Origin of the sequence: Pseudoalteromonas sp. CO109Y (assembly GCF_004208935.1) — a bacterium.
Lineage (GTDB): Bacteria > Pseudomonadota > Gammaproteobacteria > Enterobacterales > Alteromonadaceae > Pseudoalteromonas > Pseudoalteromonas shioyasakiensis.
Genome location: NZ_SGPD01000011.1, coordinates 57672 through 115342, shown reverse-complemented (window position 1 = coordinate 115342; position 57671 = coordinate 57672). Strand labels below are relative to the sequence as shown.

Genomic DNA, 57671 nt, shown 5'->3' with positions numbered 1-57671 from the left:
AATTTGTTAATGCTTCAAATGCATCACCAAACACTTTTGACATGGTGGCAGCAACGCCTTTATCACCACTAGCAAACACGTTTAAATCGGCACCTGCACTAAAGAACTTTTCACCTTGACCTGTAATCACTAATGCATAGACATTTTTGTTAGCATTTAGCTCAGTCACAGTGTCTTTTAATGCAGTTAATGTATCTTGTGTCCAGGTATTCGCTGGCGGGTTATTCATGGTTAAAACCGCTACGTTACCTTCAATATTTAAATCAATCGATGGATTAGACATAGGTTGCTCCTTATAGAATGTCGCCAGCTGACTCAGCTAAGATACGACGTGCGATAATCACACGCATGATTTCGTTTGTGCCTTCAAGAATTTGATGCACACGTACGTCTCTGAAATGACGCTCTAATGGGTATTCTTTGATGTAACCGTAACCACCGTGAATTTGTAGTGCGTCGTCACAGACTTTAAAACCAACATCTGTAGCAAAACGTTTTGCCATCGCGCAGTAAGTGGTTTTTTCGCTGTCACCTGTATCTAGTTTAAATGCGGCTAAGCGCACCATTTGACGAGCAGCAACAAGCTCGGTGTTCATATCGGCAATCTTAAATTGCAGTGCTTGGAAAGCAGCTAATGGCTTACCAAACTGCTCACGCTCTTTTAAGTATTCGCGTGCAGTATTAAGAGCTGCTTGAGCTGTACCTATTGAACAAGTTGCAATGTTAATACGACCACCGTCTAAGCCTTGCATTGCAAACTTAAAGCCTTCGCCTTCTTGACCTAGTAAGTTAGCCGCAGGAATTCTGACACCTTCAAAGCTAATTAAACGTGTTGGCTGTGCATTCCAGCCCATTTTTTCTTCAGCTTTACCGTATTCAATACCTGCAGCATCTGCAGGCACAACAAATGCCGAAATACCAGCTGCGCCTTCACCACCAGTGCGCGCCATAACCACAAGTAAATCAGTTTCACCGGCACCCGAAATAAACATTTTAGAGCCTGAGATCACATACTCATCGCCCTCTTTAACTGCTTTGGTTTTTAGTGATGCTGCATCAGAGCCAGAGCCAGGCTCTGTTAAACAGTAAGAAGCAAGTAACTCACCCATTACTAATTGTTCACAGTACTGGGCTTTAACGTCATCAGTACCAAAGCTTGCAATCATCCAGGTTGCCATATTATGAATGGTCAACATAGCGGTGGTTGCTGTACAACCCATGGCAAGCTGCTCAAAGATAATGCTTGAATCTAGGCGAGATAAACCTAAGCCGCCCGCTTCTTCAGGGGTATATAAACCACAAAAGCCTAGCTCACCGGCTGCCTTAATGGTGTCTTTAGGGAAAATGTGCTCTTGGTCCCACTTTGCTGCATGTGGGGCAAGTTCAGACTCTGCAAACTGACGGGCTGTTTCAGCAAACGCTTGCTGATCTTCGGTTAAATTAAAGTCCATAGTAGACCTCTATTTTGTTGTCTTATTCTTGTGTGAATAACGATTATTGTCGTTTAAATGTGTGTTCTTTGAGCGAGCGTGTGCTCGCTCAGCAGTAAATTAATTACGGCTTATTTAAGGTTGATACTCATGTTCGGACCTGAGGCGATATCATCCTCGAACCAACGTGAAGTAATTGTTTTCGTTTCTGTGTAAAAACGAATACCTTGCTTACCGTAGGTGTGTTGGTCACCGTAGAATGAGCCTTTCCAACCTGTGAAAGAGAAAAACGGTAGTGGCACAGGAATTGGCACGTTGATACCAACTTGACCTACTTCGATTTCATGTTGGAATTTACGTGCAGCAGCGCCGCTTGATGTGAATAACGAAGTACCGTTACCGTAAGGCGAGTTATTGATAAGCTCAATCGCCTCTTCTAGAGTATCTACAAACATACAAGCCAGTACAGGACCAAAGATCTCTTCTTTGTATAAATCCATCTCTGTGGTTACATCAGTAAATAGCGTTGGACCAACCCAGTTACCTTGCTCGTAACCTTCGACAGTAAAGTCAGAGCCATCAATTAAGCACGTTGCACCTTGTTCTTTACCACTTGCGATAAGTGATAAAATACGATCTTTAGCTGCTTTTGATGTTTGTGGGCCGTAAGCCGCGTTGGCATCATCCCATACACCTGGACGTACGTTTTCAAAGCCTGCTTTAATTTCGTCAACCCAGTCTTTTGCTTGGCCAACAAATACAGCAACCGAAATACCCATACAGCGCTGACCCGCAGCACCTACAGACGCACCTACTAGGTTGTTTACAACATGCGATTTACTTGCATCAGGCATAATAACCATGTGGTTTTTTGCACCTACACAAGCTTGCACGCGTTTAAGGTTTGCTGTGCCTTTTGAATAGATGTATTCACCTACCCCACACGAACCAACAAATGAAATAGCGCGTACTGCTGGGTCTTCTAATAAACGGTCAACTTGTGGTTTTGTACCGTGAACAACTTGTAACACCCCTTTTGGCGCGCCCGCTTCAACAAATAGTTCAGCTAAACGCATCGGTGTTAGTGGATCTTGCTCTGATGGTTTAAGAATAAAGGTGTTACCACACACAATAGCCAGTGGGAACATCCATAATGGGATCATCGCAGGGAAGTTAAATGGCGTAATACCCGCACATACACCTAGTGGCTGCATGTAAGAGTAAGTATCGATTTTACGCGCTACGTTTTCCATTGTTTCGCCCATCATCAGTGATGGTGCATTGGCTGCTTGCTCAACAACTTCAATACCGCGCCAAACATCGCCTTTGGCATCTTCAAATGTTTTACCCAGCTCATGACAAATAATCGTCGCAAGCTCGTCATGGTTTTCTTTTAGTAGTGCAGCGTATTTCATCATGATGCGCGCACGCTCAGAAATTGGCACTTCTTTCCACGTTTTAAATGTTTCTTTTGCAGAGGCAATGGCTGCATCCATTTCAGCATCTGTTGCACACGGAACTTGAGCTAACACTTCTTGGTTCGCAGGGTTGATAACATCAATCAGTTGCGATGAACTTGATTGGGTAAATTCGCCGTTGATAAATAAAGGTACTTGGTGCATGAGGCACTCCTCCCCAGTGGGTATAAAGAGGCCGCAACATGATAGTTTTTAAAATACGTTGCGGCTGTGAGAGATTAAAATTCTAAAGCGATTAAATAGCTTCAACAGCCATAGCAACAGCTTCACCACCACCGATACACAGTGAGGCAACACCTTTGCTAAGACCACGATTCTTTAATGCATGAATTAAGGTAACTAAGATACGCGCGCCGCTTGCACCAATTGGGTGACCAAGTGCACAGGCACCGCCGTTTACGTTTACTTTGCTTTCATCAAGTTTTAACTCGTTAATTGCAAGCATAGTCACCATCGCAAACGCTTCGTTGATTTCCCATAAATCAACATCATTCACAGACCAACCGGCTTTTTCTAAAAGCGATTGCATTGCGCCAACTGGTGCTAAAGTAAATTTGCTTGGTGCTTGAGAATGTGTGCTGTGAGCAACGATACGGCAAAGTGGTGTTAAACCTTGTGCTTTAGCATCTGACTCACGCATCAACACAAGCGCTGCTGCACCGTCAGAAATTGATGATGAGTTTGCAGCTGTAATAGTGCCGTCTTTTTTAAATGCAGGACGTAAACCTGGAATTTTATCAGGACGTGCATTGCCTGGTTGCTCATCAATCGCAACGGTCACATCACCTTTACGTGTAGAAATAGTGTGCGCGGCAATCTCGTTTGCAAATGCTCCTGTTTCAATTGCGCTATTTGCTTTAGTCAGTGAGCTAAGTGCAAAGTTATCCATTTGTTCACGACCAATTGAATATTGATCGGCAGTGTCTTGTGCAAAACAACCCATTGCTTTGTTGTCGTAAGCATCTTCAAGGCCATCACACATCATGTGATCTTTTACTTCGCCATGACCCATACGCATACCTGAACGTGCGTTTGGTAACATATAAGGGGCATTACTCATGCTTTCCATACCACCAGCAACCGCTGAGTTAATAGAGCCTGATTTAATTAAGTCATGGGCAAACATTGCAGCCTTTAAGCCAGAGCCACATACTTTGTTGATTGTTGTAGCGCCAGTACCTTGATTAAGACCCGCTTTTAACATTGCTTGGCGTGCCGGTGCTTGACCAAGACCAGCTGGTAATACACAGCCCATGATCACTTCGTCAATCTTATCGGCAGATAAACCGGCTTGCTCTAAGCTACTTTTAATAGCTGTAGCACCTAAATCAGTTGCGTGTGCACCACTTAGTGCGCCCATAAAACCACCCATAGGGGTACGTTTTGCGGCAACAATAACAACGGCTTCAGTAGTCATAATTGGCTCCATGTAAGTGGTTATCATCATGTGTTCAAATCATGTGTAACCAAACAGTTAATTTGTTATAGTTTAATTTCGATTTAATTCAGCATACATAATATTCACGTTTACGCCAACGTAAATCTAAAATCAACATTTTTGCGGCCGGCAAAACTGTAAACTTATCTGTATTTTGTTGTATGAAAAATCGAACATCTGCTTACAAGGCTAGATAAATAAAGCTTTTCAACAAATCCAACCAGTTATCTTTATAAGTCTAAAGTATAACTCCCAAATCACCCTTTACCTTTACGTAAACTTCACTTATATTGGTGTTATTCGAATGAGGTAAATAAATAATGAAACAAGACAATCAAACAAACTTTGAAAGCGCAGCAGTTGAACCTGCTAGCAATGAGCAAACGTTTAGTATCAGCGAACTAGCAAAAGAATTTGATATTACCACCCGCTCTATCCGCTTTTATGAAGACCAAGGCCTGATCTCACCTGATCGCAATGGTCAAACCCGTATTTATTCAAAACGCGACAAAGTAAGACTAAAACTTATTCTACGTGGTAAACGCTTAGGTTTTACCTTGGCTGAAACGGGCCGTTTGTTTGAACTTTACGATGCAGATAAATCGAGCGCTAAACAGCTAGTCACTATGCTTGACCTTATCGCAGAGAAAAAAGCGGACCTGAGCCAACAAATGGACGACATTAAAGTTGTACTAATGGAATTGGTTACAGCAGAACGCCGCTGTCGTGAAACCCTTAATAATTTAGACGAATAACCTGACAACAATCTCGTCAACAGACTCTCACAGGAACACACATTATGAGCACTATTTCACTTTATAAAGAAATGAACTTCGGACTTGGCGAAACAGCAGACATGATCCGCGATCACGTTAATAGCTTTGCTAGCCAAGAAATTGCCCCACTTGCAGAACAAACAGATGTAGACAATGCCTTCCCTAATCAACTTTGGCCACAGCTTGGCGAAATGGGTTTATTAGGAATGACAGTGCCTGAAGAATTTGGCGGTGCTGGCCTTGGTTACCTTGAGCACGTAATCGCAATGGAAGAAATTAGCCGTGCAAGTGCATCGATTGGTTTAAGTTATGGTGCTCATTCAAACTTATGTGTTAACCAAATTAACCGTAATGGGTCACAAGCACAAAAAGAAAAGTACTTACCTAAGCTTATCAGCGGTGAGCACATTGGTGCCCTTGCGATGAGTGAGCCAAATGCGGGTTCTGACGTTGTATCAATGAAATTAAAAGCTGAGAAAAAAGGCGATGTGTTTGTACTTAACGGTAACAAGATGTGGATCACGAATGGTCCAGATGCCGATACCTTTGTTATCTATGCAAAAACAGATTTAAATGCCGGCCCTAAAGGGATCACAGCCTTCATCGTTGAACGTAACACACCAGGATTTTCTACTGCGCAGAAGCTAGACAAACTTGGTATGCGTGGCTCTAACACCTGTGAATTAGTGTTCGAGAACTGCGAAGTACCAGCAGAAAACATTCTAGGTAACTTAAACGAAGGCGTAAAAGTACTTATGAGTGGCCTAGATTATGAGCGTGTTGTTTTAGCTGCAGGCCCGCTTGGCATTATGCAAGCATGTATGGATATTGTGGTTCCTTATATTCATGAGCGTAAACAATTTGATAGCCCAATTGGTCAGTTCCAACTGATTCAAGGCAAAATTGCTGACATGTACACGCAAATGAATGCAGCTCGTTCTTATGTTTACACGGTAGCTCGTGCATGTGATCGCGGCGAAACAACGCGTAAAGATGCCGCTGGCGCTATTTTATATGCCGCAGAGCTGGCGACTAAGATGGCCCTGGATGCTATTCAGATCTTAGGTGGTAATGGTTATATCAACGAATATGCGACAGGGCGTTTATTACGTGATGCAAAACTATATGAAATTGGCGCAGGTACTTCAGAAATCCGCCGCATGCTAATTGGTCGCGAATTATTCACTGAAAGCCGATAGGACCTTGTTATGACGATTTTAAAATCGAGTGTAAATCCACACGATCCGCAATTTTTGCAAAATCACGACAACATGGCAGCGCTCGTAAGTGATTTACGTGAAAAAGTCGCTGATATCCGTTTAGGTGGTGGCCCAGCCCTGATTGAGCGCCACCAAGGCCGCGGTAAGTTGTTTGTTCGTGACCGTATTGAAACGCTACTTGATGAAGGCTCGCCATTTTTAGAGATTTCTCAATTTGCTGCCTTTGGCGTGTATGAACAAGCTATTCCATGTGCCGGTGTTGTTGCTGGTATTGGTCGTGTTAAAGGCGTTGAATGTATGATCATCGCCAATGATGCAACTGTAAAAGGCGGTACATACTTTCCACTAACGGTAAAAAAACATCTACGTGCTCAAGATATCGCAGAGCGTTGTCATTTACCGTGTATTTATTTAGTTGATTCAGGCGGTGCAAACCTGCCTGAACAAGATGATGTATTTCCAGATAAATTACACTTTGGCCGTATTTTCTATAATCAGGCTCGTATGTCTGGTAAAGGCATTCCACAAATTGCAGTCGTAATGGGTTTATGTACTGCAGGTGGTGCTTATGTACCAGCCATGGCTGATGAAAGTATTATCGTAAAAGAGCAAGGCACAATTTTCTTAGCAGGCCCGCCACTGGTTAAAGCGGCTACGGGTGAAGAAGTGAGTGCTGAAGAGCTCGGTGGTGCTGATGTTCACTGTAAAACATCAGGTGTTGCCGATCACTATGCTGAAAACGATGCTCATGCGCTTTCGATTGCGCGCCAATGTATTGAACGAATTAACTATCAGCGCCCTACTGCACCATTACTTGATGATGTTAAACCGCCGCGTTACGACATTAACGAAATTTACGGCATTGTGGGTACCGACCTTAAAAAGCCATTTGATGTACGCGAAGTAATTGCCCGTGTTGTTGATGATTCATCGTTTGATGAATTTAAACGCTACTTTGGCGAAACACTAGTAACCGGCTTTGCAAAAATATTTGGTCACCCTGTCGGTATTGTTGCCAACAACGGCATTTTATTTAGTGAATCAGCGCAAAAAGGCGCGCACTTTATACAACTATGTGCACAACGCAAAATTCCTTTAGTGTTTTTACAAAACATTACTGGCTTTATGGTTGGTAAAAAATACGAAGCTGAAGGCATCGCCAAACATGGTGCGAAAATGGTAACCGCTGTGTCATGTGCTGATGTGCCAAAATTTACCGTGTTAATTGGTGGCTCGTATGGTGCAGGTAACTACGGTATGTGTGGCCGCGCGTTTGAGCCTACCATGATGTGGATGTGGCCAAATGCTCGTATCTCTGTAATGGGTGGTGAACAAGCAGCAGGCGTTCTTGCACAAGTTAAACAAGATGGTTTAGCCCGTAAAGGCGAAAGCATGACTGATGAGCAAGTCAGTGAGTTTAAAAAGCCAATTATAGAGCAATACGAAAAACAAGGTCATCCATATTACGCCAGTGCCCGCCTTTGGGATGATGGCATTATCGATCCTGCTGATACCCGCAATGTATTAGGGCTTGCCTTAAGTGCAGCTAAAAATGCACCAGAGCGCGATTCGCAGTTCGGCGTATTTAGAATGTAATGGAGGCCTTATGTCAGTAACACTCGAAATAACAAAATCAAATGTGGCTGTACTGGTACTAAGTCGCCCTGAAAAACACAATGCATTTAACGAAGAAGTCATCAGTGAGCTGATCCGTTTAATTGAACATGCAAATAGCTGTGATGTGCGCGCACTGGTTTTAAAAACCGAAGGTAAGCACTTCTCTGCTGGCGCTGATTTAAACTGGATGAAGTCGATGGCTGGCAATGACTTTGCAGAAAACTTAGCGGACTCTATGCAGCTAGCAAAGCTTATGAAAGTCCTTGCTACAAGCCCACATCCAACAATTTGTGCCGTACAAGGTGCTGCATTTGGCGGTGCGTTAGGCTTGATTGCGTGTTGTGATATCGCAATTTGCCAAGACGATGCACAGTTTTGCTTAAGTGAAGTAAAGCTTGGTCTTATTCCTGCAGTTATCAGCCCTTATGTCATTAAAGCTATTGGTGAGCGCGCTGCACGTCGTTATTTTTTAACGGCAGAGATTTTTGACGCGCATACAGCTAAGCAACTGGGTTTAATTCACCAGATCACCGGCGATTTACAAACAGCGCTCGACAAACATTTACAAAACCTTGTCAACAATGGCCCTATTGCTGTTAAAGCAGCGAAGCAGCTAATCAATGATGTCGCTGGCAACGTAATAGATAATGCGCTGATTGAGTTAACCGCAGAGCGCATTGCACGCATTCGTGTATCTGAAGAAGGCCAAGAAGGCCTAACTGCATTTTTTGAAAAACGTGCCCCTAACTGGCAGAAATAGGAACCATTATGACAACAAAATCATTGAAAAAAATTCTCGTTGCCAACCGTGGTGAAATTGCCTGCCGAGTTATGCGTACAGCAAAGCAAATGGGCTTAACAACGGTTGCAGTGTATTCAGATGCTGATAAATATGCCCAGCACGTAAAGCTTGCTGATGAGGCGTATCGTATTGGTCCTGCGCCAAGTAAAGATTCGTACTTAGTGGCAGACAAAATCATCGATGTGGCAAAACAAGCTGGTGTTGATTGTATTCACCCTGGCTATGGTTTTTTATCTGAGAACTGTGACTTTGCCCTCGCGTGTGAGAAAAATGATATCGCCTTTATAGGCCCGCCTGCATCAAGTATTGAAGCTATGGGCTCAAAAACCCGCGCTAAAGAAATTATGCACCAAGCAAATGTACCTTTAGTGCCTGGTTACTATGGTGACAACCAAGATACTGAGTTTTTACAAGCTGAGGCTGAAAAAATTGGTTACCCGGTACTGATTAAAGCGGCCTTTGGTGGCGGTGGTAAAGGTATGCGAGTTGTTGAACACGCAAAAGATTTTATCAGTGCTCTTGAAGGCGCAAAACGTGAAGCAAAAGCCGGCTTTGGTAACGATTTAGTACTGTTAGAGCGCTACGTCACTAAACCTCGCCATGTTGAAGTACAAGTTTTTGCAGATAGCCATGGTAACTGCGTGTACTTAGGCGACCGTGACTGCTCTTTGCAGCGTCGTCACCAAAAAGTAATTGAAGAAGCCCCTGCTCCGGGTTTATCTGATGAACTTCGTAAAGAAATGGGTGAAGCAGCAGTACGTTGTGCCCAAGCGATTAACTATCGCGGTGCAGGTACTGTTGAGTTTTTATTATGCGGTGATGAATTCTTCTTCATGGAAATGAACACCCGTTTACAAGTAGAGCACCCAGTAACAGAAATGGTAACCGGTGTTGATTTGGTTAATTGGCAAATCAATATGGCGGCAGGTGAAGCATTACCACTTGGCCAAGCAGATATTCAGCTACAAGGTCACAGCTTTGAAGCGCGTATTTATGCAGAAGATCCAAGTAATGACTTTATTCCGTGTTCTGGCCACATTGACGCCCTATTCACACCGAACGAATCTGAATTTGTACGTATAGATACAGGGGTTGCAGCGGGTGATGAAATTAGCCCGTTCTACGACCCTATGATAGCTAAATTAATTGTTCATGACGATAACCGTGAGGCAGCGCTTGGGCGTTTATCAAAAGCACTAGAGCAATTCCACCTAGCAGGTTTTAGCTGTAACGTTAATTTCTTACATAATCTTGCTAACCACGCTACTTTTCAAGCAGGTGCACCCGATACGCACTTTATTGAAGACCAAGGTGAGCGCCTTGTTGCTAAAAACGAGCAACAGTCTGTTATTGCAACCGTTGTGGCAGCCTATGCGTATGCATATCAACTAAAAGGTGAAAGCAGCATCCCATGGCAACAATTAACAGGCTTTATGCTAAACAGTGACGCTAAAACAGCAATTCCGTTTGTTGATTTAAACGTTCATACTGTTAAGACCTCAGAAGGCTTTAAAATCAACCTAGATGGAGTTGACTATACAACTTCGGGTAGCGTTGAAAATGGCCTTGCGAACTTAGTCGTTAATGGCGAAAAAGTTGTGGCTCATATTAATCAAGCAGACTCTCACATCACAGTGATGTACAAAGCACAGCAAACGGTGCTAGAACTGATTGATAAACACTATATTAGTGAACACGAAAGTGATGCACTACCACTCGCTGCACCACTCAATGGTACTGTTGTTAAGCATTTAGTTGAGGTAGGTAGTACTGTCGCTAAAGGTGACGCTGTTGTCATCATCGAAGCGATGAAAATGGAATACACCCTTAATGCCCCGCATGATGGTGTATTAACGAGCTATTGCTTTGCTGAAGGTGAATTGGTGAGCCACGGTGATATGCTCGCGATTGTAGAAGAGCCGGAGGCGTAATGGCACAGTTTCCTGATTTTGTTCGCATTGTAGAAGTTGGCGCCAGAGACGGCTTGCAAAATGAAGCCGCCGTTAGCACTCAAGATAAAGTCGCTCTTATCAACGCACTAGCAGGTGCTGGGCTTAAAGATATAGAAGCAGGCGCCTTTGTGTCACCTAAATGGGTGCCACAAATGGCTGACTCAAGCGATGTAATTAGCGCGTTAAATTTGCCTAATGTTAACTTAAGTGCCCTCACCCCAAATTTACGGGGTGCAGAGGCTGCAAAACAAGTCGGCATACAAGAATTTGCTATCTTTACAGCAGCAAGTGAAGCGTTTTGTCAAAAGAACATTAACTGCTCGATTGATGAAAGTATTGACCGCTTTAAAGATGTCATGGATTTTGCCAAGGCGAATAACATTCGTGTTAGAGGTTATGTTAGCTGCGTCATGGGTTGTCCATATCAAGGTGATGTCGACTACAATGATGTATTAAAAGTATCAGAGCGATTATTAGAGCTTGGTTGTTATGAAATAAGCCTTGGCGACACCATTGGTGTGGGTACGGCGAAAAAAGTCGATGAGTTATTAGATTTACTTTTACAACATATTGATAAATCAAAACTTGCTGTACATTTTCACGACACCTACGGACAAGCGCTCACAAATATTTACACCGCCCTAACACGCGGTATAGCAACGGTTGACAGTGCTGTTGCAGGCCTTGGTGGCTGCCCTTATGCCAAAGGCGCGTCAGGAAATGTTGCCACTGAAGATGTAGTTTACTTACTACAAGGGCTTGGCATAGAGCATGGAATTGATTTAGAAAGACTGGCGAAAGCTGGTTGGGCTATTTGCAGTGCCCTAAATAAACAACCTGTCAGCAAGGTATCACTTGCTCTAAAGAACACTCAGAATAATTAAGGAGTAGGCTCATGGCCGGTTTCGATAAAGTGGTTTCAAGTTATGAAGCTGCAATGGAAGGTTTAAAAGATGGCGATACTATTATCGCTGGTGGCTTTGGCTTGTGTGGTATTCCTGAGGGACTTATCAGTGAAATTAAGCGTAAACAAACTAAAAATCTAACCGTTGTTTCGAACAACTGCGGTGTTGATGATTTTGGCTTAGGTGTTTTACTTCATGATAAGCAAATTAAAAAAATCATCGCTTCTTATGTAGGTGAAAATGCGCTTTTCGAAAAACAACTACTCGATGGCGAAATTGATGTTGTTTTAACACCACAAGGGACGCTCGCTGAGAAGATGCGCGCCGGTGGTGCGGGTATTCCTGCGTTTTATACAGCTACAGGTTACGGCACTCCTGTTGCCGAAGGTAAAGAAGTCAAAGAATTTGATGGTCGCCCGTATATCTTAGAAGAATCAATTACGGGTGAGTTTGCCATTGTTAAAGCATGGAAAGCTGACCGCTACGGTAACCTTGTATTTCGCCACACAGCAATGAACTTCAACCCGATGGCCGCAACAGCAGGTAAAATTACCGTTGCTGAAGTAGAAGAAATTGTTGAGCCAGGTGAACTTGAGCCAAGCCAAATTCATACTCCAGGTATTTATGTTAATCGCGTGATCAAAGGCGACTTTGAAAAACGCATTGAACGTGTAACAACTCGCGATTAAGGAGCAATAAAATGGCATTATCACGTGAACAAGTTGCAATGCGTGTTGCACAAGAACTACAAGATGGCTATTACGTAAACCTAGGTATTGGTATCCCTACTCTGGTTGCTAACTATGTACCTGAAGGTATTGAAGTTATGCTGCAGTCTGAAAATGGCTTATTAGGTATGGGTGCGTACCCAACCAAAGACCAAGTTGATGCAGATATGATCAACGCGGGTAAAGAAACCGTGACAGCAGCCACAGGTGCAGCAATATTTAATAGTGCAGATAGTTTTGCCATGATACGGGGTGGTCATGTAGACTTAACTGTATTAGGTGCATTTGAAGTTGACCAGAACGGTAACATCGCATCGTGGATGATCCCAAAAAAGCTAATTAAAGGCATGGGTGGCGCGATGGACCTCGTTGCTGGCGCGAAGAATATTATTGTTACGATGACTCATGCAAGCAAGCATGGCGACTCTAAGTTATTAGAAAGTTGCACTTTACCGCTAACTGGGGTTAACTGTGTAAAGAAAATCGTAACTGATTTAGCCGTACTAGAAGTTAAAGACGGCGCATTTCATCTAATCGAACGCGCTCCAGGCGTGTCGGTAGATGAAATTATTAGCAAAACGGCAGGCAAATTGCTTGTTGAAGGTGATGTTCCAGAGATGGTTTTTTAAACCACTCACATCCCATGTACCGACCTCATTCCCAGTGCCAATGGCGCTGAGTTACCCAAAATCCCTCGCAAGAGGGATTTTTTTTATCTAAAGTCAGCCCTTTGCCGCACCATTTTGTCACATAAATAGTATAAAATGCCCTGCTTTAGTGAATTGGCAGTATCTAATACTGAGACTATGACGAAATAGCTAAAACTGCTAAGATCACTTTTTTACTAAACATTTGCCTAAACATAGATTAAACGAGCGATTCACGATTGTTTTTTATACAATATGGCAAGAGTTAGCTATATTCATTCTTTACTCTCTATTTTTTACATTTTGGGATAATAATTGCTTAGCAGTTAATTAACTAACAAGCGCTATTGAGACTTACTGAAATTAACTATGCAAACACCTATTCGTGGCCTACGCTCATTTTGTTTTGCTGCACGCACCCTTAGCTTTAAAGATGCTGCAAACCAACTTTACCTTACACCGTCTGCCGTAAGCCATCAGATCAAACAATTAGAAGAACAATTGGGTATTGAACTATTTGAACGTCAAACCCGCTCTATCCGCCTAACTGCTGCGGGGAAGAATTTTTATGACTCTGTATCACCGCTGATCAAAGCGCTAGAAAAAACCATTAATGAGTTTAGTCAGTTACAAGAAAACGTAACGATCAGTATTACGCTACCTGAGTTTTTTGCCAGTGAGCTTTTAATGCCAAAACTGAGCGAATGGACCAGTGAGCACCCAAATACAAACTTACAGCTTAATACCTTAAAAACGCGTAAAGAGCTGACTAAGCAAAGCGATTTGTCGATTGTATTGTCTTCATCTAAACCGCACGAAGGCGTTGTACATGAGCTATTTTCACTATCTTATACACCAGCTTGCAATAAAGAAAACTGGCAAGCATGGCAAGAAAACCCGTTTCAGGCATTAAATGAAGTACCTCTTATACTTCATAAAGCGCGTCCTTGGGCTTGGCACCAATGGGCAGAGCATGCTGGTATTGATGACTTTGCACCAAAACAAATTATTCAGGTTGATAGTATGTTTGGTGTGGCACGTGCCGCGCAACAGGGTATGGGTATTGCCCTAATCCCCTTACCTATCAGTCAGACTTGGTTTGATGAGCAGTGGTTATTTAATTTCACCGATATGCCATTAAAAACAAAAGATAAATATTACTTAGTGCAACACGATCCTAGCGAAACTAATGCACAATTAGAGCTATTTATAAAATGGATGATTGATACTTTTAAACATCTAAAATAATAAATAAAGGACCCTCAATTTTGTTGAGGGTCTTTTATTGCTAATTTAACTTTTCGACTTGGTTACTAAAATACTCACTTTGTTTTCACCAATTTCAAAAGAAGCCTGTTTACCATATTCCACAACAAAAGAAGGTGTGAAATAGCTGCCAGCGAGTGTGATTGATGTTTCTACAGCTGCCGTATTATTTTGTTGTGGTGTAACTTTAACTTCATAACTAAACCCCTCACCTATAGAGATGGTCGCAGGTTGTTTTTCTTCCACCAGCATTACTGGCGATGCTAGTAGCTCATTCGCTTTATAAACAGATGTTTCAACTTGAAAGCTATCAGCTGCGAAGCAACTTGTTGATGCTAAAAATACTCCAGCTACTAAACCTAACTGTTTCTTCATATTTATTTCCTTATCTCATTTATAGGGTTTATCCGTAATTAATATCAGTTAGTACGTTTATTTGATACACGGAAATTTCTGAATCTATAACTATCTCTATCAAAGCTCTCGATAATACACATCAATGGTATGTGATATAGCTTCATAGCTGTTATTTTCATGTTTAAAGCAGGCTTTGCGCAGTTCCTTCTCTTCGTAGTTTTTACCTGCTACTACGACTTGATCTAAAGTTTGTGAACTTGCACAGAATTGCTGTTTTGAAATTGTTTCTATTTTAACTGATTCAGCTTTTGAGCGCGGTAATGAACTAGGCTTAGGATTTTGCTTCATGCCTTCAAGTAACTGAGCTTTAGTAACAGGTACAGTATCTGACCCTATGCCTGGAATATGCAATGTTTGTCTAATGGTATAGTTTTTACTTAATAATGGCGTAAACAAAGATACATCGTTGCTCAAATAAGCCTGCTCAAAATTAAGATAAACAGCAACTTTATCTTCAGCTGCATTGGCAATAACAGGCCCTAAAAGTAACAACGCAAGTATCAGTTTCATGGTTATACGCTTATTCTAAATAAATTAAATCATCAACTATACATACCATCATAAAGTACCGATTTTATTTCTAATTAACAACAATTTGTTTGTTTTGCATACTCTGCCCCTATATTTTTCTTTATCGTAAACTTTAGCTATTTAAACCCCGTGTCTACTTTATCGGGGTCAGATCACCCGGCTGACGGCTGACGGCTGACGGCTGACGGCTGACGGCTGACGGCTGACGGCTGACGGCTGACGGCTTTAAGACTAACTCATTACATTAGACTAAAGTCTATAGGTTAAATTTCTTCATCTATTAGGTCATTTTTTATCGTTTGTTGAATTTGCGCTGTTCAATTAAAGTTCATTTGTCGGCGATTGATACCGATTCAAATAGAGGAAAAGATTATGTTTAGTACACTTATGAAACGCGTTGCACTTAGCTCTTTATTAACTTGTTCAGCTATGGCAGTGGCTGATCAGAGTGACTACAAATTGATGGTAATTGACCAATCTATCACTGCTGATGTTGCAGAAAACCGTCAATACGAACAAGCATTTAATGACTGTGCTTTGAGTGTTAAAGAGAAAAAATTCTCTGAAGCTGAAACATTATGCTCAAAAGCAATCAGCTTACTGAGTACGAGTAAAGTACCTAGCTACAAACGTCGCGAACTAACGTCATTTACGTTAAGCAACCGCGGTGTTGCACGCATCATGTCTGAAAACGACACTGCGGCATTGTCTGACTTTTACGAAGCAGTACAAATTTCAGGTAACGAGTTAGTTGAGCACAACTTAACTCGTGCGAAAAAGAACTTAGCGTTATAAGTTCTCAAAGAATTGTGTTGTCTCAAAACCCAGCCTCGGCTGGGTTTTGCCGTTTAGGGGTTTCGCTTTTTAGTCTTCCGCTTTTATTAATAAATTAAGCTCTTTTAGTAATAAGCTCTCTACTGTCTGTTTATCCATTTTAGCCAATTGCTCTAAGCTGTAATTTTTGCCAATTTCTTTAGCTAAAATAAAACCTAGGTAATAACCTCTTCGGTATGGCAGCTTTGTCTCGTCCTTTGCGAAGTTGAAAAATGAAGAATATATTTCAGGTTTTTTTGAATAAAACTTTTTCTTGAGGTCAACGAGAGAATCGAGCTGTCTTGAGCGAATCTTTTTCACCAGATTGCTAGGTATGTTTAGCATCAATTCATCATCACTGGCTGACGGAGTTAATTTATATGAAACGTAAGTAGCTAATCCCTCAGTCCAAATAGAGCACCATAGCTCATCCTTACAGTGGAATAATTTTTCATGATAAACATGAAATAACTCGTGATGAAAGAATGGCGTATCGTTTTTCCAGGTATGATATTTGGCCATAAGGTCTACACCAAACATTAAGTAAGATTTACCATTTAACTCTCGCGTTGCCCCATTGAACCTTCCTAATGAGTGAAGTATGTAAATGGGGGTTTCAGATTTGAAATCAGGGAAAGTAGCAATAAATGATTCAATACTGCTGTTTAAATCTTTAGATAAACGCCTATTTTTTGATAAATATACTTCTTCTACACCACTGAAACCCTCAATAGCTTTAACAAAGCTTTTATCACTATAAAAAGGCGCAAATTGAGAGGTGAAATGTTGAGAAAACTGCTCTGCTCTATTTTCTGCAGTCAACGTCTTGCTTGACTGATATAAAGTATAAAAATCATCAGCGAGATTAATGACTTCGAAATCAGCTGACTGCTTGTTAGCAAGCGTCTTAAATGAAAGCACTCCAGATATGAGACTGGAGAGTAAAAGAAATTTAGATAATTTTAGCATAATTATAGTTAAAAGTATTTGTTAGGTGAGTAGTCTATTGTGACGATATCTCAATACTCGAGGAAATATAACCGTTAATAATCTCGATTTGAGAAGGCAGACCATGGATAGGCTCTGAAGCAGCTTGAATTGGAAAGTTTAGTTTTGGTAAATCAATTATATTGGGTGTTGATATGCCAAACCAAAAGCCAACAGGTTCATCATCAACAAACATACATGGTTGTGTATACTCAATCCCGGCTAAGCCGATATTAATGTAACCCAAGAATTTATTGCCATTAGCATCAGTAAACAGGGATTTTACGAGTAACTGCATAAGTGACGGCATTAATTTATCAAGCACTCAGCTAAGCTAATTTAACTTTCCAATACAGGAATAAAACAACTTCACCTCCTCTACACCACAGTAAAAACCTGAACCCTGAGTAATTACTCTATAGATTAAATTTCTTCATCTATCAGTTTTAATTTAATCGTTTGTTTAGCTTATAGGAATATTTTAAAGTTCACTCGTTGGCAAGAAACACCAACTTATTCAGAGGAAAACTATCATGTTAAAAACACTTGTAAAAACTATTGCACTTAGCTCTTTATTAACTTGCTCAGCGATGGCAGTAGCCGACCAAGCTGATTATAAACTGATGGTTATTGAGCAAGCTCAATCTAACGACAATGCAACTAGCCAATACGAAACTGCCTTCAACCGCTGTGCATTAAGCGTTAAAGAAAAGAATTTTTCAGAAGCGGAAAGCCTGTGTACACAAGCAATTTCTCTTCTAAGCACAAGTAAAGTACCTGGTTACAAACGCCGTGAACTAACATCGTTTGCACTTAGTAACCGTGGTGTTGCACGCATCATGTCTGAAAACGATACTGCTGCTCTTTCTGACTTTTATGAAGCAGTGCAAATTTCTAAAAACGAACTTGTTAACCACAACTTAAGCCGCGCAAAACAAAACCTAGCGCTGTAAAAGTTACCCCAACCAAATTGTTGTCGAAAGCCCGGTTCTTGTGTGTTCTGACCGGGCTTTTTTTCGTCTAAAATATCTGCGTTATAGAATACTTTTCTTCACCTCATAGGTGCGATTATATCGTTTGTCAGTTTTATACCCTGTTTTCTAACTTTATAGAGTAAGCACAACGCTTACGCTAACAAGGAGAAAACAATGTTTAAATTAAATCTAAAACCCTGCCTGTGGTTAATATTATTTGTTTGTTCAAATTTTGTATTCGCCAACAACAACGACTTTAAACTCATGGTTGTTGACGATAACGCAAGCTCAAAAGCAATTATGCAAGGCAACTTTGCTAATTCTTTAGAGACAATGAACGAAGCTAATAACTATATCGTGCCGTTTAACCGCTGTGTTGCGGGTGTGAAACTAAAACAGTTTGATAAAGCTGAACAAGATTGCTCGCAAGCAATCGCGATGCTAAAAAAGGTCAATGCCCCCCACTATAAACGTAATGAACTGACATCTTATGCATTAAGTAATAGAGGCATTGCTCGACTTATGGCGAAAAATGATACAGCGGCCATTGCTGATTTTTATGAGGCTGTGCAGCTCAATAATAACGAGCTGGTGTCGTTTAACTTAAATCTTGCGAAACAGGAATTAAAATTGTGGTAATAAGTCATCAGGCTAAAAGAAAACCAGCCATGTCGGCTGGTTTTCTTACATCAGTTACCTTTTAAGATTTATCTCTTGGCACAAAATCAAGCACAGTAGCATTAATGCAGTACCTGTCTTTACCTCTTGGCCCTTCACCAGGGAACAAATGACCTAAATGAATACCCGAGCTTTTTGATTTAAGCTCAATACGCTGCATGCCATAACTGTTGTCTTCATGCATAGTTACACTGTCTTTCACAGGATGAGTAAAAGAAAGCCAGCCAGTGCCTGAGTTAAACCTATCACGGGTGTCAAAAAGCGGCGCTCCACTTAGCTTATCAATAAAAATACCGTCTGGTGTATTTTTAAAGATATCGTATTGCTTACAAAATGGGCTGTCAGTTCTGGCATGAAATGCCACTCTAAAAGCTTCACTGTCACCTAGTTTAAATGCCCCTAACGCTTTGTAAAACTCACCTTTACTAACATAGCCTTGGCGACCATAAACCTCTTCGCCATTTTCTATAAATAATAACGTGGGTGTTGCCCAAGTCGGCGTTTTAATCGTTAAGCCATCTAGTTGATCAGCATGTCGAAAGGTCATTGGTATCGAACCCATGTACTCATTAGCGACCTCTTTTTTAAACTTTTCACAGTATGGGCAATAACCTTTTGCATCTATCACTACAATTTGCTTACCTGCCAATAAGGCTGTGTTATCAACCTGCTGTTTTTCTACTGGTGTGAATACAACTCCCGTTGAATGATCAGGGCAATAGCCATTGGGGTTTTTCTTTAAATAATCTTGGTGATAATCCTCAGCGGCATAAAATGCATCAAGCGGTTTTATCACAGTTACAATCTTGCCGTAGCCTGCTGCTGTTAATTTGCTTTGGTATTCATCTTTAAGTTTATTCGCAACTTCTTGTTGCTCATTATTACTTACCAAAATTGTTGAGCGGTATTGAGTACCAACATCATTCCCTTGGCGATTTAGCTGAGTTGGATCATGATTTTCAAAATAATGCTTTAAAAGCGATTGAGTTGTTAACTCGTTACTGTTGTATGTCACTTTAACAACTTCTGCATAATTGTTTTTATCAAAGCGTCGTGAGCTACGTGTTATGTTCTTGTAGGTCGCTTTAAACCCATGCCCATCAGCATAGCCAGATACCGCATCCAATACACCATCAAGTGCTTCGTATCGTTTTTCTGCTCCCCAAAAGCAACCCGAACCAAGCACAATGGTTTCAATATGCCCTGTCGCGTTATCTGGCATTGTGTCAGCTTTAATTGGGCTGGTGGTAAAAATGGCACTGCAAGTGAATAGTGTCAGTAACATCGACTTAATTGTCATACTAATTTCCTCTTAAAAGCCTGTATTTAAGACAGACCGAGCATAGGTATTAATAATTTCAACTTAAACGCATGCAAACAGCGATTCACCGCTAACAATTTAACTCTTAACCTTATTTACGGTAAAACACAGCTTTTTAACATTGGGATATTAAAAAATGAAAATTGCACACAGCTTATCTGCTATTGCATTAGGATTAACACTTGCTACGCAAGTGAATGCCGCAGAGTTCACTTTTGCAAAATCAATCAAACCGAACGACAACACCCTAGTTTTATTTTTAGATACAGATAGCCAAGTTGCTAACTTTAATTATTTAAAGCCAGAAACCCAAACTCACCTAAATAAAGTCATTGAATTTAGTGACTTTAAAGCAGGCTATGGCAAAACGTTAGAAGTTATCGCACCAAACGGTAGTGACCATCAACGCATCTTACTTGTTGGCTTAGGAGAGCAGCCAAAACTAGATGCAGCAAAAATGGCAAAACTAGGTGGTAACGTTCACGCTAAATTGCAGTCGGCTAAACAAGCAAATGTTAGCCTTGATTTTTCAGAGCTAAAAGACAGCGCAATCAATGCTAAATATGCAGCAGAATTTGCACATGGCGCAAATTTACGTGACCACCGTTTTGAGCAATACAAAAAAGAACAAGACAGCCATGTTGTTAACTACACATTAGATGTTGAGAATTTAGACCAAGCGGTCAAAACCCATAAACTACTACAAAGCATTGAACAAGGTGTATTTTTAGCACGTGACTTAACGTCTGAAGTTGCAACAGAAATGACGCCGGTTGATTTTGCTAAAGCGGCAAAAGAGCTTAAAAAGTTAGGTGTTAAAATTACTGTTTTAGAGCCTAAGCAACTTAAAAAGCTGGGCATGGGTGCACTTGAGGCTGTTGGCCGTGGTAGCGAAGAAGGTGCACGTTTAGTGGTTGCACATTATCAAGGGAATAAAAACACCCCTATCGCATTAGTAGGTAAAGGTATTACCTTTGATTCTGGTGGTTACAGCCTTAAAACAGGTGCTTCAATCGCCCGCATGAAATCAGACATGGCTGGTGCTGCTGCAGTACTAGGTACTGTTAAAGCAATGGCACTGGCTAAAGCCGACACAAACGTAGTTGCTGTAATGGGCATGGCAGCTAATATGGTATCGCAATTTGCCGTAGCGCCAGGTGATGTTGTAAGAACCGCTGAAGGTTTAAGCGTTGAGATTGTAAATACAGATGCTGAAGGCCGTTTAGTATTAAGTGATGCAATGTGGTATGCCCGCGACAAGTACAAGCCAAGTATTATGGTTGATGTTGCGACCCTAACCGGCTCTAAAATTCGTGCTGTAGGTAATGACTATGCAGCTGTGTTATCTGACGACGATACCCTTGTAGAGCAACTAACTGTTGCTGGTAAGCAAGTAAACGAAAACCTATGGCGTTTACCTCTAGGTTATGAAGATGCGTTAAAGTCAGACATTGCTGATCTTAAAAACATCGGTTCACATGGCCCAGGTGCTACTACAGCAGCGAGTTTCTTACAAAACTTTGCCGGTGACACACGTTGGGTTCACATTGATATTGCTGGTAACGCTCTAAACTCTAAAGCAAAAGATGAATTAGCTGAAGGCGGTACAGGCTATGGCGTACGTTTACTATCTAATTGGTTATTAAATAACGCACAGTAATTAGGCATTGCACTTTATCAAGTGGTTATAAGCTACTATAGCCACTTGATTGTCTTGAGTTTTTCTAATTAACACTAAAGACACATTTACATCATCAACAAACAGCCTATATGCTAATAAGCATTAAGGGATAATAATAAGATTGATACGCAATGACGACGACCAATAGTACACCTAAAATTATGGCGCTCACTACGCATAGCATCTTTTTTGATGCCTATGAAATAGCAAGCGACACACTGACTACGCAAAAGAAAATATGGGCATTAGCACAATATTGCCAAAGCAGTGATGACTTTGTTGATGTAGTCCCTGCCAATAATAATTTAACGCTTTATCTAAAAGAGCCCGCTCAACTTGCTGGTTGGCTGCCACGATTACTAGAACAATGGCACGAACTTAAAGCCACTGACTTTAACTCACGTCATCATAAACTTGCGACTCGTTATGGTGGTGAATATGGGCCTGATATAGCGCATGTTGCTAAACATCATAATCTGTCTGTTGATGATGTTGCTCAAATGCACAGCAGTGCCAAATACCACGTGCTTTTTTTAGGCTTTAAGCCCGGTTTTGCTTATTTAGATGGTTTAAATCCACAACTTTACACACCTCGTCATGCTGAACCAAGGCTCTCTGTTCCAAAAGGTTCTGTTGCTATCGGCGGCGATCAAACCGGTATTTACCCTGAAAGCTCACCTGGTGGCTGGCAAATTATTGGTCATACAGATTTTCGTCTGTTTGATATCAATGCAGCCTCGCCTTGTGCTATTGAACCCGGTGATACTTTAGAGTTTGTAATTCAGGAGGTGTTAAAATGATCACTATCATCAAACCTGGCATGCAAATGTCTATACAAGATCAAGGCCGCACAGGCTCTCGCCATTTAGGCATTGGCCAATCCGGTTGCATTGACCCTTACGCTCAAGTTATTACAAACCGTTTAGTTGGCAACGACGATAACAACCCCGTTATTGAGATCACGTTAGGTCTGGCCGAGATTCAGTTCGATAACGATTACTACATTGCTCTGCACGGCACAGATATGAAAGCCACAGTAAATGGCAACCCTGTTGATCCTGGCTGGAGCTTTTACATAAAAAAAGGCGATGTATTAAAGTTTAATGCGGCGCGTCATGGTTTTAGAAGTTACCTTGCTATTGGCGGCGAGTGGCATTTACCTGAGCCCATTTTAGATTCTTATTCTACTGATATATTAGCGGGTTTTGGTGGCTTAACCGGTAAAGCACTGCAGGCTGGCGATAGTTTTGATATAACGCCAAGGTACAATACCAAAGTTGGCTTAGGCGCGATGCTACCACCTAAAAGTACACAAATTCGTATTCATGCTGCACCACATGCAGCACTGTTACCAAAAGAAACCATCGTTAACTTTATAAATCATTCTTGGCATGTATCGCCTAATAGTAACCGCATGGGCACAAGACTATTAAGTGATGAGTGTGATATCAGCCATGATGTTTCATTACCCTCTATGGCTGTTGCTCCTGGCTGTATTCAGCTTCCGCCAAATGGTGAACCCATAGTGCTATTAAACGATGCGCAAACAACGGGGGGTTATCCATTGCTCGGCACCGTGATCGAAGCGGATCTTCGTCATTTTGCACAATTTAAACCCGGCGACTTCCTTCACTTTAAGTTTGTTACACTCAACGAAGCCCACGAGGCACAAGAAAAGCTAACTGCGCACTTAAATCAACTTGCGATAGCGCTAAACTATATTAATAAATAGCGTTAATTTATTGGTGTTTAAAAAACGAGCAAAGAAAGTCTTTGCTCGCGTTGCCTTTATGGCTTGTCTATACATTTAAAAAGGTAAAAACCCTACGCATTCCTTTGCACCAAAGCTGTGCAGAAAATTTAGTAACAAAAGCCTTTATTCCAGACTCATTATCATCCAATTTGTACAAATCAAGCATTTAAACCGCTCACCCTTTAACCACTTACCCCATACTGGTGCAAAGAGGTTACCGCAGGTGCATATTTTATTCTCAATTAATTAAAAAACCTGTGTGACTTAGGTAATTATTTCTGTTAAAACAAACATTCGCAGTTATATAAATTCTGTTAACTGCGCACATATTTGGAATGAGGAGTCACTATGTGTTCAATTTTTGGGGTATTAGATATTAAATCTGATCCCGCTCAATTGCGTAGCCAAGCAATTGAGATGTCAAAACTATTAAGGCACCGCGGGCCAGATTGGTCTGGCGTGTATTCATCAGATAAAGCTATTTTAGTGCACGAACGTTTAGCGATTGTTGGCGTATCGAGTGGTGCACAGCCTTTGTACAACCCTGAGCGTACAAATATTCTTGCTGTTAACGGTGAAATTTATAACCACAAAGAGCTCGCTGCTAGCTTAGAAACTGATTTCACTTTTCAAACTCAGTCTGACTGTGAAGTTATTTTGGCTTTATATAAACAAAAAGGCCCTGAGTTTTTAGATGATTTAAATGGTATTTTCGCGTTTTGTTTATACGACGAAGAACAAGATGCCTACTTAATTGGTCGTGACCATATCGGGATTATTCCGCTTTATACGGGTCATGATGAGCATGGTAACTTTTATGTTGCCTCAGAATTAAAAGCACTTTCGCCAATTTGTAAACATATTGAAGAGTTCCCTCCGGGTCATTTCTTGTGGAGCAAAGATGGTCAACTTCGTAAGTATTACAGCCGTGATTGGCAAAACTATGATGCAGTAAAAGACAACGAAGCAAAAGCAAGCGATGTTAAAGAAGGCCTAGAAGCAGCTGTTAAACGTCAATTAATGTGTGATGTACCATATGGCGTTCTATTATCTGGCGGTTTAGACTCATCTGTTATCTCTGCTATTACACAGCGTTTTGCTGCAAAACGTATCGAAGATAATGACGAGTCTGATGCTTGGTGGCCAAAACTGCATTCATTTTCTGTGGGTCTTGAAGGCTCACCCGATTTAGCAGCTGCACAAAAAGTAGCTGATATGATTGGTACGGTTCACCACCCTATTCACTTTACTATTCAAGAAGGTATTGATGCCCTACGTGAAGTGATTTATCACATCGAAACGTACGATGTAACAACTATTCGTGCCTCAACGCCGATGTACTTAATGGCACGCCAGATTAAAGCCATGGGTATTAAAATGGTGTTATCAGGCGAAGGTGCTGATGAGCTATTTGGTGGTTACCTTTATTTCCACAAAGCACCAAATGCGCAAGAGTTCCATGAGGAGCTTAACCGTAAAGTGTCTAAACTACATATGTTCGATTGCTTGCGTGCTAATAAATCAATGGCAGCATGGGGCGTTGAAGCGCGCGTGCCATTCCTAGATAAAGAATTTGTAGACGTAGCAATGCGTATCAACCCAGAAGCGAAGATGTGTAAAGACGGTAAAATCGAAAAGCACATTATTCGTGAAGCGTTCGACGGCTACCTGCCAGACGACGTACTTTGGCGTCAAAAAGAGCAGTTCTCTGATGGCGTAGGCTATAACTGGATTGATACTTTAAAAGAGTATGTGAACGAACAAGTTAGCGATCAAGACCTTGCTAATGCTAAATACAAATACCCGATCAATACGCCTGATTCTAAAGAAGCGTATTTCTATCGTAGTATTTTCGAAGAGCACTTCCCTGGTGATGCCGCTGCGAAATGTGTTCCGCATGGCAAATCAGTTGCTTGTTCTACTCCTGAAGCACTCGCTTGGGATGCATCATTCCAAAACAATGCTGATCCTTCAGGTCGTGCTGCTGGCGTTCATAACGACGCTTACAAAAAGTAGTAACTTTGTGCTGCAAGCCCTGTGTTTGCAGCACTTTCCTCTCAATTGAAATAATTTGCTTTGAAATAATACTGTCATCAAATTATTCCATTCCCGACCCAGTTTGTTCACAATTCCAACAAAAAACGTAAAAAACTACATTTATTCGGCTGTTTAGGGACAAAACCATTTACATTTTTTTTCGAACTCCTACACTAAAGTCTAGACTTTGGTACAAATTTAGTTCGTCTACAAACTAATTTTAAGTTTTACACGTAAAAAGAGTATTAGTTGAACTTGTGCCATCCGGCCGTTTAGCTTTCTGCTAGATATAACTACAACAAGAGGTATTCATGAGCGAACATCATGATAAGTACAGTATCGACAATACCGACTACACCGTCGGTCAGGACAATGTACAAAAATGGGGTTTTGATGTGCATAACCCTGTATTTGGCATTAGTGCTGGTTTAATTGCCCTATTCTTAGTGGCAACACTTATTTCAGATGCTGAAACAGCGAAAACAACCCTGAATGGTATTAAGAACGACATTATTAATAACTTTGATGGCTTTTTTATGTGGTCAGCAAACTTATTCGTATTGTTTTGCTTAGCGTTAATTGTTTCACCATACGGAAATATCCGCCTTGGTGGTAAAGAAGCGCGTCCAACTCATTCGCGTATTTCTTGGCTTGCAATGTTATTTGCTGCAGGTATGGGTATAGGCTTAATGTTCTGGGGCGTAGCAGAACCTGTTGCCTATTTTACAGGTTGGTATGAAACACCACTTGGTGTTGAAGCAAACACGCCAGAAGCTGCCAAACTGGCAATGGGTGCAACTATGTTCCATTGGGGTTTACATCCTTGGGCAATTTACGCCGTTGTTTCGCTTTCACTCGCATTCTTTTGCTATAACAAAGGTTTGCCGTTATCTATTCGTTCAATTTTTTACCCTATTTTAGGTGACAAAGCGTGGGGCTGGCCAGGCCACCTTATTGATATTCTAGCTGTACTTGCCACTCTATTTGGCCTTGCAACGTCTCTTGGTTTAGGCGCGCAACAAGCAGCTGCAGGTATTAACCATGTATTTGGTACTGATAGCGGAATAGGCTTACAAATTGGCGTTATTGTAGGTGTGACGTTACTTGCTGTTATTTCTGTTGTCCGCGGTATCGACGGCGGTGTAAAACTACTTAGTAACGTAAACATGCTTATTGCTTTTGTATTACTTGTATTTGTTGCACTTGTTGGCTTTTCTGCAGCATTTGGTAACCTTCCTAATACAGTAATGGGTTATGTTGAAAACATTATTCCACTAAGTAACCCACATGGTCGTGAAGATGAAACATGGATGCATGGCTGGACTGTATTCTATTGGGCTTGGTGGATTTCATGGTCACCGTTTGTAGGTATGTTCATTGCGCGCGTATCTGAAGGCCGTACAATTCGTGAGTTTTTAATTGCTGTATTACTAGTTCCTACTGTTGTGACTATCTTCTGGATGTCAATTTATGGTGGTATCGCTATTGAACAAGTTATTGATAAAGTGGGTGTACTAGGTGAAAAAGGCTTAACTGATGTACCACTAGCTATGTTCCAAATGTTTGAAGCGCTGCCAATGTCACAAGTGCTTTCATTCATTGCAATTGTGCTAGTACTCGTGTTCTTTATTACGTCATCTGACTCAGGGTCATTAGTAATCGACTCAATCACTGCCGGTGGTAAAGTTGACGCGCCAGTGCCACAACGTATCTTTTGGGCAACAATCGAGGGCGCTATTGCAGCTGCACTTGTTTGGATTGGTGGCACACAAGCAATCGAGGCCTTACAAGCCGGCGCCGTATCTACGGGCTTACCGTTTACTTTTGTATTGCTATTAATGTGTGTAAGTTTAATCCTTGGCTTACGAACAGAACCAAGACACTAAACTTGCCTTTAATTAATAAAAACGCCGCATTAGCGGCGTTTTTTATTTATAAGCTTTGCTCAAATTCAAATACCCGACATAAAGTCGGTGCTAAGCACGCTATATGAGTAATTCGCTGAGCGGCGTATCTGGGCGGTAATGATAAGCTATTTGCGCTTGTAGAAGCTCTGCGGTGGCTGTAGCGTCATTAAGCGCATTGTGGTTTTGATATGCTGGTAACGAATAACGAATGCGAGAGTCTGCTAAGCGCACAGAATCAATCTTAGAATTAAACAATCGCCCGAGTAACCCCTGCTTTGCTTTAAGTGCACGCGTTTCCAGATCTAGCGTGTCTATAACGGCAAATTCAAGCCCTTCACCTAAGCGTGCTTGCAAAGCTTGATATAAAAAGTGCCGTTCAATAGGCGCAAAATGAACCACAATAATTTTGCCTTTTAATGCTGCTAACAAAGGCTCCATAATCGTTGAAAAATCAGGTGCATCGCTCACTTCTGAATGAGTTATACCATGAATAACAATCGACTCTTCAGCAAGCTTACGCCTTGGTTGAACAATCCAATGTTGGCTATCTTTACAAAAAATACGCTTGGTATTAAATGGGATTAAACCAACACTGACTATATCGTCATTTTGATAATTTAGACCGGTTGTCTCAAAGTCAAGCGCTACGAAAGGAACATCACTAATTGGTGTGCTTAAATCACAAATAGCTGATTCATAAAACGCTTTAATCAGTGGCTGTTTGCTCTGTGCTAATAACTGTTGATACCGAGTCGGCCAATCAAGTTTTGCGCCTTGTTTTGCCATTACTTCATCCCTGTGTTGGCAGAGTATCTGAATTTAAGGAAGCTCTGCGCTTTATCTAAAATGGCAAACGCTTCTTTAAGGTTTCGCTGCTCAAAAGGAGAAAGTAAATGAGGCTCTAAGTCGTTATCTGGCGCTTCATCAAGCTTTTCTATTTGCCACGCTTGGTGTCTTATTCTGATCATGGCAATGTACTCTAAGGCGTCTCGTAAATCTTGTGCTTTACCTTCAGGGAGTAGTTTAGCTTCGATAATATCTTCTAAACGCTCGAATGAATTTTGTTTACGACTGCCTATCGCTAATGCATGCACGCGTATTACATCAGATAAAGGTGCAGTACCGCGGCGTTTTAAGTTCATAGATCGCTTGTGTTGACCATTATGCTCTAAAACAAAGTCTTTAAAGAAACCTAAAGGCGGCGTTCTGTTACGCGCATTTGCTGCAAGGTTAGCTAAGAAACGTTTATTCTTACGCCCTTCTGTTGCGATAAAGCGTTTGAGCTCATCGGCCCATTTGTTTTTACCGTAAACACCGTCTAAATCAAAAAAGATCGAGCTATGTAATAAAGCCTGCGGCTTAGGTTCGGCCATCCAACCTGCAAATTGTTCTTTCCACTGCTCGCGTGTTAAACGCCACTTTTTAAATGACGCCATAATTTCACCTTCACAGTACTTATAGCCACATTCAGCTAAACCATCACAAACAAAATCAGCCAAATTCTGGAAGTACTCGTCATGTAATTCCTCGTTAAAACTATTATCGAGGATGATGGCGTTATCTTGGTCGGTCACAATTAATTGCTCATCACGAGCCATTGAACCTAAAGCGATAAAGCAATAAGGAACTGGCGGCGGGCCAAACTTTTCTTCAGCTAAATCAAGTAAACGTTGTTTGAAGGTTCGGCCTATAACAGCCATTGCAGTACCAATCATGTGAGAGTTAGCGTCTTCGTTAACCATGCGTACAAACACATTAGGCAGCTGCCTTGCATAGTGAGCTAAATCTTCAACCGATTGCTGAGCTAATATGCCGCGTACTAACAATAAGCTACTTTGCGATTCGTAGCGTAAAATATCCGATAAAGAAATAACGCCAATCGGCTTTTTCTTAACGACTACAGGCAGGTGGTGAATATTATCTCTGAGCATTGCAAGCACGGCTTCAAACACATAGGCATTGCTATCAAGCAATACTAAGTCTTTTTGCATTATTTGCGCGGCTGGCGCTTCGTAACTTAACCCTTCAGCAATAACACTGGTACGTAAGTCACGGTCGGTAATGATGCCAACTACTTGGCCGTCGTCATCATCAGGATCATCACTAATAGGTTTATCTGCATCAGTAACCAGTACAGACGATACCGACTCTTGCGTCATCAATTGCGCAACCATTTGCACAGAGGCATCTTTTGCCACAGTGACAACATCACGGTGAAGAAGCGACTTAACCTTAGCGGTTGTTAAATCATTGCTGTCTGCTTGTTCAACAATTGCTTGGTGAAGGCGCACATTTCCATCGGCTTCAAAGAAATCTGCGAACACTTCGTACTCATCACAAAACTCGTTAAACAACTTAACATTGATGCAATAAACTAAGGTATCTTCAAGCGCCTTTGCCGGAAACCGCACTTTACGGTTCATAAGAAGGCCCATTGAACCAAAGATCCCACCGATAGTTAAACGGTTATATAAATCACCATCACGGCGATACATTTCAACAGCACCACTGCGTATAACATATAAATCAGCGATATCTTCGCCATAATTTAATATTTCAGTGCCTGCGCGAAAATAAGCGATTTCGATTTGTGCAGCGAGTTTATTTACCGCCTCTTCAGGAAGATCATCAAAAGGGGCATGATCAGCAAGAAATTGGGCAATATCGACGTGTTCGGCTTGCATACGCGTACCTAGATTAAACCATTTGATTTAATTGTGAGGGTAATTGGCTATTTTTTCAAAGAAAAAATAGCCAATTAAGTAGGATTAAGCCTTTTCTAACTCTTCAGCCAGAAGTTTCGACTCATCACCTCTTGGTTTAGTAAAGCGAGCTAAACCAAGATAAATAACAGGCGTTAGATATAGGGTAAATAACACCGCCAGTGCTAAACCGCCAAATACTACCCAACCAATCGCGTTACGAGCCTCAGCCCCTGCACCGGTAGATAAAATAAGTGGTAATGCACCCAATAAGGTTGAAACTAGCGTCATCGCGATTGGGCGAAGACGAACCAATGCGGCCTCTTCTACCGCAACTCTAACCGAGCGGCCTTGGTCACGTAATTGGTCAGCAAACTCCACCAGCAAGATGGCGTTTTTAGCAATTAGACCAATCAGCATCACTAAACCAATTTGCGAGTAAATGTTTAATGATGTACCTGTTAAATACAGCGCTAAAATTGCTGATGTAATACCAAACGGTACAGTGATCATAACAACGATTGCACTATTCACACTTTCAAATTGTGCAGCCAATACCAGAAGAACAATTAAAAAGGCCAGAACATAGGTCACTAATACTTCATTGGCAGTTTCTTCAAAGGTTAATGCCTCACCTTTAAACGCCAAGCTGATGCCAGCAGGCAGAGATTGTTCTGAAATATCACGGATTTTTGTAACCAGCTCAGCAATAGTTACGCCCTCTGGCATTTCCATACTCAGTTCAATAGCACGGCGCTGCGCGTGGCGCTCAAGCTCAGCGGCAACACCTTCTTCTGTAATGGTTGCCACACTACTCAGTGGCACTAACTGACCATTGCGGCCACCAACATACAAGTTAGCTAAATCGCTCGGGTTTGTGATGGTTTGGTTTTGTGCTTGCAGCATAATCGGAATTGATTGGTCACCAATGTTTAAATCGGCAATATCATCACCATTGATTGCAGCGCGAAGTGTTACAGAGATATCACTGAGCGATACACCGAGCTCTTCAGCACGACGTCTATCAATATTAACGCGTAATTGTGGCTGTGACGGCTGATATGAAATACGAACAGGTGCTACTTCTGGCACTGCTTTTTCTATTTCAGCAGAGAAGTCTTGCGCGGCTTTAAAAATCTCGAGGTAGTCTTGGCCCAATAAGGCAAGCTCAATACCACCGCCTTGGCCACGCAAGTTCAAACTATTTGAACCACCTGGGTAACCAGCCGCACCAGGAATATTACCTAAAGGTTCACGTATTTTATTAATAATTTCTTGCTGACTAAAATGACGTTCGTCCCAATGTTTTAGCGGCACAGTAATAAATACAATGTTTGGATCCCATTGCCCAACCACAGTGTAAATAGACTCAATATCACCACTTTCAACATACGGCAGTAAGATGTCTTCCATTTGCACCGCTTGCCTGTCCATAAAGTTCAGGCCTACACCATCAGGACCACGGGCAAAAATACGAATTTTACCGCGATCTTCTGTTGGTAATAACTCGTTATCTAAATTGAAATACAGTGCCCCAGAGCCTGCAGCAACCAACAAACATGCAAAGAAGGTAATCCATGCATGCTCAAGTACACCATGTATTGTGCGCTTATAAACAGCGGCTAACACATGACCAACTTTTGCAAATGGATGAAAACCGCCCTGCTTTAATTTCAGTTTTGATGTCAGCGCAGGGACCAAAGACAGCGCTACAAAGCTTGATATGATCACAGCGCCAGCCAATACACCACCAAACTCTCTAAATAGTCGCCCAGCTGTTGATGGTAAAAACGCAATAGGCACAAACACCGCAGCTAATACGGCGGTTGTTGCCACAACAGCAAAGAATACTTCACGTGTACCAACCACTGCAGCTGCACGACGACCAAGACCTAAGCCCCGTTGACGTTGGATGTTTTCACTTACCACAATGGCATCATCTACAATTAGGCCAGTAGCTAACACGAGTGCAAGTAATGTAAGAATATTAATTGAGAAACCAAGCGCCCAAATAAGTGCTAAAGAGCCAATTAATGCCACAGGTATCGCAAATGCAGGAACCAGCGTTGCGCGCCATGAGCCAATAAACACCCACAGTGTGATCACCACTAGTAGCACGGTTAGTAACAGTGAGTTAATAACTTCATCAACTGAGCTTCTGATAAACTGAGCATCGTCAGAGGTTAAAGTAAATTCCATTTCAGGAAAACGTACTCGCATGCGCTCGATTAAAGTTAGCACTTCATCCGAAATTTCAATGGTATTAGATTGCGCCTGACGAATAATTTCCATGCCAATCACAGGTGTACCATTGAGCCTCACGAACGAACGCGGATCAGCTGGGCCAAAGTAAACAGCCGCAACATCGCCAATACGGGTATCGTCACGAACGATGATATCGGCTACTTGTTCTGCAGAGATTGACGTTGCATCAGCACGAACGATCACCTGTTGATCGCTTGATTTTAAACTACCCGCAGGCACATCAAAGGGAGCCTGACGAAGTACGTCGGCAATATCTGGTACGGTAAGGTTAAAGCTGCTTAGCTTAAGTGGGTCAATGCGCACTCTAAGAACCCGTTCGCGGTCGCCATTTAAACGAACATCGGCAACACCAGGAATGGTTAAAAACTGCGGGGCTAAGTCAACATCAACACGCTCTGTCAACGCCTCAAGGGATAAGCTATCACTTGATACCGTTAACGATACTACCGCTTCGGCATCGTTATCGGCTTTAATAATTGATACCCGTTCAACTTCTTCGGGTAATTCTCGCTGCACACGGGCCACCGATTCTCGTGTTTCGTTTGCAGCATCATCTAAATTAACACCAGGGCGAAACTCAACCACAATACGAGCATTGTTTTCTTCACTTTGCGCACGAATCGACTTTACACCACTTACCCTCGCAACTGCCCCTTCGAGCTTGCTAGTTACTTCGGTATCTACAGTCTCCGGTGAACCACCAGGGAAAGACGCTGATACTGTAATACGCGGTCTATCAACATCAGGAAGCTCACGTACTTCAACCCCTGCTATTGCAGCGATACCTGCAATAATAATGAGTAAGTTAAGTACCACAATTAAAACAGGGCGACGTATTGCCATTGATGGTAAGTCTTCCATCATAGGTTGCTGTTTCATCATTACTCCTTGGCTAGCTGCACTTCATTGATGAAATTAAGCTCTTGATTAGGTCTTAGGCGCTGAACTCCTTCTGTCACCAATAAGTCACCTTCGTTTAAGCCACCAGAGACTAGTAAACGCCCTGCTAAACGCTGCTCAATTTTTACATCAACACGAGTTGCTTTTTTATCGACACTCTTCCATACGTAAGGACCTGCTGCCCCCCACATCATCGCAGCTTCAGGTACTACGGCAAGCTCTTCACCTAGAATATTTATGTGTACACGAAAGCTCATACCCGGCATAAATTGCTGGGCATTATTATCAAGTTTGGCTTTTGTTCTAAGAGTGCGGGTTTGCGCATTGATACGCGAATCAAGCTCTGCCACCTGAGCAATGTAAGCTTTATCGCCTAACCAAGGCACCACTTCGACCGAAGATTTTTGTTTAAGCACTGAGATAGCGGCCTCTGGGGCATTAAAATTGATATAAAGCTCAGAAATATCATCGATAGTCGCAATGGCTGTTTGGGTTGTGATCCTGTCGCCTACTTCGACGTCAGTTAAACCCATAACACCACTAAAAGGAGCACGAACTTCGCGGTCTTCACGCTCTGTTTTCGCTTGCATTAACTGGACTTTTGCAAGCTCATAAAGTGTTTTCGCATCATCTAAATCACTTTGCGGCACCGCACCACGAGCGTGGCTTTCTTCAAGCCTTTTCATGGTGCGCTCAGCATCTTTTAAAGTAATTTCGGCTTCGATCAACGCTGCTTTTTGTCTACGTGAATCAAGCTCTAATAGTAAGTCACCTTTGGCAACGTTATCGCCTGGTTTAAAGTAAACAGCGGTGACTCTGTCCCCAACGGCTGGGTAAAGAGTGACTGAGTGAATCGCTTCAGCATTACCCACTGCTTTTATCTGATGTTTAGACTTTTCAACAGACACTGATTCTACAACTACATTAGCCGCCTCTGCGACGGAAACACAACTAATACAGGCAATTAAAGTCCATGTATGTAATTTGCCAATTGTCAAAATTTCACCTAAATAAGAATCGTTTTAATTGTTACGAAGTGTAACAGCTTTGTGATCAATAAAAAGCTGACTTCGTTTAATAAACAATTAGCCAAGCTGAATTAAACGCATACATCGCCTGTGTTTTCTAATTAGAAACGACAATGTGATGAATCGACCTCTTTTAAGTGTGCTTCGCTTGCTATGGTTACCTCTACACAATCAGATTGATCAGTTATTTGTTCCTTTTGAATTAGTGTAAAACTACCTTCTTGCTCTGATCTTAATGAATACTCAAAAGCTTCATTACTACCTTCTGATATAGCAGTTACTAGGCCGCCAACAAGTGCCCCTGCAACTGCCCCTGCAATCATCTCTTCGTGGTTGCCATCTAACTGATCAACAAAACCAATTGTAGAGCCTGCTGCTATACCCGTTTTAACGTTGGATGATAACTTAACCGGCTGAACCGATGTCACTTTTGCATAAAAGCGTTTAATCATCACATTTTGGTCGGCTCTATCTACCCCTTGTGTCGCGCAGCCACCTAAAAATAGTAAACCTAGCAGTAATTTATTCATTCTATTCTCATCCCATCAGTATAAAAGCTTAAGTTAGATACTATTCCTAACATCAGTTAGAGACTGTTTAAGATGTGTAAAAAACTGTATGTAGCAAAAACGGACAGACATAAAAAAACCCCAGACTATGCTGGGGTTTCTATCAATTTATAAAGCTAACAATTACTGTTGGCGCTGCGCTTCTTTTTGCGCTTTTTTAGCTTCTTTACGCTTACGAAGAACTTCTTGCGCTTCGTTACCGATGTGACCTTCACCACGCGCTTGTGCTAACTCGATTTGCTTTTGACGCTCAGCAAAACGTGCGCGTTGCTCTTCTGTTAGGCTGTCATGACAGTGATGACACGATACACCTTCCATGTATTCAGGCTTTTGCTTTTCTTCTTCAGTGATAGGCATACGACATGCGTGACATTGGTCGTAAGAACCTTTTTGTAAGTCATGATTTACCGCAACACGGTTATCAAATACAAAACACTCACCTTCCCACATGGTTTCTTCTTTTGGTACTTCTTCTAAGTACTTAAGAATACCGCCTTCAAGGTGGAATACTTCGTCAAAGCCTTGCTCTTTCATGTACGCAGTTGATTTTTCACAGCGAATACCACCGGTACAGAACATAGCAACTTTTTTGTGCTTTTCTGGGTCTAGGTTTTCTTTCGCCCATGCAGGGAATTCACGGAATGTTTTAGTTTTTGGATCAACCGCATTTTGGAAAGTACCGATCTCGATTTCGTAATCGTTACGCGTATCGATAAGAATCACTTCAGGGTCTGAAATTAATGCATTCCATTCAGCTGGTTTTACATAAGTACCCACTACTTCACGTGGGTCGATACCTTCAACACCCATAGTTACGATTTCTTTTTTCAGTTTTACCTTAGTACGGTAGAACGGGCATTCGTCATCGTATGACTCTTTAGTCACAATATTGTCTAGGTTTGGTTGTGAATCTAACCATGCAAGTAGGTTATCGATACCTTCACGTTTAGCAGAAACAGTACCGTTGATACCTTCAGCCGCAAGTAACAAAGTACCGCGTACTTCATTGTCTTCCATTACTTTAAGTAGTGGTTGGCGGATCGCTTCAAAATCAGGAAGGGCTACAAATTTGTAAAGTGCGCAAACAACAAAGTGCTCGCTAGTTACATTGTCTTTATGAACAGCAGTCATGGTTTTACCTTTTGCTTTAAATGCCCATGTGGGCGTTAACCGAATCGCAAATCCGGCGCATTGAGGGCGCGTATTTTACGCGAATTAGTGATAATTGCAAAAACTGATGCGAAATAGCTGTGTTTTTACTGTCTCCAAGTGAGGCAAGTGCGTTATAATGAACAGGATTTACAAATTTTGCTCATCGGAGATTACGCATTGCATTTTACTGAACTTGGGATTGATACACGCCTCGAAAAACAACTTGCGCATCAAGGCATCACCCAGCCCACTGACATTCAAGCTCACGCGGTACCAACAGCTATCGCAGGCCATGATATTTTTGCACAGTCAAAAACAGGATCGGGCAAAACGCTGGCGTTTTTATTACCTGCTGTACAGCGTGTAATGAAACAAAAAGCACTCAGTAAACGCGACCCTCGCGTTTTAATCGTTGCGCCTACCCGTGAATTAGCAACCCAAGTGTACAGCCAATTAAGGCTATTAATCGCCGGTACAAACATTAGTGCTGTAAAAGTACTGGGTGGTGAAAACTTTAATGACCAAATTAAAGCACTGCGTAAAGACCCTCATTTTGTAGTGGGCACACCGGGTCGTTTAGCTGACCATTTGAGTCAACGCTCATTACAGCTTTCAGGCTTAGAGCTGTTAATTTTTGATGAAGCTGACCGTATCTTAGATTTAGGCTTTACCGATCAAGTTAAAATGATCAACGAGCTTGCTGATCACCGTTTACGCCAAACGTTATTGTTTTCTGCAACTCTTGACCATGCACAAGTTGATGCCCTGTCACGTAACCTTTTACGTTCGCCAAAACAAATTCTGTTAAGTGCTTCTAACGAGCAACATAGTGACATTACCCAGCAGCTTTATTTAGCTGATCATTTAGATCACAAAGAAGCCCTACTTGAGCACTTTGTAAAACAAGACAATGTCGGACAATGCATTATTTTCACCGCAACACGTGCCGACACTCAGCGTTTAAGCCAATTGTTAAACGATAAAGGATTAAAAGCGCAAGCGCTTGCGGGTGACTTAACACAGGCCAAACGCCTTGAAATCATGGATGCCTTCAGCCGTGAAAACTTTAAAATCTTAATCACCACCGATGTTGCATCACGTGGTCTTGATTTATTAAGCGTGACCCACGTAATTAACTTTGACCTACCAAAACATGCTGAAGAGTATGTGCACCGTATTGGTCGTACTGGTCGCGCAGGCTTTAAAGGTACGGCTATTTCGTTAGTAGGCCCTAAAGATTGGCCTAGCTACAAAGCAATTAAAGCATTTTTAAATGATGAATTAAGCTTTTTCACCGTTGACGGCCTTGTTGGTAAATTTAAAGGTCTGCGTGAGAAAAAACCAAACACAGTTTGGAAAAAAGCAGAGAAAAAAGTGGCTGCAAAACCTGCAAAACCAAAACGCAAAGCAGCCCCTAAAAAACCAAAAGCCCCTATTCAAGCACCAATTGATGTAGATGGTTTTGCTCCAATGCGCCGTAAGAAAAAGCCAGAACAGGAATAACAATGAGTATTTTAGGAACCACACAAACCCTTTTCGTTAACGAAATGTCTAACGAAGGTGCTTATTTAGATGGCCGTGATTTAGGCGAAGTATTCTTACCAAGCAAAGAAATTGATTACGATCTAGAAGCTGGCGACAGCGTGCAAGTATTCATTTACTTAGATCACGCAGGTCACCCAACCGGCACTACTAAAAAACCTTTAGCTGAAGTGGGCGAATATGCCCTACTACGTGTTAAAGCAATTAATAGCACTGGTGCGTTTTTAGATTGGGGTCTCGAAAAAGACGTACTTGCGCCATACAACGAACAAAAGCCAAAAATGAAAGACGGCTTTTCTTACCTTGTACGCTTATACCTAGATAACGCCAGCCAACGTATTTGTGCATCGAGCAACTTTAATAAGTTTTTATCGAAAGAAGAACCAACTTACTCTGTAATGGAAGAAGTTGACTTAATCGTTGCCGGTAAAACAGACTTAGGCTACAAAGTACTCGTAAACGAAGCCCACATTGGCGTTGTTTATTACAACACGGTATTTAAAAAACTATTTGTTGGCCAGCGTTTAAAAGGCTTTATTCAAAAAGTACGTGAAGACGGTAAAATCGATGTATTACTTGAAAAGCCAGGTATGGGTAAAGTAAACGACTTAGGCGAAAAAATCTTAGCTAAATTAAAAGCCGAAGGCGGCGTACTTCACCTAGGTGATAAGTCAGACCCTGAAGCAATTAAAAAGACTTTCTCAACCAGTAAAGCAAACTACAAAAAAGCCATTGGCGGTTTGTTTAAGCAAGGTTTAATCGAGATTGAAGCAACGTCGATTAGATTGAAATAAGTTGCTAGTTGCTAGTTGCTAGTTGCTAGTTGCTAGTTGCTAGTTGCTAGTTGCTAGTTGCTAGTTGCTAGTTGCTAGTTAGCAAGATATTGGAAGTGTTTGAAAGAGTAAAGCGAAAGCTTTACTCTTTTTTAGTTTCAATAACTATATAATTCACATTTTGAGTTAATTAAATTTATCAAAAAAACCTAAATTAATCTGAACATACGAGATTTTATACTCGATGTTAAATGCATTCTAGTGATGTTGTTGGCCATATAGGCTGATCGTTATCGCTATACAATACACCAAAATTAATGTTTGTGAGTTTATTAAAATGAAATTGAAGTTCTAGCCATTCTTTTTCAAACGTTACAGATATAAACGAGCCATAATCATCAACAGAAGGTTCAGAGCCTAGTTCAGTCTTAATAATTGATATAACTTCGGCCATTGGCTTACCTATAAGTTGATAACCAAACAAAGCTGCACTTTTATTGTAAACTTCGATCCAGCCAAGACGATTATCATTGTCAATTTCAAAAGTCAGCTCTATTAAAAGCTGGTTAAACTGCAATCGCTTATTTTCTGAATCGGTGATAAATATTTTATCAGGTACACCTAACGCAGAAACAGCTTGCGTCTCTGTAAGACCAAATTGAATTGTGTCGATTCCATGCCCTAGTATGATTTCCATTAATTCAATCCTTTTAAGCGAAAACAGGTTTTTATATGCAATTAGATATTCGGCTCAACATATCTAAGCCTTGGTTTTGGTTCAAAATAAACCAAGAAGTTATTATCGTCGTTCGCTAAATAGACTCTTAAAACCAACTCACCGCCCCACGCTTGAAAGGCAATTCTTGTAATTTCTTCTTTATAAATATGAAATACTAACTCCGTTCCGTAAAATAACTTTACACTCACTGAGTTATTCATAAATGGTGAATGAGTAAATATTAATTTTTCGTTGTTCTCATAGGTCTTAATGAATGAGAATAGCCCTTCATCATGATCATATTCGCAAGAATAACCAAATCCTTTTTCAAAAAACTCTACTTCATCAGGAAACTCGTATGTCAATTTTACACCTTGCTACAACTGTAAATAATGTACAGTAAAGAGTTTTTGATTACGGGTAATTCTCTAGCTTTCATTAGCAAACAACCTAGCGTCTTCAAGTTGCCCTTCTGTACAAACCCACCGCCAATGAATGTCTTCAATCTTATTGCCTAGTATTGATAACTCTTTTTTTAAGCGGCTTCTATCTCTGGTAAGCCAAAACCAACCACTTAAATTATATCTCACAAAAATAGTTACTTTCGTTTCTTTAAAACTCTCATGATTTAACGAGTCGTTATATAAATCAACTATGTCTTTCTGAATATTTTTGTCCATAAGGAAGTCATTTGCTTCATCAATTTTATTCTCAAACAAATCTAAATACTTCCAATATTCGATGTAAGCTTTAACTAAAATAAGCTTAAGATCACTACCTGTCGGGGCATTCCTAGAAGCTTTTCTTGCAAACTCAAGCATTTCTTCGTTATCACCGCCCCACTTTTCAGATAAAGCAATGATCATGTGCATGTGTGCAGCCCAGTTATAAGAATCTCTAGCTATTGCTTCCTCATAATATTTAAATTTAAGTTCATCGCTATCTGAGTACCATGTAGCTACCATAATCAAGTATGCCCATGGTGTAGGATCCTCTGGTGTTTTATCTGCACATTCTAATAATACTTGCCTAGTTTTATCCAATCGCCTGAAAAAATCTTTCCATTGAGCTTCTGATATTTCAGCTCCACGACCATAGCCCCTTGCAGACCAAGACCATTGTAGTAAACGAGCACCATAACAAAGTAGAGCATCCCCGGAGTCTGGATGCGAATTTGTCCACTTATCTAAAGCTTGAGGAAACATTATTCGAGACATACTTACAGAATAAAAATAACGCTCCTCATGGCTATCTAATGTTTCAAATAACTCTTTAAGGTCACTGTATTGGTCAGGTTTATCTAAAACGTTGTAAGCTTTTATACATCCGTAAGCACATTGTCTACGTTTATTATTCTTATGTTTTCTATGGAAATACATCAACATAGATAAAATTGATAAAGCACACAAAATCAAAAAAATCATTCAAAATCCAAATTTAATAAATAAAGTTTAATGTAGTTTGTAAGTATTCAATGCCTACCAACAAACGCTAAAATCCAATCATGTTCTTCATCAGTTGATGCTTCTTTATTAACGAACTCTTATATTTCAGCTTTCATTGTTTATAATTCGGTAATACTCTCTTCTTGGGTTGATAAGTAGCTACTTAAAGAAGCAAAAAAGAATCGTTATGCATACTTTATCCAAGCATGTTGATATGTGTTAAGTGTCGATTATTACGAAACCTTCAGCCCAATAATCTTTACCAAGTGGGTAACACGATATATAGAAACCACTTTCGTCACAAGCAGCGGGGTTAATATTTGGAAAATCTCTAAACCCAGGTTGCTCTTTTAGCCTTCCAACAGCAGCAATGGCCTCTTGCTCAGAAGCATAAATCCCGATTGTCTTTACACATTCATTGTTTTCAGAAATTATGTGCAAATGCTCTAGTAGGTATACTTTATCCATAGAAACCTAACATTTAAATGGTGCGTTCATCGCGCATACTTTGCAAAGTTAACGCCAATTATCTGGTTTCTATATTTTTAACAAATTCCCTAAGTTATTACTACCACGAAGTTTTTTAAGACATCAAAGTCAAATTAAAATGAGTAATCTGATCGCAACGTTCACTTTCATTGATATATATGAAAAGAGCAGTTTAACAGTTGTTTCAACATGATATTTAGCCAATCTTTATAAACACTTTTTGATCGCTAGAGTTCTAGGGAATTCACCAGATTAAGTATTGTGAGGTTGCCCCAAAAACAAAAAGAGCATTGTATATAGCGCAATAAATCACGCTTACAATGCTCTTTAAAGACTACTTTAAAATAACGAGGTTATTTTAGTGAGTCATTAATTTCTTTTAGTGTTGCAACTGGGTCTGCCGATTGGGTGATTGGGCGGCCTACAACTAAATAGTCGCTACCATCTTCAACGGCTTGTTTTGGTGTCATGATACGTTTTTGGTCGCCTGCATCGCTGCCTGCAGGGCGAATACCCGGAGTAACCAGTTTAAAGTCTGCGCCAAGTTCTGCTTTTAGCTTTTTCGCTTCTTGTGCTGAGCACACTACCCCGTCAAGGCCTGACTCTTTGGCAAGTTTTGCTAGATAAATGACTTGCTCTTCTGGCGTTTTATCTACACCTAAACGAGTAAGCTCAGCGGCATCCATACTAGTTAGTACAGTTACTGCAATCAGTAATGGAGCATCATCACCAAACTGCTCTAAAGCTTGTTTTGCTTTAGTCATCATTTCAACGCCACCTGAGGCATGCACGTTAACCATCCATACACCCATTTTTGCAGCTGCGGTTACAGCTTTAGCTACTGTGTTTGGAATATCGTGAAATTTTAGGTCTAAGAATACATCAAAACCTAAGTCGATTAGTTCCTTAACAAAGCTAGGACCGAAATACGTGAACATTTCTTTGCCTACTTTAAGGCGACACGTATCAGGCGATAATTGCTTTACAAACGCAAGAGCTGTTTGTTGATCATCATAATCAAGGGCAATTAATACTTTTTTTGAATCTTCGACAGACATAACTTTCCTAAAAACTAATGGACTAATATGAATTAAAAACCGTCTATGCCACGGCTTGGAACAATTGTTTCCCAGTGCTTACAAGATGGACATACCCAATAAATGGTATGACTGGTAAAGCCACAGTGTTGGCACTGAAAATCAGGTTTGGTTGCGATATAAGACGTTACTAGCTTATCAATTTGATCGAGTACATCTTTAATATCGTTGTTTTGTTTAGCTAGTAGCTGTAATAAGAAGCTAAAGCCACGAATAGTCGGATGACGCTTTAAACTATCCGTTAAAAATTTGATTGCTTGCTCGATATGGCCTTGCTCAAGTAAAGCTTGGCAGTGTTTTATTTTTATTAATACGCCACCTTTATCGAGCAGTTCATTGAGCAATTCGTAAAACTGATGCGTTAAGTTTAGCTTTTGATAACTGAGCGCTAATTCTTCAATAAACACCGGCGCAAAAAACGTGAATTGGCTAATAAGCTCGCGCCAGTAGTAAATTGCTTTTACATAATCTTCTTTGGTGAAAGCACTATGGCCAAGCTCATACAACGGGCGAATGGCTTTATGGTTTAAGCTAATGGCTTTACGCATAATTTGCGTATCATTGTCTTGTAAGGCTGCTTCACAATAAAAATTGGCAATCGCTTTTACATGCTGAGGTTTAGTGAATAACTCACTGTGGGCCTCGTACATGTTAATGCCCTTTTCCCATTCACGGGTTTGTGAATAAAGATTAATAATTGGCTCTAAGGCTTCTTTATAGCCTGCCTTAACAAGCCATACTAAATGCTCTTCTGCACCATCTAACAAGCCTGCCATAATGTAATCTTCAGCAAGTTCTAAGCGGCTGGTTGCAGCTTGTTGCTCATCAAGACTTGGATGTTTTAATAGCAGTTCATGAATTTTAATGGCGCGGTCAAGTTCGCCTCGGCGGCGGAACATAGTTGCAAGCGTTGAATAGTGTTCAACAGAATCAGCGGCAACTTCGAGTAGATTAATAAGGTGCTCTAAGCCTTGGTCTTCTTCTCTGTCTAGGAGAAATTTAAGGCCTTTAGAATATTCAGAGGTAATTTGGCGATTAAGCTGATGAGCTTGGTTTTTAGCGCTGTTTTTACCCATTATCCAACCGTAACCGGCTGCAACGGGTAAAAGTAAAAACAGAAGCTCAATCATGATTAGGTGTCTTTATTAGCAACAAGCTTTTTATTGTTTTTTTCAGGCGCTAATTTTTTCTTTAAGCGATAATTTTGCCACTTTAACTGAGAAAACAGTGTAAAGCTTATAAAACAACCAATTGCGACACCTAAAATAAAGCAGATACTTATTACAACAGCTAGGGGCAAAGTATTACTGGCGATTAAATAATTGATTTGCACCAATTGTGGATTCTGTGAACCAAGTACAAACGCAATAAATAAACACAGCGCAATTAATACAATTTTTAATACCCTAAACAAGTAACTACTCCTGTATAAAACTAGGCAATACTCGCATTTACGCGGTCACGTAATTCTTTACCTGGTTTAAAATGTGGTACGTGCTTACCGTCTAACTCAACTGTTTCGCCAGTCTTTGGATTACGACCTGTGCGAGGAGAACGATAATGCAATGAGAAACTTCCAAAGCCACGGATCTCGATGCGATCTGAGCTAGATAATGAGCCGGCCATTTGTTCAAGAATTTCTTTAACGGCATTTTCAACATCTTTCACAGGGATGTGTGCGTGTTGCTCGGCAAGTTGTTCTATCAATTCTGACTTAGTCATAGCGTTTCCTTAAAGAGTGGTAAAGGAAGGGCAAAACTGCCCTTCCAATTTTAAAAGACTAGATATTAGTCTTTTTGAGCATTTTTGAATGCTGCAGCCATAGCGTTTTCGAACGCTGGCTCTTCTTTCTTAAGCTTCTCTAGTACTTCTTTCTCTTCTGCTTCGAAAAGAGCTTTAACAGATAAGCTTAAAGTGCGGTTCTTACGATCAACACCAACGTATTTCGCTTCGATTTCGTCGCCTGCAGAAACTACAGTAGTAGCATCTTCAACACGCTCTTGAGCGATATCAGCTACACGGATGTAACCTTCAACGCCTTCGATTAGCTCAACAGTTGCGCCTTTCGCATCAACTTCAGTCACTTTACCTTTAACAATAGCACCTTTTTTGTTTGCGTCCAGGTAGTTATTGAATGGGTCAGCTTCGATTTGTTTAACGCCTAGAGAGATACGCTCACGCTCTGGGTCAACTTGTAATACGATAGCAGTGATTTCGTCGCCTTTCTTGAATTCACGTACAGCTTCTTCGCCTGGCGTGTTCCAAGAAATGTCTGAAAGGTGAACAAGACCGTCAATACCGCCTTCAAGACCGATGAAGATACCGAAGTCAGTGATTGATTTGATCTTACCAGTAACTTGGTCGCCTTTGTTTTGTAGACGAGCAAATTCTTGCCATGGGTTAGCAATACATTGCTTAAGACCAAGAGAAATACGACGACGCTCTTCGTCGATTTCAAGAACCATAACTTCAACAGTGTCACCTAGTGAAACAACTTTTGAAGGGTGGATGTTCTTGTTAGTCCAATCCATTTCAGAAACGTGTACTAGACCTTCTACGCCTTCTTCGATTTCAACGAAACAACCGTAGTCAGTAAGGTTAGTTACACGACCAGAAAGCTTAGAACCTTCTGGGTAACGACCAGCGATAGCTGCCCATGGATCTTCGCCAAGCTGTTTAAGGCCTAGAGATACACGAGTCTTTTCTTTGTCGAATTTAAGAACTTTAACTGCGATTTCGTCGCCAACATTAACGATTTCTGAAGGGTGCTTAACACGCTTCCACGCCATGTCTGTGATGTGTAGTAGACCGTCAACACCACCAAGGTCAACGAACGCACCGTAGTCAGTAAGGTTCTTAACGATACCTTTAACTTCTTGACCTTCAACAAGGTTAGCAAGAAGTTCTTCACGCTCTTGTGAGTTCTCTGATTCGATAACTGCACGGCGAGAAACAACAACGTTGTTACGTTTTTGGTCAAGCTTGATTACTTTGAACTCAAGCTCTTTACCTTCAAGGTGAGTTGTGTCACGTACTGGACGAACATCAACAAGTGAACCAGGTAGGAAGGCACGGATTGAATCAACTTCAACAGTGAAACCGCCTTTAACTTTACCGTTGATAACACCAGTAACAGTCTCTTGCTCTTCACATGCTTTTTCTAAGCGGATCCACGCTTCGTGACGCTTCGCTTTCTCACGAGAAAGGATAGTTTCACCGAAACCGTCTTCGATTGCGTCTAAAGCAACATCTACTTCGTCGCCAACAGCAACTTCTAGTTCACCAGCAGCATTTTTGAATTGCTCAGCAGGGATTGCACTTTCAGATTTAAGACCAGCATCAACAAGTACGATGTTGTTCTCGATTGAGATAACAGTACCTTTAACGATAGAGCCTTGCTCTGCTTCAAAACCCTTAAGGCTTTCTTCAAATAACTGCGCAAAATTTTCTGACATTATACGTCTCTAAATAATTAAATAACCAATTAGCAACCATGCTGCATGGGGTTGTTAAAATAGCACTAGCTTCCTGCCGGTACCTTAATAAATTACTTTTAAGCTTTTGGAAGCTTTCCTGCAAGTACTGCTTCGTCGAGTAAAGTTACTACTTTATCAAACACTTGCATTGCATTAAGCTCGCTAGTATCAAGCTCAATGGCGTCTTCTGCAGGAACAAGCGGCGCAACTTCACGCGTCATATCACGGTGATCGCGAGCTTTTATGTCCTCAAGTAGACCACTTAGTGTAACATCAAGACCGCGTTCGTTCAACTCAGCAAAGCGACGACGAGCGCGCTCTTCAGCTGATGCGGTTAAATAAATCTTCAATGGTGCATCTGGGAACACAACTGTGCCCATGTCACGACCATCGGCAATTAAGCCGCTCTCAGTACGAAACGCACGTTGACGACGTAATAATGCTTCTCTCACCCGTGGTAATGCAGCAATTTTTGATGCCGCAGCACCCACTTCTTCGTTACGAATTGTGGTTGTGACGTCTTCGCCTTCCAAGACAATTTTAGAAGTATGCGTTTGGCTATCGACCAAAAACTGTACATCTAAGTTTGCAGCTAGCGGAACTAGTGCATCTTCATTATCTAGTTCAATTTGATGATGAAGCGCTGCAAGTGACAGCACACGGTAAATCGCTCCACTGTCTAATACATCCCAACCTAATTTCTCGGCTAACAAGCGACAAACAGTTCCTTTACCTGAACCACTTGGGCCATCGATGGTGATTACGGGCATTGATAACGCCTGCATTTATAACCTCCTGCAATGCACACCAAAATAAAACCGCGATATTATACGCCAGTTCTAGAAATAGATCCGCATTTAGAATGTAACTTTTTATATTTTCTTCTGTTTTATTGACTTGAAACAGACTCTAGTACTTTGAAAAACGTTGGAAAAGTTTTGTATGTACACTTAGGATCGTTAATGGTTATCGGCTTTCCGCCAACGGCAACCATTGCAAAACACATGGCAATACGGTGATCGTTATAGGTATCAATCGCTACATCGTTAAATGTTTCTGGTGGTGTAATTTCGATGAAATCTTCACCTTCAACCACTTCTGCACCAACTTTACGAAGCTCAGTCGCCATGGCATATAAGCGATCTGTTTCTTTTACACGCCAGTTATAGATATTACGAATAGCTGTTTTACCTTTAGCAAAAAGCGCAACAGTGGCTAGTGTCATTGCCGCATCAGGGATTGCATTGGCATCAATATCGACCGCGTTTAGTTCGCCTTTACGAACCACCAGCTTTTCATCATACCAATCGATTTTGGCGCCTACTTGCTCCATAACTTTGGCAAAACCAATATCACCTTGAACAGATGCCGCACCTACCCCGTTAATTTCAATTTCGCCACCTGCTATTGCAGCCGCCGCAACAAAATAAGAGGCGCTTGATGCATCACCTTCAACCATAATGCGCTCAAGTGCTTGATACTGCTGACAGCCTTCAACGTAAAATGTTTCGTAATTGTCATGGCTTACTGTAACGCCAAAACGCTTCATTACATCTAGGGTAATATCAATGTATGGCTTTGATACCAGCGTGCCTTTAATGGTGATTTCTGTATCGCCATTAAATAATGGCGCTGCCATTAGTAACGCTGTTAAGAACTGGCTAGAAATGCTGCCATCAATTTCAACTTTACCACCGTTGATTTTGCCGCCTTTTATGGCCAGTGGTGGGTAATCTTTATGCTTAAGGTATTCAACATCACCACCCAGAGCTTGCAGTGCATCAACCAAATGGCCGATTGGACGCTCTTCCATACGAGGCTCGCCCACCAGCTGGTACTCGCCATCTACAGCAGCTAAAACCGCTGTCAGTGGACGATAAGCTGTACCGGCATTACCTAAAAATAAAGGCTCGCTTGGGGTTTTAAATTTACCTGCAACACCCTCTACGGTGGCCACTGTTTTATCTTCATTAAGCGATACATTTACGCCTAAAAGATTTAATGCACCTAGCATGTGACGAATATCATCACTATCTAGTAGGTTTTCAACAACCGTTGTGCCCTCAGCAAGAGCAGCTAGTAACAAGATACGGTTTGATAAGCTTTTTGAGCCAGGTAGTGTCACACTACCATTTACCTTTGTAATCGGTTCAAGACGAAGCTGTTCCATAATTAGCTGTTCTCCTTGGCGAATTTTTCCATAAAATTAACCAAGGCTTGAACACCTTCAAGTGGCATCGCATTATAAATGCTTGCGCGCATACCACCGACAATACGGTGACCTTCAAGGGCTAATAAGCCAGCTTCTTTTGACTCACTAATGAATTTATCATTCAGAGATTCGTCGTTTAGCCAAAACGGTACGTTCATACGCGAACGGCAATGCTTAGCAACTTTGTTGCTGTAAAAATCTGAGCTATCAATGTAGTTGTAAAGAAGTTCTGCTTTTGCGATGTTTTGTTCTTCCATCGCTTTAACGCCGCCGTTTGCTTCAAGCCATTCAAATACTTCAGCAGCTAAGTACCACGCGAATGTCGGTGGTGTGTTATACATGCTGCCTTGTTTTGCTTCTAAGGCGTAATCAAGAATACCTGGCTTTGCAAGACCTTCACGCTCAAGAAGCGTTTTGCGAACAATAACAATCGATAAACCAGATGGGCCAATATTCTTTTGTGCGCCAGCGTAAATAAGATCAAACTGATTTACGTCAAACTCGCGCGATAAAATAGTCGATGACATATCAGCCACAATCGGTGCTGATGGGTGTGATGGTACGTCAAAAATTTCTATGCCATCTACGGTTTCATTCGGACAATAGTGAATGTAAGACGCATCAGCAGGTAATTCCCAACTGCTTGCTGGTTTTATAGAGAACTGGCCATTTTGCTGCTCATCATCACGTACATTGATGCTTTCAACTGCTGTGAATTTTGCCGCTTCTGAAGTAGCCCCTTTAGACCATACACCGTTTTCACAGTACACAGCTGGCTTATCATCAAGGTGAAGGTTCAGTGGTACAGCACTGAATTGACCACGGCCACCGCCGTGCATAAATAACACTTCAAACTCATCGCTAATATTCATTAAACGACGCAGGCTTGCTTCACATTTAGTGGTAAGCGCTAAAAAGTCGCTGCTGCGATGGCTAATTTCCATCACAGAGACACCTAAACCTTGCCAATCTATAAATTCTTTTTGTGCTTTTTGCATAACTGCCGGCGGTAGCATTGCCGGTCCTGCACAAAAATTATACTTAGTCATTACTTTGCCTCATTCCAGTAATTATAGTGCGGATAAAAAAAGCGGCCGAAGCCGCTTTTTAAATCAATGTTATTCTGAAGGTGGGTTATCACCCGTTTCTTCAGTATTGGTATCGACTACTTCAACGGCCTCGCCTTCGATGGCTTCAAGCTCATCAACTTCGATTTCTTCGATACGTTGTAAACCAACTACTTGCTCTTCGTCAATAGTTCGTATCAAAATAACGCCTTGAGTGTTACGACCAACCGTAGAAACCTCGTTTACACGGGTACGTACTAAGGTACCGCGATTCGAGATAATCATGATTTCGTCGTTATCGTCAACTTGTACTGCACCAACCACAGCGCCATTACGCTCGCTTACTTTGATTGATACAACACCTTGTGTTGCACGGCTTTTCGATGGGTAATCTTCAAGTGCTGTACGCTTACCGTAACCGTTTTCTGTCACAGTTAGGATTGCACTATCTGACTTAGGTACGATTAACGACACAACGCGTTGGTCGTCAGCCATCTTAATACCACGAACACCTGTTGCTGTACGACCCATTGGACGTACACCTTTGAAGCGGATTTCTGGGTTACCGTTTTCGTCTAGAACTGGGTTACCATTTTCATCAACAACTTCTGTCTCTTCTGCTTCTTTAAAGCGAACAACTTTACCAGCATCAGTGAATAGCATGATTTCATTCGTGCCATCAGTGATATCAACACCAATTAGGCTATCGCCTTCATTTAGGTTAACTGCGATGATACCGCTCGCACGTTGACGGCTGTATGCTGTGAGTGGTGTTTTCTTAACCGTACCAAACGCTGTTGCCATGAAGATGTATTTATCTTCTTCGTACTCACGTACTGGTAAGATAGCAGTAATACGTTCATCAGCTTCAAGAGGTAATAAGTTAACAATTGGCTTACCACGCGCTGCACGGCTTGCTAATGGTAACTGATATACTTTCAACCAGTATAAGCGACCTGCTGTTGAGAAACATAAGATTGTATCGTGCGTGTTAGCAACTAATAGACGTTCGATGAAGTCTTCATCTTTCATCTTCGTTGCTGATTTACCTTTACCACCACGACGCTGTGCTTCGTAGTCAGATAATGGTTGATACTTAACGTAACCTTCATGAGAAAGCGTTACAACAACGTCTTCTTCATTGATTAGGTCTTCAAGGCTAATATCGTGAGCAGCTGCACTGATTTCAGTACGACGTTCGTCACCATATTGCTCTTTAATTTCTACTAGCTCGTCGCGGATAACTTCCATTAGACGCTCTGGGCTTGAAAGAATATGTAAAAGCTCAGCAATTAGATCAAGTAAGTTTTGGTACTCGTCTAAGATCTTCTCATGCTCAAGACCTGTTAGTTTGTGTAAACGTAGGTCTAGGATTGCTTGTGCTTGTTGCTCAGATAAATAGTACTGACCGTCACGGATACCTAAATCAGCCGCTAACCAATCAGGACGTGCTACGTTATCTTCACCTGCTTTTTCAAGCATTGCTTTAACAGTGCCTAGTTCCCAAGGACGTGCTGTTAGTGCAGCTTTTGCTTCTGCTGGTGTTGGTGACTTACGAATAAGTTCGATAATTGGGTCGATATTCGCAAGGGCAATCGCTAAGCCTTCAAGCGTATGAGCACGGTCACGGGCTTTACGTAAATCAAATACGGTACGACGTGTAACAACTTCACGGCGGTGTACGATAAACGCTTCAAGCATTTCTTTTAAGTTGAAACACTTAGGTTGGTTGTTATCAAGTGCAACCATGTTCATACCAAACACAGTTTGTAACTGAGTTTGTGCATATAGGTTGTTTAAGATTACTTCACCAACATCACCACGTTTGATTTCGATAACGATACGCATACCGTCTTTATCTGATTCGTCACGTAGTGCGCTAATACCTTCAATCTTCTTATCTTTAACAAGCTCTGCAATCTTTTCAATAAGGCGAGCTTTGTTAACTTGATAAGGGATTTCGTGAACGATGATTGTTTCACGACCGGTTTTTTCGTCAACTTCGATTTCAGCGCGAGCACGGATATATACTTTACCACGGCCGGTTAAGTACGCTTGCTCAATGCCTTTTTTACCATTGATAATCGCCGCAGTCGGGAAATCTGGACCTGGGATATATTCAATAAGGTCAGCAATTGACATATCAGGGTTTTGAATAAGCGCTAAACAACCATTGATAACTTCTGTTAAGTTATGAGGTGGAATGTTTGTCGCCATACCAACCGCGATACCTGAAGAACCATTTACTAATAAGTTAGGTACTTTAGTAGGTAATACGTCAGGAATTTGCTCAGTACCGTCGTAGTTAGGTACGTAATCAACCGTTTCTTTTTCTAAATCAGCTAATAATTCATGTGACATTTTCGCCATACGGACTTCCGTATAACGCATTGCTGCCGCAGAGTCACCGTCAACAGAACCAAAGTTACCTTGGCCATCAACAAGCATGTAGCGTAATGAGAAAGGCTGCGCCATACGAACGATAGTGTCATATACCGCGCTGTCGCCATGTGGGTGGTACTTACCGATTACATCACCAACAACACGTGCTGATTTCTTGTAAGGTTTATTCCAATCATTATTGAGTTCGTTCATTGCAAACAGAACGCGGCGGTGAACTGGCTTTAAGCCGTCACGTACGTCTGGCAATGCACGTCCTACGATTACACTCATTGCGTAATCAAGGTAGGAGTTTTTTAATTCATCTTCAATATTGACTGGCAGAATTTCATTGGCGAGATCAGTCATTTGATTTCACATTCCTTCAGTATTGACTCATTAAGAGGCAAACCGCCGTCTTAAGAGCTTTAGTTATTATTTCCAGACCATGCTATCACAATTTATTTAGATTTACAGGCGCTAAATCTTTGCGATTTATTAATTTCCCCCTATATAATGGCCTCAGATTAACGAGGAAGTTTTTTATGACCGAGCATCAAAATGTAGATAATGCAGAAATTGCAAAGTTTGAAGCCATCGCAGAACGTTGGTGGGACCGCGACGGAGAGTTCAAACCCCTTCATGAAATAAATCCTCTACGTTTGGATTTTGTCGCTGATAAAGTAGGCGGCCTATTTGATAAGGAAACCTTAGATGTTGGCTGTGGTGGCGGCATCTTAAGTGAAAGTATGGCGCGTATGGGCGCTAAAGTAACCGGCATCGATATGGGTCAAGAGCCACTTACCGTTGCTAAGTTACATAGTTTAGAAACAGGCGTACCTGTTGATTATATAAAAGTACCTGCAGAGCAATTTGCTGCTGAGCACCCTGCTCGCTTTGATGTAGTGACTTGTATGGAAATGCTTGAGCATGTTCCTGACCCTGCTTCTATTATTCGTGCTGTCGCTGAGCTTGCTAAACCGGGCGCCGATGTATTCTTTTCAACATTAAATAAAACACCAAAAGCTTATTTGTTTGCTATTGTCGGTGCTGAAAAGCTTTTGAAAATGGTACCTGAAGGTACACATGATCATAAAAAGTTTATCAAACCTGCACAGCTTATTGCATGGGCAGAAGAAGCGGGATTAAAAGTACGCGCCAGTACCGGCCTTCACTATAACCCGTTTTCTAAGCAGTACAGCTTAAATGATGATGTAAGTGTTAATTACATCCTGCACTTTGAGAAACTAGCCTGATGAGTGGTGTGCAAGCACCCTCTATCGATTTTGATGCGTTTATCTTTGATTTAGATGGCACACTACTCGATACCGCGGATGACTTAGGTGGTGCATTAAACCGAGTGTTAGCAGATGCCAATGTGGCGCCTGTTGCTGAGCATGTTTATCGCCCTGCAGCTTCTAACGGTGCAAATGCATTATTAGAAGTGGGCTTTGGTGATAAATGGCCTGAACTTGAACAACTCGCCTTGCGTCAGCAGCTTCTTGACTACTACGCCGAAGATATTGCTGTGCACAGTAAATGTTTCAATGGCATAGAACAGCTTTTAATTGCACTTGAGCAAAACAATATTAAGTGGGGCATTATGACTAATAAGCCCGGCTTTTTAACTGAGCCCTTAGTGCAAGCTATTCCCTCTTTGCGTGATGCAAAGGCGGTTGTGAGTGGCGATACATTAGCAGTGTCAAAACCATCACCGGATCCACTATTACACACCGCTGAGATCTTAGACGTTGATCCGAGCCGTTGTTTGTATATCGGTGATGCTGAACGTGATATTCAAGCTGCAAAAGCGGCCAATATGTACAGCGCAACAGCGTTATGGGGTTATATACCCAGTGTAGATGCCGCACTTGGCTGGCAAGCGGATTTCAATTGGCAAACGCCGATTGATGGTTTTAACCATATATAGTGTTATTTGATAACTGAAACACCATATATTGTGATTTGATTTACTTTTGAGCATTCATTGATGATAAAAAAATCAGTCAAAATTTATTTTTAAAAACGGTAAATTTTCTGGATCTTTTGTTGATTTCTACAAATTTCGTCGTCTATGAATGTTCAAAGGTTAATGGTCACTAACACAATGCGTTTATCCAATAGTTATCCACAAAATGGGGCAATTCTATCCCTTGCAAAACAGCGCAGACCACACTATCTTGTGATCTGCAATTTAAACAACACCAGATATTGTGGCTAAATGTTATTCAATTAGATCACCCTGGCGTTTAATAATAATAATTACATAAAGAATACCTTTGTCTTTACAACTATAATTTCCCAAGGAATACAGGCAAAACTATGAACCAACAGCTATCTGTAAGCAAACGTGACGGCCGTAAAGAGTCACTTGATCTAGATAAGATCCATCGCGTGATCGCTTGGGCCGCAGAAGGTCTAGAGAATGTGTCTGTCTCACAAGTTGAATTAAAATCACATATTCAATTTTACGACGGCATTCGTACCGATGACATTCATGAAACAATCATCAAAGCTGCAGCTGATCAGATCTCTAAAGATACGCCTGATTACCAATACCTAGCTGCTCGCTTAGCTGTATTCCATTTACGTAAAAAAGCGTACGGTCAATTTGAGCCACCACGCTTATACGATCACATCACGAAATTAGTTGAAGACAAGCGTTATGATCAACATCTACTTGTTGATTATACCGAGCAAGAAATTGACGAGTTAGATGCTTACATCGATCACAACCGTGACTTAAACTTCAGCTACGCTGCTGTAAAGCAACTTGAAGGTAAGTATTTAGTTCAAAACCGTGTTACTGGTGAAATCTACGAAAGTGCACAGTTTTTATATATCTTAGTTGCTGCAAGCTTATTCTCTGATTATCCAAAAGAGACACGCCTTGATTACATCAAGCGTTTTTATGATGCAGTATCTACATTCAAAATTTCATTACCTACACCTATCATGGCTGGTGTACGTACCCCTACACGTCAGTTCAGCTCATGTGTACTTATTGAATGTGGTGATAGCCTAGATTCTATTAATGCAACATCGTCTGCGATTGTTAAATACGTTTCACAACGTGCAGGTATTGGTATTAATGCCGGTCGCATCCGTGCGCTTGGTAGCCCTATTCGTAACGGCGAAGCGTACCACACAGGTTGTATTCCGTTTTATAAGCACTTCCAAACAGCAGTTAAGAGCTGTTCACAAGGTGGTGTTCGTGGCGGCGCAGCAACGTTGTTCTACCCACTTTGGCACTTAGAAGTTGAAAACCTACTTGTTCTTAAGAACAACCGTGGTGTTGATGATAACCGTGTACGTCACCTTGACTACGGTGTGCAGTTCAACAAATTAATGTATAGCCGTTTAATCAAAGACGATTACATCACATTATTTAGCCCTTCAGATGTACCAGGTCTATACGATGCGTTCTTTGAAGATCAAGCAAAGTTTGATGAGCTATATATCAAATACGAACAAGACGAGTCAATTCGTAAAAAACGTATTAAGGCGATTGAGTTATTCTCAATGTTTGCACAAGAGCGTGCGAGCACAGGTCGTATCTACTTACAAAACGTTGACCACTGTAATACGCACAGCCCGTTCATCTCGACTGTGGCACCTATTCGTCAATCTAACTTATGTTTAGAAATTGCATTACCAACTAAGCCACTTAGCAATGTAATGGATGAAGAAGGTGAAATTGCACTTTGTACGCTGTCGGCGTTTAACTTAGGTGCAATTGAATCACTTGATGAATTAGAAGAGCTTGCTGAACTTGCAGTACGTGCCCTTGATAACTTACTTGATTTCCAAGACTACCCTGTTCCTGCGGCTAAAAACGCGACCATGGGTCGTCGTACGCTAGGTATTGGTGTTATTAACTACGCGTACTACTTAGCGAAAAATGGTAAGCGTTACTCAGATGGCAGCGCAAATGCCCTAACTCACAAAACATTTGAAGCAATTCAATATTACCTAATGAAAGCGTCAAATGAGTTAGCGAAAGAACGTGGTGCGTGTCCTAAATTTAACGAGACAACGTATTCTCAAGGCATTATGCCAACAGATACTTACAAACGTGACCTAGATCAGTTCTGTGATGAGCCTCTTCACTTAGATTGGGATTCATTACGCGAAAGCATTAAAGAGCACGGTATGCGTAACTCAACGCTATCTGCCCTTATGCCTTCAGAGACATCATCGCAAATCTCTAACGCAACAAATGGTATTGAGCCACCACGTGGTCATATCAGCGTTAAAGCAAGTAAAGATGGTATCTTAAAGCAAGTAGTGCCAGATTATGAAAATCTGAAAGATAACTACGAGCTACTGTGGGATATTCCTTCAAACGATGGTTACCTACAACTGGTTGGTATTATGCAAAAATTCGTTGACCAAACGATCTCTGCAAACACTAACTATGATCCATCTAAGTACGAAGGCGGTAAAGTACCTATGAAGGTGCTATTAAAAGACCTACTGACTGCGTACAAACTTGGTGTTAAAACCCTGTACTATCACAACACACGTGATGGTGCATCAGACTCTCAAGATGAGTTAACACCAGAGGTAGAAGATGACGGTTGTGCAGGCGGCGCTTGTAAAATCTAATTAAATTAATAACATAACAAAAGCGGGCTCATTAGCCCGCTTTGTCCTGACTGTTTTTTGAGAAATCACTATGTCATATACAACTTTTAGCCGAAATCATAATAACCAATTACAAGAACCGATGTTTTTCGGCCAAACGGTAAACGTGTCACGTTACGACCAACAAAAGTACCCTATCTTCGAAAAGCTAATTGAAAAGCAACTTTCGTTCTTTTGGCGTCCTGAAGAAGTTGATGTAAGTAAAGACCGTCTTGACTTCCAAGCGTTACCAGAGCACGAAAAGCACATCTTTTTAAGCAACTTAAAATATCAAACGCTACTTGATAGTGTGCAAGGTCGTTCACCTAACGTTGCGTTACTACCTATTGTGTCTATTCCTGAGCTAGAAACTTGGATTGAAACATGGGCATTTAGTGAAACTATTCACAGCCGTTCATACACACACATTATCCGTAACGTTACGCAATCTCCTGAACTTATCTTTGACGATATCGTAAGCAACGAGAAAATCAGTGAGCGTGCTGATGCGGTAACTAAGTATTACGATGATTTAATAAACATGATTTCTGTTTACAACCTATATGGTGAAGGTAAACATGTGATCAACGGTGAAGAAGTTAAAGTCAGCTTATTTGACCTTAAAAAGCAACTTTACCTTGCAATGATGTCGGTTAACATCTTAGAAGCGATTCGTTTCTATGTAAGCTTTGCTTGTTCATTTGCTTTCGCTGAGCGTGAATTAATGGAAGGTAATGCAAAAATCATCAAGCTAATCGCCCGTGATGAAGCGTTACACTTATCTGGTACACAGCACATCTTGAACATTATGCAAGAAGGTAAAGACGACCCAGAAATGGCAATCGTTGCAGCACAATGTCGTGAAGAAGCAATTCAGATGTTTGTTGAAGCAGCAGAACAAGAAAAAGATTGGGCAGAATACTTGTTCAAAGATGGTTCTATGATTGGTCTTAACAAAGATATCTTATGCCAATACGTTGAATACATCACTAATGCACGTATGACTGCAGTAGGCCTACCTGCACAGTTCGAAAGTAAGAGTAACCCTATTCCGTGGATCAACTCTTGGTTAGTATCAGACAACGTTCAAGTTGCTCCACAAGAAGCTGAAATCAGCTCTTACCTTGTTGGTCAAATTGACTCTCAAGTTGATGCATCTGACTTTGGTGACTTCGACCTGTAATGAGCTCAAACAAAACTGCAGAGGTTATCCTTGCAGGAACAGACAGCCAGAATCTTGAATTTGATTCTGGCTGTTCATCTCTCCTTGAATGCCTAGAACAAAACAAAATAGATGTCCCCTACCAATGCCGTGAAGGTTATTGTGGCGCTTGCCGTGCAAAATTAGTTGAAGGTGATGTGAGCTACAATCAAGAACCGCTTGCGTTCGTTCGAACAGGCGAAGTATTGCTGTGTTGCAGTAAACCCAATGGAAAGGTAACAATAGAGCTTTAATGCCAAATAAGCTCACTGGTTTGGTAGAAATTTTCTTTATCTGACACACTCACCATTTGTTGATCAATCGTAACATCCCACTGTAAGTTTTTAGTTAGATGACCCGCTAACTCCTCAATGAAATTTTTATCAAATGCAATTAAATGACCATTATTGATAAGTTCCAACTGGTGCTCATTTTCTTTAAGCCAGTCGTTATTTAAGGTTGTCACGACCCATAGTTCATCGACCCGCTTAGCGATTTTGTTGAGCTGTAAAATATCTGGTTGGTCAACAACAAGCCATGTTTGATAATGATCATCAAGCGCTTTTATTGACACATCTGGTTCACCATGACTGAACCTTGCATTCAATATGGCTGTTTCGTTGTGTGAAAATAAGCAATAACTTAAAAGTTTAAGTACAAAGTGTTGATAGC

The 57671-nt window shown here is 41.2% G+C and carries 53 protein-coding genes (2 of these 53 cut by a window edge); 24 read left to right on the top strand and 29 right to left on the bottom strand.

Features of this window, described 5'->3' with window-relative positions; genetic code table 11:
* The 4 genes from EXT43_RS03315 to EXT43_RS03300 all read right to left on the bottom strand — a co-directional run.
* Positions 1–283, bottom strand: the beginning of a protein-coding gene (locus tag EXT43_RS03315) for an enoyl-CoA hydratase (protein ID WP_063528916.1). Its footprint begins 497 nt before the window's first position; the window shows 283 of its 780 coding nt (coding positions 1–283); the start codon lies at positions 281–283; the stop codon falls past the left edge of the window.
* A gap of 10 nt (positions 284–293) precedes the next feature.
* Positions 294–1451, bottom strand: coding sequence for an acyl-CoA dehydrogenase family protein (locus EXT43_RS03310; protein ID WP_063528915.1), 1158 nt, complete (start codon positions 1449–1451; stop codon positions 294–296).
* Between the two features lie 110 nt (positions 1452–1561).
* Positions 1562–3052: a CoA-acylating methylmalonate-semialdehyde dehydrogenase gene (locus EXT43_RS03305; protein ID WP_055197193.1), complete on the bottom strand. Its 1491-nt coding sequence runs from the start codon at positions 3050–3052 to the stop codon at positions 1562–1564.
* 91 nt (positions 3053–3143) lie between these two features.
* On the bottom strand, positions 3144–4325 hold the full coding sequence (locus tag EXT43_RS03300) for an acetyl-CoA C-acyltransferase (RefSeq protein ID WP_062564427.1): 1182 nt from the start codon (positions 4323–4325) through the stop codon (positions 3144–3146).
* A gap of 341 nt (positions 4326–4666) precedes the next feature.
* Here EXT43_RS03300 and EXT43_RS03295 point away from each other — a divergent pair, with 341 nt between their 5' ends.
* The 9 genes from EXT43_RS03295 to EXT43_RS03255 all read left to right on the top strand — a co-directional run bounded on the left by EXT43_RS03295 (position 4667) and on the right by EXT43_RS03255 (position 14241).
* Positions 4667–5101: a MerR family DNA-binding transcriptional regulator gene (locus tag EXT43_RS03295; RefSeq protein ID WP_054553803.1), complete on the top strand. Its 435-nt coding sequence runs from the start codon at positions 4667–4669 to the stop codon at positions 5099–5101.
* A gap of 44 nt (positions 5102–5145) precedes the next feature.
* Positions 5146–6321 (top strand): isovaleryl-CoA dehydrogenase, encoded by a 1176-nt coding sequence (locus EXT43_RS03290; protein ID WP_054561519.1) that lies wholly within the window; start codon positions 5146–5148, stop codon positions 6319–6321.
* A gap of 9 nt (positions 6322–6330) precedes the next feature.
* Positions 6331–7938: a carboxyl transferase domain-containing protein gene (locus EXT43_RS03285; protein WP_054561520.1), complete on the top strand. Its 1608-nt coding sequence runs from the start codon at positions 6331–6333 to the stop codon at positions 7936–7938.
* Positions 7939–7948: 10 nt separating this feature from the next.
* A complete protein-coding gene (locus EXT43_RS03280; RefSeq protein WP_062564429.1) occupies positions 7949–8719 on the top strand; it encodes an enoyl-CoA hydratase/isomerase family protein in 771 nt (256 codons plus the stop codon).
* 8 nt (positions 8720–8727) lie between these two features.
* A complete protein-coding gene (locus EXT43_RS03275) occupies positions 8728–10692 on the top strand; it encodes an acetyl/propionyl/methylcrotonyl-CoA carboxylase subunit alpha (RefSeq protein WP_130166328.1) in 1965 nt (654 codons plus the stop codon).
* Positions 10692–11597, top strand: coding sequence for a hydroxymethylglutaryl-CoA lyase (locus EXT43_RS03270; RefSeq protein WP_062564431.1), 906 nt, complete (start codon positions 10692–10694; stop codon positions 11595–11597). Before EXT43_RS03275 ends, EXT43_RS03270 begins: the two co-directional genes overlap by 1 nt.
* A gap of 11 nt (positions 11598–11608) precedes the next feature.
* The gene (locus EXT43_RS03265; RefSeq protein WP_054553797.1) at positions 11609–12307 is read left to right on the top strand and encodes a CoA transferase subunit A; all 699 of its coding nucleotides are present in this window, start codon (positions 11609–11611) and stop codon (positions 12305–12307) included.
* An 11-nt stretch (positions 12308–12318) separates the two neighbouring features.
* On the top strand, positions 12319–12975 hold the full coding sequence (locus EXT43_RS03260; RefSeq protein WP_062564432.1) for a 3-oxoacid CoA-transferase subunit B: 657 nt from the start codon (positions 12319–12321) through the stop codon (positions 12973–12975).
* 387 nt (positions 12976–13362) lie between these two features.
* A complete protein-coding gene (locus EXT43_RS03255) occupies positions 13363–14241 on the top strand; it encodes a LysR family transcriptional regulator (protein WP_062564433.1) in 879 nt (292 codons plus the stop codon).
* A gap of 45 nt (positions 14242–14286) precedes the next feature.
* Here the strand turns inward: EXT43_RS03255 and EXT43_RS03250 are convergent, their stop codons facing one another.
* Both EXT43_RS03250 and EXT43_RS03245 read right to left on the bottom strand, forming a co-directional pair.
* Entirely contained in the window at positions 14287–14634 is a 348-nt protein-coding gene (locus EXT43_RS03250) for a hypothetical protein (protein WP_054553794.1), read from the bottom strand.
* Between the two features lie 99 nt (positions 14635–14733).
* Positions 14734–15186 (bottom strand): hypothetical protein, encoded by a 453-nt coding sequence (locus EXT43_RS03245; RefSeq protein ID WP_062564434.1) that lies wholly within the window; start codon positions 15184–15186, stop codon positions 14734–14736.
* Positions 15187–15579: 393 nt separating this feature from the next.
* On the opposite strand from EXT43_RS03245, the gene EXT43_RS03240 reads away from it, so the two are divergent.
* Positions 15580–16002 (top strand): hypothetical protein, encoded by a 423-nt coding sequence (locus EXT43_RS03240; protein ID WP_055197207.1) that lies wholly within the window; start codon positions 15580–15582, stop codon positions 16000–16002.
* Positions 16003–16071: 69 nt separating this feature from the next.
* Here the strand turns inward: EXT43_RS03240 and EXT43_RS03235 are convergent, their stop codons facing one another.
* Together EXT43_RS03235 and EXT43_RS03230 are read right to left on the bottom strand one after the other, a co-directional pair.
* Entirely contained in the window at positions 16072–16989 is a 918-nt protein-coding gene (locus tag EXT43_RS03235) for a hypothetical protein (protein WP_062564435.1), read from the bottom strand.
* Positions 16990–17023: 34 nt separating this feature from the next.
* A complete protein-coding gene (locus EXT43_RS03230) occupies positions 17024–17305 on the bottom strand; it encodes a hypothetical protein (RefSeq protein ID WP_130166327.1) in 282 nt (93 codons plus the stop codon).
* Between the two features lie 235 nt (positions 17306–17540).
* Between EXT43_RS03230 and EXT43_RS03225 the strand changes: the two genes are divergently transcribed.
* Both EXT43_RS03225 and EXT43_RS03220 read left to right on the top strand, forming a co-directional pair.
* Positions 17541–17960, top strand: a complete 420-nt coding sequence (locus EXT43_RS03225) for a hypothetical protein (protein WP_055197213.1) — start codon at positions 17541–17543, stop codon at positions 17958–17960.
* Positions 17961–18155: 195 nt separating this feature from the next.
* Entirely contained in the window at positions 18156–18620 is a 465-nt protein-coding gene (locus EXT43_RS03220; protein WP_130166326.1) for a hypothetical protein, read from the top strand.
* 61 nt (positions 18621–18681) lie between these two features.
* Here the strand turns inward: EXT43_RS03220 and msrA are convergent, their stop codons facing one another.
* Positions 18682–19959 (bottom strand): peptide-methionine (S)-S-oxide reductase MsrA, encoded by a 1278-nt coding sequence (msrA, locus tag EXT43_RS03215; protein ID WP_130166325.1) that lies wholly within the window; start codon positions 19957–19959, stop codon positions 18682–18684.
* A 157-nt stretch (positions 19960–20116) separates the two neighbouring features.
* On the opposite strand from msrA, the gene EXT43_RS03210 reads away from it, so the two are divergent.
* The 5 genes from EXT43_RS03210 to EXT43_RS03190 all read left to right on the top strand — a co-directional run bounded on the left by EXT43_RS03210 (position 20117) and on the right by EXT43_RS03190 (position 27337).
* Positions 20117–21640 (top strand): leucyl aminopeptidase, encoded by a 1524-nt coding sequence (locus EXT43_RS03210; protein WP_130166324.1) that lies wholly within the window; start codon positions 20117–20119, stop codon positions 21638–21640.
* 152 nt (positions 21641–21792) lie between these two features.
* A complete protein-coding gene (gene pxpB, locus EXT43_RS03205) occupies positions 21793–22461 on the top strand; it encodes a 5-oxoprolinase subunit PxpB (protein WP_062564440.1) in 669 nt (222 codons plus the stop codon).
* Positions 22458–23393, top strand: coding sequence for a biotin-dependent carboxyltransferase family protein (locus EXT43_RS03200; protein WP_062564441.1), 936 nt, complete (start codon positions 22458–22460; stop codon positions 23391–23393). Before pxpB ends, EXT43_RS03200 begins: the two co-directional genes overlap by 4 nt.
* Positions 23394–23762: 369 nt before the next feature.
* Positions 23763–25430 carry an asparagine synthase B gene (gene asnB, locus EXT43_RS03195; protein ID WP_062564442.1) on the top strand — a complete coding sequence of 556 codons (1668 nt, stop codon included), beginning with the start codon at positions 23763–23765 and terminating at the stop codon, positions 25428–25430.
* Positions 25431–25762: 332 nt separating this feature from the next.
* Positions 25763–27337, top strand: coding sequence for a BCCT family transporter (locus EXT43_RS03190; protein ID WP_130166323.1), 1575 nt, complete (start codon positions 25763–25765; stop codon positions 27335–27337).
* A 99-nt stretch (positions 27338–27436) separates the two neighbouring features.
* On the opposite strand, the gene EXT43_RS03185 is transcribed toward EXT43_RS03190, so the two are convergent.
* The 6 genes from EXT43_RS03185 to EXT43_RS03160 all read right to left on the bottom strand — a co-directional run bounded on the left by EXT43_RS03185 (position 27437) and on the right by EXT43_RS03160 (position 35953).
* The gene (locus EXT43_RS03185; RefSeq protein WP_062564444.1) at positions 27437–28144 is read right to left on the bottom strand and encodes a 3'-5' exonuclease; all 708 of its coding nucleotides are present in this window, start codon (positions 28142–28144) and stop codon (positions 27437–27439) included.
* Positions 28144–30042 carry a DUF294 nucleotidyltransferase-like domain-containing protein gene (locus tag EXT43_RS03180; protein WP_062564445.1) on the bottom strand — a complete coding sequence of 633 codons (1899 nt, stop codon included), beginning with the start codon at positions 30040–30042 and terminating at the stop codon, positions 28144–28146. The genes EXT43_RS03185 and EXT43_RS03180 overlap by 1 nt, the downstream gene beginning before the upstream one ends.
* An 84-nt stretch (positions 30043–30126) precedes the next feature.
* Complete coding sequence (locus EXT43_RS03175) at positions 30127–33204, bottom strand: efflux RND transporter permease subunit (protein ID WP_130166322.1); 3078 nt, start codon at positions 33202–33204, stop codon at positions 30127–30129.
* 2 nt (positions 33205–33206) lie between these two features.
* Complete coding sequence (locus EXT43_RS03170; protein WP_240701467.1) at positions 33207–34217, bottom strand: efflux RND transporter periplasmic adaptor subunit; 1011 nt, start codon at positions 34215–34217, stop codon at positions 33207–33209.
* Positions 34218–34354: 137 nt separating this feature from the next.
* Positions 34355–34783, bottom strand: a complete 429-nt coding sequence (locus tag EXT43_RS03165) for a hypothetical protein (protein ID WP_062564447.1) — start codon at positions 34781–34783, stop codon at positions 34355–34357.
* A gap of 162 nt (positions 34784–34945) precedes the next feature.
* Positions 34946–35953: a rhodanese-related sulfurtransferase gene (locus EXT43_RS03160; protein WP_062564448.1), complete on the bottom strand. Its 1008-nt coding sequence runs from the start codon at positions 35951–35953 to the stop codon at positions 34946–34948.
* Between the two features lie 198 nt (positions 35954–36151).
* Here EXT43_RS03160 and EXT43_RS03155 point away from each other — a divergent pair, with 198 nt between their 5' ends.
* Entirely contained in the window at positions 36152–37477 is a 1326-nt protein-coding gene (locus tag EXT43_RS03155) for a DEAD/DEAH box helicase (RefSeq protein ID WP_062564584.1), read from the top strand.
* A 2-nt stretch (positions 37478–37479) separates the two neighbouring features.
* On the top strand, positions 37480–38310 hold the full coding sequence (locus EXT43_RS03150) for a S1-like domain-containing RNA-binding protein (RefSeq protein WP_062564449.1): 831 nt from the start codon (positions 37480–37482) through the stop codon (positions 38308–38310).
* A gap of 226 nt (positions 38311–38536) precedes the next feature.
* Here EXT43_RS03150 and EXT43_RS03145 read toward each other — a convergent pair whose 3' ends face one another.
* From EXT43_RS03145 to gyrA, 13 genes are all read right to left on the bottom strand, one after another.
* Positions 38537–38986, bottom strand: coding sequence for a hypothetical protein (locus tag EXT43_RS03145; protein WP_062564450.1), 450 nt, complete (start codon positions 38984–38986; stop codon positions 38537–38539).
* 41 nt (positions 38987–39027) lie between these two features.
* Positions 39028–39372: a hypothetical protein gene (locus EXT43_RS03140; RefSeq protein ID WP_062564451.1), complete on the bottom strand. Its 345-nt coding sequence runs from the start codon at positions 39370–39372 to the stop codon at positions 39028–39030.
* Positions 39373–39435: 63 nt separating this feature from the next.
* Entirely contained in the window at positions 39436–40431 is a 996-nt protein-coding gene (locus EXT43_RS03135) for a hypothetical protein (RefSeq protein WP_130166320.1), read from the bottom strand.
* A gap of 240 nt (positions 40432–40671) precedes the next feature.
* Entirely contained in the window at positions 40672–40920 is a 249-nt protein-coding gene (locus tag EXT43_RS03130) for a hypothetical protein (RefSeq protein WP_062564453.1), read from the bottom strand.
* Between the two features lie 374 nt (positions 40921–41294).
* The gene (gene pyrF, locus EXT43_RS03125) at positions 41295–41999 is read right to left on the bottom strand and encodes an orotidine-5'-phosphate decarboxylase (RefSeq protein ID WP_062564454.1); all 705 of its coding nucleotides are present in this window, start codon (positions 41997–41999) and stop codon (positions 41295–41297) included.
* Positions 42000–42031: 32 nt separating this feature from the next.
* Positions 42032–43168, bottom strand: a complete 1137-nt coding sequence (lapB, locus tag EXT43_RS03120) for a lipopolysaccharide assembly protein LapB (protein ID WP_058585078.1) — start codon at positions 43166–43168, stop codon at positions 42032–42034.
* Between the two features lie 2 nt (positions 43169–43170).
* Positions 43171–43452 (bottom strand): LapA family protein, encoded by a 282-nt coding sequence (locus EXT43_RS03115; RefSeq protein ID WP_054551349.1) that lies wholly within the window; start codon positions 43450–43452, stop codon positions 43171–43173.
* 20 nt (positions 43453–43472) lie between these two features.
* Positions 43473–43760: an integration host factor subunit beta gene (ihfB, locus tag EXT43_RS03110; RefSeq protein WP_036968575.1), complete on the bottom strand. Its 288-nt coding sequence runs from the start codon at positions 43758–43760 to the stop codon at positions 43473–43475.
* Between the two features lie 65 nt (positions 43761–43825).
* Complete coding sequence (gene rpsA / locus EXT43_RS03105; RefSeq protein ID WP_054551350.1) at positions 43826–45493, bottom strand: 30S ribosomal protein S1; 1668 nt, start codon at positions 45491–45493, stop codon at positions 43826–43828.
* Between the two features lie 98 nt (positions 45494–45591).
* Positions 45592–46299 (bottom strand): (d)CMP kinase, encoded by a 708-nt coding sequence (gene cmk / locus EXT43_RS03100; RefSeq protein ID WP_058585079.1) that lies wholly within the window; start codon positions 46297–46299, stop codon positions 45592–45594.
* Positions 46300–46403: 104 nt separating this feature from the next.
* Positions 46404–47684, bottom strand: a complete 1281-nt coding sequence (aroA, locus tag EXT43_RS03095) for a 3-phosphoshikimate 1-carboxyvinyltransferase (protein WP_062564455.1) — start codon at positions 47682–47684, stop codon at positions 46404–46406.
* Positions 47685–47686: 2 nt separating this feature from the next.
* Positions 47687–48775, bottom strand: a complete 1089-nt coding sequence (serC, locus tag EXT43_RS03090) for a 3-phosphoserine/phosphohydroxythreonine transaminase (RefSeq protein ID WP_058585081.1) — start codon at positions 48773–48775, stop codon at positions 47687–47689.
* 69 nt (positions 48776–48844) lie between these two features.
* On the bottom strand, positions 48845–51541 hold the full coding sequence (gyrA, locus tag EXT43_RS03085) for a DNA topoisomerase (ATP-hydrolyzing) subunit A (RefSeq protein WP_130166319.1): 2697 nt from the start codon (positions 51539–51541) through the stop codon (positions 48845–48847).
* 176 nt (positions 51542–51717) lie between these two features.
* Between gyrA and ubiG the strand changes: the two genes are divergently transcribed.
* The 5 genes from ubiG to yfaE all read left to right on the top strand — a co-directional run bounded on the left by ubiG (position 51718) and on the right by yfaE (position 57253).
* Positions 51718–52428 (top strand): bifunctional 2-polyprenyl-6-hydroxyphenol methylase/3-demethylubiquinol 3-O-methyltransferase UbiG, encoded by a 711-nt coding sequence (gene ubiG, locus EXT43_RS03080; RefSeq protein ID WP_058585083.1) that lies wholly within the window; start codon positions 51718–51720, stop codon positions 52426–52428.
* On the top strand, positions 52428–53102 hold the full coding sequence (locus EXT43_RS03075) for an HAD-IA family hydrolase (protein ID WP_063528553.1): 675 nt from the start codon (positions 52428–52430) through the stop codon (positions 53100–53102). Before ubiG ends, EXT43_RS03075 begins: the two co-directional genes overlap by 1 nt.
* Before the next feature lie 392 nt (positions 53103–53494).
* A complete protein-coding gene (gene nrdA / locus EXT43_RS03070) occupies positions 53495–55780 on the top strand; it encodes a class 1a ribonucleoside-diphosphate reductase subunit alpha (RefSeq protein ID WP_054551357.1) in 2286 nt (761 codons plus the stop codon).
* Positions 55781–55850: 70 nt separating this feature from the next.
* Positions 55851–56981: a class Ia ribonucleoside-diphosphate reductase subunit beta gene (gene nrdB, locus EXT43_RS03065; RefSeq protein ID WP_054551358.1), complete on the top strand. Its 1131-nt coding sequence runs from the start codon at positions 55851–55853 to the stop codon at positions 56979–56981.
* Positions 56981–57253, top strand: coding sequence for a class I ribonucleotide reductase maintenance protein YfaE (gene yfaE / locus EXT43_RS03060; RefSeq protein WP_130166318.1), 273 nt, complete (start codon positions 56981–56983; stop codon positions 57251–57253). The genes nrdB and yfaE overlap by 1 nt, the downstream gene beginning before the upstream one ends.
* Here yfaE and EXT43_RS03055 read toward each other — a convergent pair.
* On the bottom strand, positions 57250–57671 hold the 3' portion of the coding sequence (locus tag EXT43_RS03055; RefSeq protein WP_130166317.1) for a YaeQ family protein. 106 nt of this gene lie beyond the right edge of the window; the window shows 422 of its 528 coding nt (coding positions 107–528); its start codon lies off the right edge, out of view; the stop codon is at positions 57250–57252. The two genes, yfaE and EXT43_RS03055, sit on opposite strands and share 4 nt — an antisense overlap.

Bases quoted from the DNA above. Each gene is read 5' to 3' on its own strand.
- EXT43_RS03290 (WP_054561519.1), top strand. From the start codon at position 5,146: ATGAGCACTATTTCACTTTATAAAGAAATGAACTTCGGACTTGGCGAA.
- aroA (WP_062564455.1), bottom strand. From the start codon at position 47,684: ATGGAACAGCTTCGTCTTGAACCGATTACAAAGGTAAATGGTAGTGTG.
- nrdB (WP_054551358.1), top strand. From the start codon at position 55,851: ATGTCATATACAACTTTTAGCCGAAATCATAATAACCAATTACAAGAA.
- ihfB (WP_036968575.1), bottom strand. From the start codon at position 43,760: ATGACTAAGTCAGAATTGATAGAACAACTTGCCGAGCAACACGCACAC.
- EXT43_RS03220 (WP_130166326.1), top strand. From the start codon at position 18,156: ATGTTTAAATTAAATCTAAAACCCTGCCTGTGGTTAATATTATTTGTT.
- pyrF (WP_062564454.1), bottom strand. From the start codon at position 41,999: ATGTCTGTCGAAGATTCAAAAAAAGTATTAATTGCCCTTGATTATGAT.
- EXT43_RS03130 (WP_062564453.1), bottom strand. From the start codon at position 40,920: ATGGATAAAGTATACCTACTAGAGCATTTGCACATAATTTCTGAAAAC.
- EXT43_RS03190 (WP_130166323.1), top strand. From the start codon at position 25,763: ATGAGCGAACATCATGATAAGTACAGTATCGACAATACCGACTACACC.
- EXT43_RS03230 (WP_130166327.1), bottom strand. From the start codon at position 17,305: ATGCAGTTACTCGTAAAATCCCTGTTTACTGATGCTAATGGCAATAAA.
- yfaE (WP_130166318.1), top strand. From the start codon at position 56,981: ATGAGCTCAAACAAAACTGCAGAGGTTATCCTTGCAGGAACAGACAGC.
- EXT43_RS03135 (WP_130166320.1), bottom strand. From the start codon at position 40,431: ATGATTTTTTTGATTTTGTGTGCTTTATCAATTTTATCTATGTTGATG.
- EXT43_RS03145 (WP_062564450.1), bottom strand. From the start codon at position 38,986: ATGGAAATCATACTAGGGCATGGAATCGACACAATTCAATTTGGTCTT.
- EXT43_RS03075 (WP_063528553.1), top strand. From the start codon at position 52,428: ATGAGTGGTGTGCAAGCACCCTCTATCGATTTTGATGCGTTTATCTTT.
- EXT43_RS03260 (WP_062564432.1), top strand. From the start codon at position 12,319: ATGGCATTATCACGTGAACAAGTTGCAATGCGTGTTGCACAAGAACTA.
- EXT43_RS03265 (WP_054553797.1), top strand. From the start codon at position 11,609: ATGGCCGGTTTCGATAAAGTGGTTTCAAGTTATGAAGCTGCAATGGAA.
- EXT43_RS03160 (WP_062564448.1), bottom strand. From the start codon at position 35,953: ATGACTGCTGTTCATAAAGACAATGTAACTAGCGAGCACTTTGTTGTT.
- EXT43_RS03165 (WP_062564447.1), bottom strand. From the start codon at position 34,783: ATGAATAAATTACTGCTAGGTTTACTATTTTTAGGTGGCTGCGCGACA.
- gyrA (WP_130166319.1), bottom strand. From the start codon at position 51,541: ATGACTGATCTCGCCAATGAAATTCTGCCAGTCAATATTGAAGATGAA.
- msrA (WP_130166325.1), bottom strand. From the start codon at position 19,959: ATGACAATTAAGTCGATGTTACTGACACTATTCACTTGCAGTGCCATT.
- EXT43_RS03175 (WP_130166322.1), bottom strand. From the start codon at position 33,204: ATGAAACAGCAACCTATGATGGAAGACTTACCATCAATGGCAATACGT.
- cmk (WP_058585079.1), bottom strand. From the start codon at position 46,299: ATGCAGGCGTTATCAATGCCCGTAATCACCATCGATGGCCCAAGTGGT.
- serC (WP_058585081.1), bottom strand. From the start codon at position 48,775: ATGACTAAGTATAATTTTTGTGCAGGACCGGCAATGCTACCGCCGGCA.
- ubiG (WP_058585083.1), top strand. From the start codon at position 51,718: ATGACCGAGCATCAAAATGTAGATAATGCAGAAATTGCAAAGTTTGAA.
- EXT43_RS03200 (WP_062564441.1), top strand. From the start codon at position 22,458: ATGATCACTATCATCAAACCTGGCATGCAAATGTCTATACAAGATCAA.
- EXT43_RS03210 (WP_130166324.1), top strand. From the start codon at position 20,117: ATGAAAATTGCACACAGCTTATCTGCTATTGCATTAGGATTAACACTT.
- EXT43_RS03305 (WP_055197193.1), bottom strand. From the start codon at position 3,052: ATGCACCAAGTACCTTTATTTATCAACGGCGAATTTACCCAATCAAGT.
- EXT43_RS03270 (WP_062564431.1), top strand. From the start codon at position 10,692: ATGGCACAGTTTCCTGATTTTGTTCGCATTGTAGAAGTTGGCGCCAGA.
- EXT43_RS03240 (WP_055197207.1), top strand. From the start codon at position 15,580: ATGTTTAGTACACTTATGAAACGCGTTGCACTTAGCTCTTTATTAACT.
- rpsA (WP_054551350.1), bottom strand. From the start codon at position 45,493: ATGTCAGAAAATTTTGCGCAGTTATTTGAAGAAAGCCTTAAGGGTTTT.
- EXT43_RS03295 (WP_054553803.1), top strand. From the start codon at position 4,667: ATGAAACAAGACAATCAAACAAACTTTGAAAGCGCAGCAGTTGAACCT.
- EXT43_RS03285 (WP_054561520.1), top strand. From the start codon at position 6,331: ATGACGATTTTAAAATCGAGTGTAAATCCACACGATCCGCAATTTTTG.
- EXT43_RS03180 (WP_062564445.1), bottom strand. From the start codon at position 30,042: ATGCAAGCCGAACACGTCGATATTGCCCAATTTCTTGCTGATCATGCC.
- EXT43_RS03255 (WP_062564433.1), top strand. From the start codon at position 13,363: ATGCAAACACCTATTCGTGGCCTACGCTCATTTTGTTTTGCTGCACGC.
- EXT43_RS03250 (WP_054553794.1), bottom strand. From the start codon at position 14,634: ATGAAGAAACAGTTAGGTTTAGTAGCTGGAGTATTTTTAGCATCAACA.
- pxpB (WP_062564440.1), top strand. From the start codon at position 21,793: ATGACGACGACCAATAGTACACCTAAAATTATGGCGCTCACTACGCAT.
- EXT43_RS03150 (WP_062564449.1), top strand. From the start codon at position 37,480: ATGAGTATTTTAGGAACCACACAAACCCTTTTCGTTAACGAAATGTCT.
- EXT43_RS03300 (WP_062564427.1), bottom strand. From the start codon at position 4,325: ATGACTACTGAAGCCGTTGTTATTGTTGCCGCAAAACGTACCCCTATG.
- EXT43_RS03275 (WP_130166328.1), top strand. From the start codon at position 8,728: ATGACAACAAAATCATTGAAAAAAATTCTCGTTGCCAACCGTGGTGAA.
- EXT43_RS03225 (WP_055197213.1), top strand. From the start codon at position 17,541: ATGTTAAAAACACTTGTAAAAACTATTGCACTTAGCTCTTTATTAACT.
- EXT43_RS03310 (WP_063528915.1), bottom strand. From the start codon at position 1,451: ATGGACTTTAATTTAACCGAAGATCAGCAAGCGTTTGCTGAAACAGCC.
- asnB (WP_062564442.1), top strand. From the start codon at position 23,763: ATGTGTTCAATTTTTGGGGTATTAGATATTAAATCTGATCCCGCTCAA.
- lapB (WP_058585078.1), bottom strand. From the start codon at position 43,168: ATGATTGAGCTTCTGTTTTTACTTTTACCCGTTGCAGCCGGTTACGGT.
- EXT43_RS03185 (WP_062564444.1), bottom strand. From the start codon at position 28,144: ATGGCAAAACAAGGCGCAAAACTTGATTGGCCGACTCGGTATCAACAG.
- EXT43_RS03245 (WP_062564434.1), bottom strand. From the start codon at position 15,186: ATGAAACTGATACTTGCGTTGTTACTTTTAGGGCCTGTTATTGCCAAT.
- EXT43_RS03280 (WP_062564429.1), top strand. From the start codon at position 7,949: ATGTCAGTAACACTCGAAATAACAAAATCAAATGTGGCTGTACTGGTA.
- EXT43_RS03235 (WP_062564435.1), bottom strand. From the start codon at position 16,989: ATGCTAAAATTATCTAAATTTCTTTTACTCTCCAGTCTCATATCTGGA.
- nrdA (WP_054551357.1), top strand. From the start codon at position 53,495: ATGAACCAACAGCTATCTGTAAGCAAACGTGACGGCCGTAAAGAGTCA.